43 protein-coding genes and 3 pseudogenes are annotated in these 52,515 nt (G+C 69.6%); 11 read left to right on the forward strand and 35 right to left on the reverse strand.

The features are described from left to right. Window positions 1-333: transposase (locus tag AC07AB_RS33270; RefSeq protein ID WP_478574982.1), on the forward strand; the 333-nt coding region annotated here is incomplete at its 5' end. Here AC07AB_RS33270 and AC07AB_RS33275 read toward each other — a convergent pair. From AC07AB_RS33275 to AC07AB_RS33285, 3 genes and pseudogenes are all read right to left on the reverse strand, one after another. After that, entirely contained in the window at window positions 290-835 is a 546-nt protein-coding gene (locus tag AC07AB_RS33275; RefSeq protein WP_478574985.1) for a hypothetical protein, read from the reverse strand. The genes AC07AB_RS33270 and AC07AB_RS33275 overlap by 44 nt on opposite strands. Before the next feature lie 1,174 nt (window positions 836-2,009). Continuing rightward, window positions 2,010-2,114 (reverse strand): annotated as a pseudogene (locus tag AC07AB_RS33280) (HipA family kinase); the annotation flags it as partial. Window positions 2,115-2,238: 124 nt separating this feature from the next. Beyond that, the gene (locus AC07AB_RS33285) at window positions 2,239-2,451 is read right to left on the reverse strand and encodes an integrase (RefSeq protein WP_478574988.1); all 213 of its coding nucleotides are present in this window, start codon (window positions 2,449-2,451) and stop codon (window positions 2,239-2,241) included. Window positions 2,452-2,720: 269 nt separating this feature from the next. Here AC07AB_RS33285 and AC07AB_RS33290 point away from each other — a divergent pair, with 269 nt between their 5' ends. Then, the gene (locus AC07AB_RS33290; protein ID WP_478574990.1) at window positions 2,721-3,404 is read left to right on the forward strand and encodes a GntR family transcriptional regulator; all 684 of its coding nucleotides are present in this window, start codon (window positions 2,721-2,723) and stop codon (window positions 3,402-3,404) included. Here AC07AB_RS33290 and AC07AB_RS33295 read toward each other — a convergent pair. The 18 genes and pseudogenes from AC07AB_RS33295 to AC07AB_RS33380 form a co-directional block, all read right to left on the reverse strand. After that, entirely contained in the window at window positions 3,343-4,023 is a 681-nt protein-coding gene (locus AC07AB_RS33295) for an SRPBCC family protein (protein WP_478574992.1), read from the reverse strand. The two genes, AC07AB_RS33290 and AC07AB_RS33295, sit on opposite strands and share 62 nt — an antisense overlap. A 3-nt stretch (window positions 4,024-4,026) precedes the next feature. Next, complete coding sequence (locus AC07AB_RS33300) at window positions 4,027-4,563, reverse strand: (2Fe-2S)-binding protein (RefSeq protein ID WP_478574995.1); 537 nt, start codon at window positions 4,561-4,563, stop codon at window positions 4,027-4,029. Further along, entirely contained in the window at window positions 4,556-5,431 is an 876-nt protein-coding gene (locus AC07AB_RS33305; protein WP_478574998.1) for an FAD binding domain-containing protein, read from the reverse strand. The genes AC07AB_RS33300 and AC07AB_RS33305 overlap by 8 nt, the downstream gene beginning before the upstream one ends. Continuing rightward, on the reverse strand, window positions 5,428-7,821 hold the full coding sequence (locus tag AC07AB_RS33310) for a xanthine dehydrogenase family protein molybdopterin-binding subunit (protein WP_478575001.1): 2,394 nt from the start codon (window positions 7,819-7,821) through the stop codon (window positions 5,428-5,430). The genes AC07AB_RS33305 and AC07AB_RS33310 overlap by 4 nt, the downstream gene beginning before the upstream one ends. A gap of 787 nt (window positions 7,822-8,608) precedes the next feature. Continuing rightward, a complete protein-coding gene (locus AC07AB_RS33315; RefSeq protein ID WP_478575003.1) occupies window positions 8,609-9,610 on the reverse strand; it encodes a methyltransferase in 1,002 nt (333 codons plus the stop codon). 66 nt (window positions 9,611-9,676) lie between these two features. Continuing rightward, window positions 9,677-10,432, reverse strand: a complete 756-nt coding sequence (locus tag AC07AB_RS33320) for an alpha/beta fold hydrolase (protein ID WP_478575006.1) — start codon at window positions 10,430-10,432, stop codon at window positions 9,677-9,679. Continuing rightward, window positions 10,429-13,527 carry an amino acid adenylation domain-containing protein gene (locus AC07AB_RS33325; protein WP_478575008.1) on the reverse strand — a complete coding sequence of 1,033 codons (3,099 nt, stop codon included), beginning with the start codon at window positions 13,525-13,527 and terminating at the stop codon, window positions 10,429-10,431. Before AC07AB_RS33325 ends, AC07AB_RS33320 begins: the two co-directional genes overlap by 4 nt. Before the next feature lie 77 nt (window positions 13,528-13,604). Continuing rightward, window positions 13,605-14,648, reverse strand: coding sequence for a methyltransferase (locus tag AC07AB_RS33330; protein WP_478575011.1), 1,044 nt, complete (start codon window positions 14,646-14,648; stop codon window positions 13,605-13,607). A 100-nt stretch (window positions 14,649-14,748) separates the two neighbouring features. Next, window positions 14,749-16,155: a tryptophanase gene (locus AC07AB_RS33335; RefSeq protein WP_478575013.1), complete on the reverse strand. Its 1,407-nt coding sequence runs from the start codon at window positions 16,153-16,155 to the stop codon at window positions 14,749-14,751. Window positions 16,156-16,326: 171 nt separating this feature from the next. After that, window positions 16,327-16,980 carry a hypothetical protein gene (locus AC07AB_RS33340; RefSeq protein WP_478575016.1) on the reverse strand — a complete coding sequence of 218 codons (654 nt, stop codon included), beginning with the start codon at window positions 16,978-16,980 and terminating at the stop codon, window positions 16,327-16,329. A 22-nt stretch (window positions 16,981-17,002) separates the two neighbouring features. Beyond that, entirely contained in the window at window positions 17,003-17,284 is a 282-nt protein-coding gene (locus tag AC07AB_RS33345) for a chorismate mutase family protein (protein WP_478575018.1), read from the reverse strand. Between the two features lie 510 nt (window positions 17,285-17,794). After that, complete coding sequence (locus tag AC07AB_RS33350; protein ID WP_478575021.1) at window positions 17,795-18,883, reverse strand: terpene synthase family protein; 1,089 nt, start codon at window positions 18,881-18,883, stop codon at window positions 17,795-17,797. Between the two features lie 34 nt (window positions 18,884-18,917). Then, on the reverse strand, window positions 18,918-19,949 hold the full coding sequence (locus AC07AB_RS33355; protein WP_478575024.1) for an SAM-dependent methyltransferase: 1,032 nt from the start codon (window positions 19,947-19,949) through the stop codon (window positions 18,918-18,920). Continuing rightward, complete coding sequence (gene ispG, locus AC07AB_RS33360) at window positions 19,946-21,076, reverse strand: flavodoxin-dependent (E)-4-hydroxy-3-methylbut-2-enyl-diphosphate synthase (protein WP_478575027.1); 1,131 nt, start codon at window positions 21,074-21,076, stop codon at window positions 19,946-19,948. The genes AC07AB_RS33355 and ispG overlap by 4 nt, the downstream gene beginning before the upstream one ends. Next, window positions 21,073-22,956: pseudogene (dxs, locus tag AC07AB_RS33365) on the reverse strand (1-deoxy-D-xylulose-5-phosphate synthase). The gene ispG and the pseudogene dxs overlap by 4 nt, the downstream one beginning before the upstream one ends. Next, window positions 22,953-24,155 carry a 4-hydroxy-3-methylbut-2-enyl diphosphate reductase gene (gene ispH / locus AC07AB_RS33370; RefSeq protein ID WP_478575030.1) on the reverse strand — a complete coding sequence of 401 codons (1,203 nt, stop codon included), beginning with the start codon at window positions 24,153-24,155 and terminating at the stop codon, window positions 22,953-22,955. Before ispH ends, dxs begins: the two are co-directional and overlap by 4 nt. Window positions 24,156-24,242: 87 nt before the next feature. Continuing rightward, complete coding sequence (locus tag AC07AB_RS33375) at window positions 24,243-25,289, reverse strand: polyprenyl synthetase family protein (protein ID WP_478575032.1); 1,047 nt, start codon at window positions 25,287-25,289, stop codon at window positions 24,243-24,245. An 87-nt stretch (window positions 25,290-25,376) separates the two neighbouring features. Then, a complete protein-coding gene (locus AC07AB_RS33380; RefSeq protein ID WP_478575034.1) occupies window positions 25,377-25,517 on the reverse strand; it encodes a hypothetical protein in 141 nt (46 codons plus the stop codon). 378 nt (window positions 25,518-25,895) lie between these two features. Here AC07AB_RS33380 and AC07AB_RS33385 point away from each other — a divergent pair, with 378 nt between their 5' ends. Together AC07AB_RS33385 and AC07AB_RS33390 are read left to right on the forward strand one after the other, a co-directional pair. Then, entirely contained in the window at window positions 25,896-26,501 is a 606-nt protein-coding gene (locus tag AC07AB_RS33385; RefSeq protein ID WP_478575260.1) for a flavin reductase family protein, read from the forward strand. 23 nt (window positions 26,502-26,524) lie between these two features. Beyond that, complete coding sequence (locus AC07AB_RS33390) at window positions 26,525-27,352, forward strand: IclR family transcriptional regulator (protein WP_478575037.1); 828 nt, start codon at window positions 26,525-26,527, stop codon at window positions 27,350-27,352. A gap of 313 nt (window positions 27,353-27,665) precedes the next feature. Here the strand turns inward: AC07AB_RS33390 and AC07AB_RS33395 are convergent, their stop codons facing one another. From AC07AB_RS33395 to AC07AB_RS33435, 9 genes are all read right to left on the reverse strand, one after another. Next, window positions 27,666-29,231 (reverse strand): carbamoyltransferase C-terminal domain-containing protein, encoded by a 1,566-nt coding sequence (locus AC07AB_RS33395; protein WP_478575040.1) that lies wholly within the window; start codon window positions 29,229-29,231, stop codon window positions 27,666-27,668. An 81-nt stretch (window positions 29,232-29,312) separates the two neighbouring features. Next, window positions 29,313-30,149, reverse strand: coding sequence for a histidinol-phosphatase (gene hisN, locus AC07AB_RS33400; RefSeq protein ID WP_478575042.1), 837 nt, complete (start codon window positions 30,147-30,149; stop codon window positions 29,313-29,315). 79 nt (window positions 30,150-30,228) lie between these two features. Then, window positions 30,229-30,918: a methyltransferase gene (locus AC07AB_RS33405; RefSeq protein ID WP_478575045.1), complete on the reverse strand. Its 690-nt coding sequence runs from the start codon at window positions 30,916-30,918 to the stop codon at window positions 30,229-30,231. Window positions 30,919-30,943: 25 nt separating this feature from the next. After that, window positions 30,944-32,233 (reverse strand): DegT/DnrJ/EryC1/StrS aminotransferase family protein, encoded by a 1,290-nt coding sequence (locus AC07AB_RS33410; protein WP_478575048.1) that lies wholly within the window; start codon window positions 32,231-32,233, stop codon window positions 30,944-30,946. Then, entirely contained in the window at window positions 32,230-32,391 is a 162-nt protein-coding gene (locus AC07AB_RS33415; RefSeq protein WP_478575051.1) for a hypothetical protein, read from the reverse strand. Before AC07AB_RS33415 ends, AC07AB_RS33410 begins: the two co-directional genes overlap by 4 nt. A gap of 34 nt (window positions 32,392-32,425) precedes the next feature. Next, window positions 32,426-33,448 (reverse strand): Gfo/Idh/MocA family protein, encoded by a 1,023-nt coding sequence (locus AC07AB_RS33420; RefSeq protein WP_478575054.1) that lies wholly within the window; start codon window positions 33,446-33,448, stop codon window positions 32,426-32,428. Between the two features lie 96 nt (window positions 33,449-33,544). Beyond that, on the reverse strand, window positions 33,545-34,018 hold the full coding sequence (locus AC07AB_RS33425; RefSeq protein ID WP_478575057.1) for an NUDIX hydrolase: 474 nt from the start codon (window positions 34,016-34,018) through the stop codon (window positions 33,545-33,547). Between the two features lie 1,081 nt (window positions 34,019-35,099). Further along, on the reverse strand, window positions 35,100-35,942 hold the full coding sequence (locus AC07AB_RS33430; RefSeq protein ID WP_478575060.1) for an SAM-dependent methyltransferase: 843 nt from the start codon (window positions 35,940-35,942) through the stop codon (window positions 35,100-35,102). A 29-nt stretch (window positions 35,943-35,971) separates the two neighbouring features. Continuing rightward, window positions 35,972-36,169 (reverse strand): hypothetical protein, encoded by a 198-nt coding sequence (locus AC07AB_RS33435; protein WP_478575063.1) that lies wholly within the window; start codon window positions 36,167-36,169, stop codon window positions 35,972-35,974. 742 nt (window positions 36,170-36,911) lie between these two features. Between AC07AB_RS33435 and AC07AB_RS33440 the strand changes: the two genes are divergently transcribed. Then, a complete protein-coding gene (locus AC07AB_RS33440) occupies window positions 36,912-38,438 on the forward strand; it encodes a PLL family lectin (protein ID WP_478575065.1) in 1,527 nt (508 codons plus the stop codon). Between the two features lie 108 nt (window positions 38,439-38,546). Continuing rightward, on the forward strand, window positions 38,547-40,409 hold the full coding sequence (locus AC07AB_RS33445) for an nSTAND1 domain-containing NTPase (RefSeq protein ID WP_478575068.1): 1,863 nt from the start codon (window positions 38,547-38,549) through the stop codon (window positions 40,407-40,409). A 468-nt stretch (window positions 40,410-40,877) separates the two neighbouring features. Here the strand turns inward: AC07AB_RS33445 and AC07AB_RS33450 are convergent, their stop codons facing one another. Beyond that, a complete protein-coding gene (locus AC07AB_RS33450) occupies window positions 40,878-41,390 on the reverse strand; it encodes a MarR family winged helix-turn-helix transcriptional regulator (RefSeq protein ID WP_478575071.1) in 513 nt (170 codons plus the stop codon). Between the two features lie 85 nt (window positions 41,391-41,475). Here AC07AB_RS33450 and AC07AB_RS33455 point away from each other — a divergent pair, with 85 nt between their 5' ends. Then, a complete protein-coding gene (locus AC07AB_RS33455; RefSeq protein WP_478575074.1) occupies window positions 41,476-41,877 on the forward strand; it encodes a hypothetical protein in 402 nt (133 codons plus the stop codon). Continuing rightward, window positions 41,874-43,376: an FAD-dependent monooxygenase gene (locus AC07AB_RS33460; protein ID WP_478575077.1), complete on the forward strand. Its 1,503-nt coding sequence runs from the start codon at window positions 41,874-41,876 to the stop codon at window positions 43,374-43,376. Before AC07AB_RS33455 ends, AC07AB_RS33460 begins: the two co-directional genes overlap by 4 nt. A gap of 405 nt (window positions 43,377-43,781) precedes the next feature. Here AC07AB_RS33460 and AC07AB_RS33465 read toward each other — a convergent pair whose 3' ends face one another. From AC07AB_RS33465 to AC07AB_RS33480, 4 genes are all read right to left on the reverse strand, one after another. Further along, window positions 43,782-44,888, reverse strand: coding sequence for a methyltransferase domain-containing protein (locus AC07AB_RS33465; protein WP_478575080.1), 1,107 nt, complete (start codon window positions 44,886-44,888; stop codon window positions 43,782-43,784). 424 nt (window positions 44,889-45,312) lie between these two features. After that, on the reverse strand, window positions 45,313-46,236 hold the full coding sequence (locus AC07AB_RS33470) for an SMP-30/gluconolactonase/LRE family protein (protein ID WP_478575082.1): 924 nt from the start codon (window positions 46,234-46,236) through the stop codon (window positions 45,313-45,315). A 57-nt stretch (window positions 46,237-46,293) separates the two neighbouring features. Then, window positions 46,294-47,223 (reverse strand): GNAT family N-acetyltransferase, encoded by a 930-nt coding sequence (locus tag AC07AB_RS33475; RefSeq protein WP_478575085.1) that lies wholly within the window; start codon window positions 47,221-47,223, stop codon window positions 46,294-46,296. After that, the gene (locus AC07AB_RS33480; RefSeq protein WP_478575087.1) at window positions 47,220-47,462 is read right to left on the reverse strand and encodes a hypothetical protein; all 243 of its coding nucleotides are present in this window, start codon (window positions 47,460-47,462) and stop codon (window positions 47,220-47,222) included. Before AC07AB_RS33480 ends, AC07AB_RS33475 begins: the two co-directional genes overlap by 4 nt. Window positions 47,463-47,686: 224 nt before the next feature. On the opposite strand from AC07AB_RS33480, the gene AC07AB_RS33485 reads away from it, so the two are divergent. From AC07AB_RS33485 to AC07AB_RS33495, 3 genes and pseudogenes are all read left to right on the forward strand, one after another. Further along, a complete protein-coding gene (locus AC07AB_RS33485) occupies window positions 47,687-48,610 on the forward strand; it encodes an IclR family transcriptional regulator (RefSeq protein ID WP_478575090.1) in 924 nt (307 codons plus the stop codon). A gap of 526 nt (window positions 48,611-49,136) precedes the next feature. Next, a pseudogene (locus AC07AB_RS33490) lies at window positions 49,137-51,039 on the forward strand (peptidase C14). Window positions 51,040-51,121: 82 nt separating this feature from the next. Further along, window positions 51,122-52,381: a Gfo/Idh/MocA family protein gene (locus tag AC07AB_RS33495; protein WP_478575092.1), complete on the forward strand. Its 1,260-nt coding sequence runs from the start codon at window positions 51,122-51,124 to the stop codon at window positions 52,379-52,381. Window positions 52,382-52,515 lie beyond the last annotated feature (134 nt).

Below are 52,515 nucleotides of genomic sequence, written 5' to 3' on the forward strand. Positions count from 1 at the left end.
GCCGCCCAGGTCCTGCTGCGACAAGTCGCCGACGCGCACCACCGCCTCGCCCTCGTCTGGGCCGACGGCGGCTACACCGGCGGCCTGGTCGAGCACTGCCTCACCGCTTTCGCGCTGGTCCTGGCGATCGTCAAGCGCAGCGACGACATGCGCGGTTTCGTGGTCCTGCCCAAGCGGTGGATCGTCGAGCGCCTCTTCGCCCACCTGATGCGCACCCGCCGCCTGGCACGCGACTGCGAACGCCGCACCACCAGCGCCGAGGCGATGATCTACTGGTCGATGACCCTGCTCATGACCCGCCGCCTGGCCCGGCCACACCCGCAGCGAGCGTGAACCGGCCCGGCGCCGACTCGGCCAGCCAGCCGCGCGCGACCAAGCGTTTCGCCTTCGACCGCAGTGCCTCCACCCGAGCCGGCACCACGTCCATGCCGAACGCCGCGGCCATCTCCTGGCACGTCAACGGCCCTTGATGAAGCCGGGCCCGGTCCGCGAGTGCCTGCAGAATGCGCTGGTAGTCCACCGACAGCACCGACCAGGCCAGCCCCGCACGCCACACCGGCACCTTCGACTTCGCCGCGGTCGGCACCTTCGACGTCCTTCGGGACTGCTCCTCGACGGTCGGCGCGGTCCCCTCGGCCGGGGCGGGGTCCTGCCCGCTCTCGTCCACGGGGGCCAGCACCTCGCCGACCCGCGAGCAGGCGATGGCCCACTCCTTCCATTCCCGCTCGGCCACGGCCAACTCGGCCTGGACGCGGTCGGCCGCCTCCCGCAGTTCGTCCACACGACGGCGAGCACCCAACTCACGCTGTTCCAACAGCCCGACCACCGACGGCATCCACGACCTCCCGGACAGTGACAGCACGACAGGCCACAACTCCCACGGGATCACCCGCCCTATGCCCGACCAGCGGAAACGCGGCCCTCAAGTCCGGAAAGACAACAACGTCTAAGGACGAAGAACCTACCGGTCACTACGCACGCGAGGCCGAATAGGACTCCCGAGCACCCTGAAATTCTCGCTGTCTCGCCACGCCCTCGCAGCCAACAGACCGTCTGATCAGCAACGAAAGCCACCTGACGAGCCATCAGAACGAGCGCCACATGAGCGTCAAGATACCTCGGAGAGCGTCATTTCAGCGTCAAGATATCGCCCGTAACGCCCACACCGCACATAACGCACATAACGCACATCACTCGAACCCGCAGGTCAGGCGCCCTTCCCCACCGGCTTCAGGATCGCCACGCACTCCACATGGTGCGTCATCGGAAACAGGTCGAACCCGCGGCGTGCGTACCCGGTACCTGTGCTCGCGGAAGTATGCCAGGTCGCGGGTAGAAGCCGCCGAGTCGCAGGCCACGAAGGCGATACGGCGATCGCGGAGGGAGACCAGTTCGCGTACCGTCTGCTTGTCGGCGCCGACGGGCATGGGTCCAGAGCGATGAGTCCGGCTCTGGTGATGCGGATGCACGGGAGGGCCTGTTGGCCTTGCCCTGTTCGACGTGGGGCCGTGGGGACTCAGCAAGGTTGTGGTGGGCTTCCTCAATGCAGGCTCGCCCGACCCGATGTCGAGGACCGCGTCCATCTCCCCGACGCACTCGGCCAAGCGTCCGCGAAGATGCCGACTCCGCAGTAGCGACCCAAGATCCCTCTCACCCTTGGGCGGCATCAGGCTCTGCATAGCCCGCCTCGACCAGGGTTGCCTGTGGTCTGCGGATGGACCTGGCGGCACGTCGGCCGGGACCGGAGTCCCATCAGTAGCAGACCGGCCGTCGGGACAGTGAGTAGCCGGGCAACACGCTGCCAACAGGGACGGATGCGCGGCCCGACCTGCCGTAACGCAGTACGCCGCCGGGGAGAATCTGGGGAGAACGAAGCCCCTGTGGGGAGCGTCTGGGGAGAATCGACCGCATAAAGCGACAGCAAACCGAAAGAGCCTGAAAGGCTGATCCCCTCAGGTCAGGCGCTCCCTGGAGGCCGTTTCCGCAGCTCAGGCCGACGCAAGAGACGACTTCATGACGTACGTACCCAGGTCGTCGGCCTCGACGAGCCCCGGCAGGGAGCCACCCTCACGCAGCGGCGTGACATAGCGGGTCGCGATAACCTCTCTCAACATATTCCAAGGCCCTCCACGCCACACACCTTGCATTTCATGGTGCACTCCAAACGGTACGGTCCAGGGAACCACGCGCGATCAGCCCTGGGGAGAAACTGGGCGTTTCAGCCCGCACGCCGAGCCTCTATCTTCCGAGCAGCCCGTCGACGGCGGCGCGCCCCTCGCTTCCAGCCTCCGGCGTGAAGTGGGCATAGTAACCGAGCGTGATAGCGGGCGAGGAGTGACCCAGCCGCCGCGCCAGCGTCACCACGGACTCCCCCGCCTCCAGCAGAATCGAGGGGCGCAGGTGTGCGGCGGCACGCGGAAGCCGCCCTGCGGCGCCGCCTCCCCTTGCCACGGTTTCACTCCCTTGGGACGTGAAGGGATAACGCCTACTTTGGCCAGCGCGGTCGAGCCGGTGAGGTACCAGCCGTAGCACCACTTACCGCCACTGTCCGGGTTGGTGCACGGCCGGCATGGTGCGGTGGCACCCGGGGGCGAGTCTCGCCGGTTCACTGGGCTATCTTTCGGGACGGGACGCGAAGTGCGGTCTCCAGCACTGTGGTCTGCGGCATCGTCGGCTTCCGCACCGTCGCGGCTCCCGCACCGAGAATGAGGAGGTCCGCCGTGGCAGAGGGCCCTGGGGCGGAGACGACAGCGGCCCAGCGTGCCTATGCCGAGATCGCCGAGCGCATGGCCTCGGGAGAGCTGCGCCCCGGGATCTGGCTGCGGGAGGAATCCCTGGCCGCCTCGATGGGGATCAGCCGTACGCCCGTACGCGAGGCGTTGCGCAAGCTCCACTCCGAGGGGCTGGTCCGGATCGAGCGCCACCGGGGCGCACAGGTCGTGTCCTGGAGTTCCGAGCAGGTGGCGGAGATCTATGGGCTGCGCACCGTGATCGAGGGATATGTGGCGGCGGTGGCCGCCCAGAAGATCGGACCGGAGGATCTGGCCGCGCTCGAAGCGAACCTCGCCGAGTACGAGCAGGCGATCGCGGAGGGCGGCCGTGCGGGCAGGCAACGGGCCGTCGGGCTGAACAACGACTTCCACGCGATGTTGCTGGCGGCCACCGGCAACGACGGCCTCGTCCATCTGCTCACAGGTGTGCTCGGGCTGCCGCTGGTGCGCCGTACATTCCTGCAGTACACAGAGCGCGACCTCGCGCGCAGCGCTGAGCACCACAGGGGGCTCATCGAGGCGCTGCGCCGCAAGGACGCGATCTCAGCCGAGATGATCATGAAGGTTCATCTCAGGGCTGCCCAGCAATCGGTGCTGGAACGGCAGGAGCACGACGCCCCCGCAGACGGCTGACGAGCCACGCCGACAGCGCGCCGATCACGAACGCCCCGGCCACCGGCGCGTAGCGGCGGGAGACGGGCCACACGAAGGCCAGGGCGTTCAGCTCCGCACCGCCCGGGTCGGCGGGAGCGGAGGTTGCCGCCGAACCGTGCGGCCGCTGCCCGAAGGCGGCGGTCGGCTGCTCCTCGGCGGCCAGCATCGCTTCGAGGTTCGCCGCGAACTGACCGATCAGCCGCGCACCCACATCCGCCATCGCACTGCGCCCGAACTGGGCCACCTTGCCGGTGACCTGAAGCTGGGTTCCCACCGAGACGCGGGTGCCGGCGCTGCCTTCGGGTGCCAGGTCGACGGTGACGACGGCTTCGGCCGAACCCTTTCCGCTGCTCTCGTTGCCGCCGGCGTCGAGCACCATGCGCCGCTTGTCCGCGTCGCGTTCGCGGAAGGCCGCCGTGCCTCCGTAGCTGACCTTGATCGGTCCGACTTTGACGGTCACCGTCCCCTCGTAGGAGCCGTCGTCCTTGGGGAGCACGCTCGCGCCCGGCATGCAGGGGGCGATCCTCGGTACGTCGGTCAGCAGGGCCCAGGCTTCTTCGGGCGCGGCCGGGACGACGAAGTTGTTGGTGAACTCCATGCTCTACTCCTCGTTGTGCCGGTGGGTGGCCGGCGCGTCGTTCCGGTGGGTGGCGACCGCCGCGTCCTCGGCCGCGATGCCGCTCTCCACCGCCTGCCCGACTGCGTTGACGATGCCGTTGTAACCCGTGCAGCGGCAGAGGTTGCCGGACATGGCGACGCCGATCTCCTCCCGGGTGAGCGTCTGCCGCGCGCAGACGAGATGGTGTCCGGACAGGAGCATCCCGGGCGTGCAGAAGCCGCACTGGAGTGCGCCGTTCCGGGAGAAGGCGTCCCGCAGCCTCTCCGCGTCAGGGCCTTCCAGGCCCTCGACCGTGACCACTTCACTTCCTTCGCATCCCCCGGCCAGGGTGAGGCAGGCACGCGTCGGCAGCCCGTCCACCGTGACGGTGCAGGCCCCGCACACCCCCTGTTCGCAGCCCAGATGCAGCCCGGTGAGGCCGAGTTGGTCGCGCAGCAGGTCGGCCAGGGTGGTACGGCCGGCTGTACGCACTGTGTGCGGCCGGCCGTTGACGGTCATCTGAACAGTGATCTCATGCATCCGGTGTCATCCCCTCCGCGGCCCGCAGCGCGCGGTGGACCGTGACCGCGTGCAGTTGCAGCGCGTGCCGCGCGGTGGAATCGAGGCCCGACAGGTCCTGGCCCGTGTCCTGTGCGAGGGGCGCCACGAGGCGGGCGGGCTCCAGGTCGGCTGATGTTCCGCCACGGACGGCCGCTTCGGTGGTGCTCAGCCGCAGCGGGCGGTCGGTTGCCGCGCCGAGCCACAGCTCGATGTCCTGCCACGGCCCGTTCGTGTCCCGTTCGCCGAGGGCGACGCCCAACGAGTCCGCGAACTCGCCGGGTTTGCGGCACATCTTGTACATGCCCCACCGCGTCGAAGCATCGAGGCGCCGCACCTCAACCTCGGTGATCAGCTCATCGGGTGCCAGCGCGGTGGTGAAGAAGCCGAGCAGGAGCTCCCGTACGGGGACGGCGCGCGTGCCGCGTACGGAGCGGGTGTGCACGGTGGCGTCCAGGGCGGACATGACCGTGGGCCACTCGGCGGAGGAGTCGCTGTGCGCGAGGCTGCCGCCCACGGTGCCGCGGTTGCGGATCGCCGGGTAGCCGATGCCGGCGGCGGCGTACGGCAGCAGGCCCCGGGTAACGTCCGGCACGAGCCCGTGCTCGAATCTCATGTGTGTGGTGGTCGCGCCGTAACGGGCGCCGAAGGACGTCTCCCGGCTGGTGCGCAGCGCATCGACGCCGGTGAGGTCGACCAATGTCTCCGGCTCGGCCAGCCGCATGTTCATGATGGGGACGAGACTCTGGCCGCCGGCGATGACCTTGCCGTCGTCACCGGCGCCGGCGAGCAGTTCGACCGCCTCGTCCAGGGTGGTGGGCCGGTGGTAGCGAAAGGGCGGTGCCTTCATCGGGCCGCCTCCAATGCCGCGCCGGCCTCGGCAGCCGGCCGGCCGGCCTGGAGCGCCGTCCACACCCGCTCCGGGGTCATGGGGGTCTCGTTGACCTGCGTACCGAACTCGCGCAGCGCGTCCCGTACGGCGTTGGCGATGGCGGCGGGCGGCGCGATGGCCCCGCCCTCGCCGGCGCCCTTGACGCCGAACGTGGTGTGCGGGGACGGCGTCGACATGTGCTCGATCCTGATCCGCGGCACCTCGGTGGCCCCTGGCAGCAGGTAGTCCAGGAAACTCGTCGACTTCGGCTGCCCGTCGGCGTCGTGCACGATCTCCTCCAGGAGGGCGTTGCCGATGCCCTGGGCGATGCCGCCGAGGATCTGGCCGTCGACGATGAGGGGGTTCACCACCGTGCCGCAGTCCTCGACCACTCCGTAGTCGAGAAGCCGCACATATCCGGTGTCCAGGTCGACCTCCACCACGGCCGCCTGCGTGGCGTAGGTGAACGCACCGGTCTGCACGTCCGGCCGGTAGTGGCAGGTGACTTCCAGGCCGGCCTCGACACCCGGTACGTGGTCGGGGGTGAAGAGGAACTCCTTGGCCAGCCGCGCGTAGCCGATCGAACTCCTCTTCCCCACCACGGCGTGGTCGCTCAGGGTCAGGTCCTCGACGGGCTCGTCCATGAGTACGGCGCCGATTCGCAGGACCTTCTCCGCGAGCGCCTGGGCGGCCCGGTGCGTGGCTCCGCCCGACATCACCATGGAGCGGGAGGCGAAGGTGCCGTCACCGCGTGGGGTGAGGGCCGTGTCGCCGTGCAGCACGGTGATCCGGTCGGGCTCGACGTCGAAGGTCTCGCTGACGACCTGCGAGAGGGTGGTCTCCAGGCCCTGCCCATGGCTCTTGATCCCGACGCTCAGGACGAAACTCCCGGTGGCGTCCATGGCCAGCCGAGCGCCTTCGGTTCCAATGGTGACGGCCAGTCCGCGGGTGGCCCATTCGATGCAGCCGTGCGCGGTCTGCTCGGTGAAGGAGGCGTAACCAACGCCGATGCGCCGACGGGCCGTGGCGGGCAGGGCCCGTTGACGCGCGCGCCACTTGTCGTGCCCGATGAGGGCGGTGGCGCGGCGTACGGCTTCGGGATAGTCGCCGCTGTCGTAGACCTTGTTCGCGACGGAGGTGAAGGGCATGTCCTCGCTGCACACCATGTTCTTGATGCGCATCTCGTACGGTTCCATGCCCAGCGCGAGGGCGAGTTCATCGATGGTGCGTTCGATGGAGAAGGCGGCGGCGGGCCGGGCGACACCGCGGTAGGGGCCCGAAGGGGTCTTGTTGCTGGCCAGACTCCGGGTGCGGAAGCGGTAGTTCGGCAGCCGGTAGGGCCCGGGGATCATCGCCGAGGCCATGGTGGCGTCCATCGTCGCCGTCCATGGGTGCACCGAGTACGCCCCGCTGTTGACGAGGATGTCCGCGTCCACTCCCAACAGCGTTCCGTCGGCCGCCGCGTACGCGGTGACCCGGTGTCGGTGATCACGAGCCTGTGTGGAGGCGACCTGGGCCTCCCAGCGGTCCTCCACCCAGCGCACCGGATGGTCGACCTGGGTCGCGATGGCGGCGAGCGCGATCTCTTCCGGGTAGACGGAGCACTTGCTCCCGAACCCGCCCCCCATGTCGGGGGCGATCACCCGCACTCGCCGGGCCTGCATGCCGAGTTGGAGCGCGATCATGTCGCGGATCATGTGCGGCGTCTGCGTCGAGGACCACACCACGAGTTCGTCGGCCGACCGGTTGTAGTGCGCGATCACCCCTCTGGTCTCCAGCGGCACGACGGCCTGCCGGTTCATCGTGTACTCGCGGGTGACGGTGACCGCCGCCTCGCGGGCCGCCGCGTCCACGTCGCCCACTTCGCCAGAGGTGGTGGCGAAGATGTTGTCCGGCCAGTCCTCGTGCACCCTCGGCGCGCCGGGCGCCAGGGCCGCGTCAAAGCCGGCCACGGCGGGGAGCGCTTCGAGATCCACCCTGACCCGGCCGGCCACGTCCTCCGCCTCCGCCCGGGTGCCGGCGACGGCCAGGGCGACCGGCTCTCCGACGTAACGCACCTTCCCCGACGCCAAGTTGGGAAGCGGCGCTTCGCGAAACCCCTCCAGCGTCGAGGTCGCCGTCAAGGGCTCGGCGAAGGGCGCGAGCCGCTCGGCGGTCCACACCGCCTCGCGGTCCCCCTCCGGGACGGAGATCGCGCGGATGAGTCCGTGCGCGACCTGGCTCCGTACGAACGCGATCTCACGCAGCCCGGGAAGCCGCACGTCGGCGACGAAGCAGCCCCGGCCCGCCATGTGGCGGGAATCCTCCCGGCGAGGCTCCCGCGCCCCGACCCCGTGCCGCCGTTCCGGGACGGCCCTCTCGGTACTCATCAGGCTCACCTCACTCGTCACGGGCCGCCGCTCGTTCCCGTTACGGCTGCCGTACAGCACAAGACCGTATACAAAAGCAGCGAGATGGACAACGGTAGCCCGCACGTCGTGACAGCCGCCCCACCGGCGTTCCGCGACGCACCGGGCCTCAGCGCGAAGCCCCGACGACACCGTCTGCCACGTCCGGCTCCACCTCACCCCCCGCCTCTCCTTGAGGCCCAACTACCCATATACCAGGGGAAGATGAGAGGACTCTTGATGTGTTGGCAGCACATCAGGGCCCATCCAGTCCCGGTAGGAACGAAGAGCTTCGCCCCGCTCCCCCGTGGGCAGAATCGAAGACACTGCGACTCCGCGCGGTCACCGTCATCCCCATCCGCCGGGGCCAACACGCCAACAGTTGTATACGAATCTTCGTCACGAGCCCTCAGAGGGTGCTCATCGGAGAGCGTTGATGGCCTGGGAGGCATAGTGCTCGCGCAGGGACCTCACGGCATCGCCGCTCGCCTCAGGTCCGGATACCTCACAGCAGCAGGCGGGTCCGCCGCCGCAACGACGGGCCCGCTCTCCGGCCGCGGCGAGAACAGCTCCCGACAACCGGGGGAAGTTCACCCGGCCCAGCGCGAACGCGGCGACTCTCCCCGCTCGTCCGGGGTCGGACAGTGGGCTGTCCGTCGCTGAAGAGCGCGTCTCGTGAACGATCACTACTGTTCCCTGCCCCGGGGATATCGGGAGCGTCACGGACTCTTGGAGCACACACGGCTCGGGTCCGCCCCCGGCGGTTCGGTCAGTCGTGGTAGCCGACGATGAGGTGTTTGTCCCCGTTGGACTTGCGGACCTCGCAGCGGGTGAAGCCGGCGTCGTTGAGGAGTGCGGTGAATTCGTGGGCGGTGCGGTGCCGGCCTTGGGTTTCCAGATGCATGGTGAGGTTCATTGCGGAGGTGGCAAGGGGGCCTTGTCGGGTGTCATCGAAGAGGCGGTCCATGACGAGGACATGTCCGTGGGGGCGGCAGGCGCGGTGAGCTTTGCGCAGGAGTTGGACGCAGGTGGCGTCGGGCCAGTCGGACAGGATGTAGCCGAAGGCGATGCAGTCCCCCTCGGGCAGTTCGTCGGTGAAGAAGTCGCCCGGAGTGAAGTGGAGGCGGCCGGCGAGGTTGTGTGCCTTCCGTGTCTCATCGAGGTAGGGCTCGACCTGCGGGAGGTCGAAGACGGTGGCCTCAAGGCCGGGCGCGTGGCGCAGGGCAGCGATGGCGAAGGGGCCGGTGGCTCCGCCGACATCGATCAGGTGGGTGCTTCCGGTGAGGTCCCCGAGGGCGGCGAGTTCTCGGGATGGAGCGTAACTGAGGTCCCACATGGCGGTGAGGAAGCGACGAGTGGACTGTTCGTCCCGGTAAAGAGAAGCGAAGGGCTGGGCGTCGGGGCCGTCGACGACGGCCTTTCCGTGCTGCAGGTAGGAGTTGAGGGCGGGGGTACGGGTGGCTGTCTCCTGGACGAGGTGGGTGAGAAAGCCGCCGATGTAGTGGGGATTGCCGGGGTCGAGGAAGGGCTGTATGTCCGGGGGGACTGCGTAGCGCCCGGTGGACGTGCGGTGGAGGATCTGATGCGCGGCGAGGAGCAGCAGCATGCGTTCCAGGACGTCGGCGTCGAGGCGTAGGGCTTGGGCGATGTCCTCAGCGCGGGCGGGCCCTGTGGCTGTGAGGTGGGCGAAGACGTGGTGGCGGTCGGCGAGGTGTAGCACAGGTGTGGTGATGACGCCGAAGACGGCCTTGTCCAGGTTGCTGGGCAGCACGGAGAGATCCTCCTTCGGGTGAGCGGTAGCCGTCCGGCCTCGTGTGTCGGGCGGACGGGCGCGGGGTCAGCGTGTGGGGGTGGCGGTCGCGCTCTGGGTCAGGATTTCCGCGAAGTGCCGCGGGTGGGTGGCGTGGGCGATGTGGTCGGCGCCTTCGATGGTCTCGTGGCGCCCTGCGGGCAGGAGGTGGGCGAGGTGGAGTGCGGTGTGCTGGTGGTGGGGCAGTGATCGGCTTCCCGAGGCGGTGAGGACTGGGGTGCGCAGGGTGCTCGGGTCGAAGCAGGGCTCGTCCAGGGTGGGGTCGGTCATCTCGCGGATGAGGGCGAGGCCGTCGGGGTGGAGCTGTGCGTCGCTCTTGCCGTGGGCGGGGCGGCCGAGGACGGCCTGCTGCAGGGCGCGGGCCGTGGCGGCGGGGCCTTGAGGGATGGTGTCGTGGACCAGTTGTTCCCAGGGTGCGGTGCCGGGCCACCAGGGCAGCCAAGGGATGGGGGGTTCGTAGGCGACTACCGCACGGAACAGGCCGGGGCGTTGGGCTGCGGCGGCCAGGGCTGTCAGAGCGCCATAGCTGTGACCGGCCAGGACGGGCTGCCGCAGGCGGGTTGCCACGGCGATGAGATCGGCCACATGGTCGGCCAGCGCGGTCTGGGTATCGGCCAGCGGACGGGAGGCGCCCCAGCCTCGCCGGTCGTACCCGGAGATCGTCCAGCCGGGCAAGTGGGCGGCGACCTGTTGGAAGGTGGCGCTGTGGTCCATGGTGCCGTGGACGAAGAGGACGCTGTGGGGGCCGGTGTCCTTTTTCGTGCGCAGGACCGGGCGGATCATGAGGGAGCTCCCGCGGTGAGGAGAAGGTCCGCGATCTTTGCGGGGGTGGGGGCGGTGATGAGCACCGCGGTGTCTACGGGGGTGCCGGTGAGGGCTTCCAGACGAGCGAGGAAAGCGGCCAGTTTGATGGAGTCGCCGCCGATGCTGAAGAAGTCGGAGGCGGTGTGGATATCACGCAGGGGCAGGTCCAGGGTCTGGGCGAACTCCTGGGCGATCTTCCAGGTGAGGCGGGAGTGCCGTCGCTGATCGGCTCCCGGATCAGGTTCGGGCGGGGGCGGGTCGGTGGCCGGCGGCGGGATGGGGGGTGCGCTGTTGTGGGTGGACTTGCCGTTGATGGACCGCGGGAGTTCGGTGACCTGGGTGAACGTGGTGGGCACCATGGCGCCGTGCAGGCGGGCGTTGAGGTGGGCGCTGATCGGATCTTCGTCGAGGTGGGGTCCGGCGGGGACGATCAGGGCTTCGAGGCGGTCGTCTTGGGGATGGACGTGGCAGGCAGCGACGCCGGGGGCCGTTTCCAGTACGCGTTCGATCTCGTCGAGTTCGACGCGTTGGCCGTGGAATTTGACCTGTCGGTCGCGACGGCTGATGTAGTCGAGCGTGCCGTCGGAGCGGGTGCGGCAGATGTCTCCGGTGCGGTAGAGGAGGCTCGGGGGGGCTGTGGGGGTGGTGTGGGGGTTGCGGGCGAAGTGCTTTTCCATCAGGTCGGGCTGGTTGAGGTAGCGGCCGACGCCGATGCCGCCGATCCACAGTTCGCCTTCCTGTCCGGCGGGAACTTGGCGCAGTGCGTCATCGAGGAGGTAGGTGTGTTTGTTGGCGATGGGCCGTCCGATGGGCGGGCGTTCTTCGGTGGGTGAGCATTCGTGCCAGGTGGCGAGGACTGCGGTTTCGGCGGGGCCGTAGAGGTTGAGCAGGCGGCGTCCGGGGTGGGACCAGCGTTGTGCCCAGGCTGCGGGGAGGCGTTCACCCGCGGAGGCCGCGATCCGCAGATCGGGCAGGGGTTCGTCGGGAAGTGCCATCCAGACCGAGGGGGTGAGGATCACGATAGTGATCTTCTGGGCGGCGAGAAGTCGCATCAGGGGCGGTCCGACGATGAGGTCCTCGGAGGGGGCGACGACCAGGGTGGCACCGGACAGCAGGGCGAGGATGAGGTCGCCGACACAGCCGTCGAAGTTCGGGGAGAGGAACTGCAGGATCCGGTCTCCCGGGCCCTGGTGGAAGATCTCCTGCTGGGCGAGGTGGAGGTTGACGGTGGCCTCGTGGCTGATGGCGATGGCTTTGGGGGTGGCGGTGGTGCCACTGGTGAAGACGATGTACGCGGTGTCTCCGGCGGTGGCCCCAGTAAGCGGGGCATCGGGGTATCGGTCGCTGTCGCCGGTAGCGGTCACCTGGGCGGGGAAGATGGCGGGAGGCAGGGAGTGATCGCTGATGACGAGGCGTGCCTCGGCTTCGACGAGCATGGTCCGCAGCCGCTCGCGGGGGCAGGACGCATCGGCGAGGAGGAACGCGGCACCGGTCTTGGCGACGGCGAGTACGGCCAGCGCGAACTCGGGAGAGCGTTCCATGACCACGGCCGCAACGGTGCCGGGCCTGGCCCCTTGCCGGCGTAACCGGTAGGCCAGGGCGTTGGCCCGCTCGTCGAGTTCGCGGTAGGTGAGGGTCTCGTGGGGTCCTTGTACGGCCGGGGCGTCGGGGGTGGTTCGGGCCTGCTGTTCGAAGGCTTCGTGCCAGCATGCGGTGGGGGCTGGTTGCTGCGTGGTGGTGGGGTCGGCGTCGAGGGAGCGGGCGGGGAGCACGGGTGCGTCTCGCCTCTCGGTCTCGGTGTTGCCGGGGGTGTGGGTGCCGATGCGGACCTTGGCGTGCTGGAGGCAGCGGGTGTTTCCGTGCAGGCCCCAGACCAAGGCCGAGGGGCCGTCCGCGGGTGTGTAGGACGGGTATTTGGCCAGGAATCCTTCGACGGCGTAGCAGGCCAGGCGTTCCGCGTAGCCGGCACCGGGGCATGTGTGGCGTCCGGCTCCGAAGCCCAGATGCCGGGGGCCGTGCCGGCCCGGGTCGAGAATCCCGGAGTCGGTGAAGGTGCGCGGGTCGAGGTTGGCGGCGGCCAGGTGGACCAGGATGCTGTCACCGGCTGTGATGGGGATTCCGTGGACGGTGGTGTCGGTGGTGGCCCTGCGTGCGACGAACTGGCTGGAGCCGTTGACGCGCATGGTCTCGGTGACGACGGCGGCGAGCAGGGCCGGGTCCTGGCGGACTTGGTGCTGGCGTTCGGGGTCGTGGTGCAGGGCCAGCAATGCGGAGGTGACGAGGTGGGTGAGGGTCTGGTAGCCGCCGCCGACCAGGACGATGCCGTTCGCGGCGACCGCGAGGACTTCTTCCTCGGTGGGGGCCCGGCCGGACAGTGGAGCGGTGAGCGCGCTGATCACGTCGTCGCCCGGGTGCTTGAGCCGGTGACGGGCCTCCTGCTCCAGGGTGTTCAGGGCCTGAGCAAGGGTCTGGTCGACTTCGGCGTCGGGGGCGGCGGGCAGGGCAGCGAGGCTGCCGAGGAACCGTTCGTACGCCTCGGCCCATCGGGTGAGTTCCGCCTCCCGGCCGGGCATGCCGAACAGGTAGGCGACCAAGGCGGAGGGGAGTTTCGCGGCGAAGTCCTCGACGAGGTCGAGGGCGCCCTGCTCGGGAAGGGCGTGCAGAATGCCGGTGACGATGTCCCGCAGATCATCCTCCCGGCTCTTGACGCGGGGGCCCGAGAACTGGCCGGCGAGGGCGGAGCGGATGGCGTGGTGCTGCGGGGGGTCCAGAAAGAGCATCTGTTCATGGACCATCGCGCTCAGGTGGGCGGAGGCGTGCAGGCCCCGGGCGCGCAGGGCGTGGGGGTCGTGCTCGCGTACGGAGGAGAAGCGTTCGTGGTCGCGCAGGATCTCAACGGCTTCGGCGTAGCCGGAGCACACCCACACGGAGCCGACCTCGTCGAAGAACAAGGGCCCGAGTTCGGTGATGGCGTTGATGTAGCGGGTCGGGTCGGCGATGACGTCGGCGGACTGGAGCAGATGCACTCCGTGCCGGGCCCGGTCGTAGCCGGGCGGAGTCGCAGGCAAGATCATGGCATGCCTTTCAGGCTGCGAGGGAGGTCGCGTCGGGGGCCGCGGCCCTGGCGTGGGGCTGGTGCGGTGGGCATGCCTCAGTCGAGGTACCCGGCAACGACGCCATTGGCACCAGCTGCTTCGAGCGGCAGCACTTCTACCCGGGCGAAGCCTTCCTCCCGCAGCCATGTGGAGTACTCGGCGGCCGAGTAGTTCTTGCCTCCCTCGGTCTCCACGAGCATGTTCATGCCCATGAGGGCGGCGGCGGGCGGCCCGGTGCGTACGTCGTTGAGCAGCAGTTCGCAGATCAGCACGGCGCCGCCCGGGGCCAGGGCTGCCCGGCACTTGCGCAGCAGCGCCCGACCGGTCTCCTCGTCCCAGTCGTGCAGGATCATGCTCAGCAGGATGGCGTCGTAGCCGCCGGGCAACTCGGCGTCGCGCTGAAAGTCACCGGCGAACGTATCAACGCTGCTTTCCAACTGCGCTTCGGCGATTTTCTTGCGTGCCAGATCACAGACGGGCGGGAGGTCGAAGACCGTCGCCGACAGCTGACTGAAGCGTCGGCACAGTTCGATGGGGAACGCGCCCGCCCCGCCGCCCACGTCCAGCAGCCTGTTGTGCCGTGTGAAGTCGTGCACCTGGGCGAGGGCCCGCGCGGTGAAGGTGGAGATGGAGTACATGCAGTCCCAGAAGAGTCGCAGAGTTTCAGGGTCCACGGTGTCGAACAGCGACTCCTGAGTGCCCGGGGCCCAGGTGGAGGGCCGATTCGTGCGCATTACCTCGGCGATGGACTGCCAGGCGGGGTACTCACGGCGGTCCAGGTAGCGGACGAAACCGCCGAAGTAGTAGGGGCGTCCCTCGACCAGGAACTCCTCCGAGAGGGGGGTATTGCGGTAGCGGGAGCCGTTCTTGTCCAGCAGACCCAGCGAAGCGCATCCGGCCAGGAGGAGGTCGGCCGGGCGTGCGGCGATACCGAGTCCGGCGGAGACTTCCTCCATGGTCAGTTCACGGCCTCCGGCCAGCAGGTCGAAGAGGCCGAGGTCCAGGGCGCCCGCGTAGGTTTTGAAACTCCAGAATCCGGTGGCGAGTTCCATGAGAGGGGTGGGCACCAGTGGGGTGTCCGTGGGGGACAGTTCCGGCATCAGCTTCTCCCTTCGCGGGCGCCGGCGGTCATGGCCGACGCATTGGGTGGGGTTGCGCACAGCTCAGTGGGCGGGGTGGGGCTGCGGGGTGGTACGCGGATCAGTACGCGGCCGGGCCGAACAGCGGCGCGTTCGCCAGAGGGCGGAACCGGGACTGAAAGAAGCGCAGTGTGGCGGGTTCGTGGATGAAGGCCACGCCGGAGGCGAACTCCCCACGCCTGGCGTGGAGACGGGCGACACTGTCGGCGACGACGTCCATATGGCTCTGGGTGTAGGCGCGGCGCGGAATGGTGAGCCTGACCAGTTCCAGGCGCGGGTAACGGTTCTCGCCGGTGTCCGGGTCGCGTCCGGCTGAGACGGCGCCCCGCTCGGTGGAGCGGATCCCTGCGTCCAGGTAGAGCGCACACGTCAGTGTCTGCGCGGGAAACTCTTCTGGCGGCACGCTGGGCAGGAATGCCCGGGCGTCCAGGAACACGGCGTGCCCGCCCACCGGGCGGACGATGGGTACACCGGCGGCGGCGATCCGGTCTCCCAGGTAGGCCACTTGCTCAACGCGGGTACGGACGCTGTCTTCCTGGACCGATTCCTCGATTCCCTGCGCCACCGCCTCCAGGTCGCGGCCGGCCATCCCGCCGTAGGTGTGCAAGCCTTCGTAGACGACGACCAGGTTGCGTGCCTGTTCGGCGAGTTGGGGGTCGCGGAGGGCGAGCCAGCCGCCGATGTTGGCGAAGCTGTCCTTCTTCGCCGACATCGTGGCACCGTCGGTCAGCGCGCACATCTCACGCAGAATCTCCGCCACCGTCCTCTCGCCCCAACCCGGTTCGCGCTGCTTGATGAACCAGGCGTTCTCCACTGCCCGGGCGGCGTCGAGGATCACCGGGATACGGTGCCGCTGTGTCAGCTCACGGACTTCGGCCATGTTGGCCAGGCTGATGGGCTGGCCTCCGGCCATGTTCACCGTCGCGGCCAGGGACACATAGGGAATCTGCTCGGCCCCCACCTTGTCGATGAGCCGCTCCAGCTTGCCCAGGTCGACGTTGCCCTTGAACGGCAGGTCCGCGTCGGGGTCGTGAGCCTCGTCGACCACGATGTCGTGGAAAACCGCCCCATTGAGCTCCTGATGCGTACGGGTGGTGGTGAAGTACATGTTCCCCGGCACCTGGTGTCCGGGCCGTATCAGGATGCGCGAGAGGATGTTCTCCGCCGCCCGCCCCTGATGAGCCGGGATCACATGTTCGTACCCGTAGTACCGGCGCACCGCTCCCTCCAAGCGGTAGAAGCTGCGCGACCCGGCGTAGGACTCGTCCCCGAGCATGACCGCGGCCCACTGCCGGTCGGACATCGCATTGGTCCCGGAATCGGTGTACAAGTCGATGTACACCAGGTCGGCGGGCAGCAGGCCCACGTTGTAGCCCGCCTGTTCCAAGGCGTCACGGCGCTCTTGTGGGCTGGTGAGGCGGAGAGGCTCGACGCTCTTGATGCGCCAAGGCTCTGCCGGGTGCTGCAACCGTGCTCCAGACCTCGCGGACTCGAATGAATCGGGCACAGACATAGGTGACCAGCTCTCGGAGAGGGGGCGGCGCGGGAGTGTAGGCACCTTCATCGTCCGAGGCCTGAGCGGACTCGAAGACTCAAGAGACAAAGGGCCGCACCAAGGCACGTCCATGCGACTGGCGGCTCACGGCGATACGCACGGCTGCGCCTTCATGCGAAGTGGTGGGCGAAGAGCTTCTGGTGCCCCGGGCCCGGCCATCTGGGTGACGGAGCCGGTGGCACCGTGCTGGATCTGAGGGGCTGCGAGTTCCTCGACCTCATCGGCCCCGTGGGCGCGGCATAGGTGTCGCGCGGGCGTGGCGACGACGTACCACGGCGCTGGATAGGCGTCGTGCGGATCCCAGCCGAGTGTCATGTGGATGATGACTCCGGCGTGGGGTTCGCCCAGGACGTGCACGAGGGAGCCGGTAGGCAGGGCCACCTGGGCAGCGCGGGTTGCCATATCAGGCAGAAGCGCGGAGGTCTCGGTCTTGATCATGCGTCGGTGGTCGCTGAGGTCGTAGCAGTAGCGTCCGGTTCTGCGGAGATGGACAAGGGCTTCGACGAGCTGGCGCTGGCGTGGTGTGGCCAAAGGTGTTCTGTGGAGCTGCCACAGCGAGTACAACTGGTACTCGACCGAGATCCGGGGCAGCCCGTTCGATGTACGCCCGGCCGCGGTGCTCGACCACGATGCAGGCGCTGCCGGCCCGGCCAAGTGCTCGTCCTCGTCCCCGCACGCGGAGGAGAACAGCAGGTCTCCATACCATTCCTCGGATATCTTTGCGGTGATGACATACACCCCTCTCGGGCAGCCGTAGCGGTCAGGTGTAATGGCGGCACGCCTGGAGCAGGGCCAGTGCCATCGTCGTGCCGGTCTCGCCAAGACGGGCGTGGTAGGCGGCGACGACCGCGTTCTCCCGCGCCAGGTCCGTGCGCGAACGCAGTTCGGCCTCCCTTTGACTCCGAACCGTCCGGCAGCGCCGCTGACGCTGCTCGACCAGTGAAATGATCTCTTTGTCGAGCGCGTCTATGGCCGTCTGCTCCCGCAGTACGCACTCCCGCGGGCTCACCAGCGGCCGGCTCGCCGGCCCATGAGTAACCATGTCCATACCTCCCCGTACGCGAGCCACCGGCGGACGGGTGGCTGCACCCCACCAAACCGACACCCCACGCCTCGGGGAAGCCCGGGTGACGAGCCCATGCGTGAACGCGTTGAACGCTTGTCCCTTGTGAAGCCCCCGGATATCCGCAAGATCCGGGTGGCCCCAGGCACCGCGCGGCAGGCAGCAGGCAGCAGGCAGCACTACGGATGGGGACGGGTGCATTTCTCGGTGCGTGAGGTGTGGTCTTCGGGTCATATGGCGAGGGTGAGTTCGTCGGCAGCCCGCCACAGATATTCCAGGGCGTGGACGAAGCCGACGATGATGTCGACCTTCACGCCGCGCGCAAAGCCGTTATCAGCACTCTGCAGTTGCCCAGGCTGTCCCCGGGCACCGCACGATTAGCCGTTGGATCATAGGCAGCCCTGGTCGGCTGCCCGCATAGGCGATCTCGCAGCCTTGACCGACAGCATCTGCGAGTCCCTCAAGCAGCTGCGCCCTCGTCTGCCGTCTTTAACCGGCACTTCCGTTACGGGAGCGGGCGGCTATCTCGTCAGGGCCGATGACCGGGGGGAGCGTGACTGTGCCTGCTGTGTGGCCATCCCATCGTCCGGGACCCTGGCCGTGGTAGCGGGAGCTGGTGCGCATGAATTCCAGCATGCCGGAGCTCAGTTGCTGCAAGGCGGTCAGATAGGCGGTGATGTCGCTGCGGTGGTCGAGCGGACCGGCCAGGGCCTCCTGCGCGGCGTTCTGGAGCCGGTGTTCGTTCTCGCTGAACAGCTCGGCGAGCCGCTTGACTGCCTCGGGGAGGGTGAGCTGCTGCCGGCGCATGAGGATCCACAGTGCGTTGACTGTTTCACCGTCCCTAATCTCCTTGGGCCAGGAGAAGAGATCGTTGACCAGGGTGAGCGAGTCGAGAGCGTGCTGGCGTGCGCGGGAGAGCGCGGGGTCGGAGGCCAGTTCGTCGGTCAGGTCGAGGCCCAGTGCGAACTCGGTCAGGATGACGACCCATTTGCTGAATTGGTGGGTGCGGCGGAGGGTGAGGTAGTCCTCCAGGGTGAGGTCGTCGATGGCGTACTGCGCATTGGCAGTGCGGAGCTGCACGGTCTCGCGGACTTGGCTGCGGTACCGCTCGGCCACGCGGGGCTTCATCTCGGCGGTGATCCGGGGCAGGCAGACATGGAGCAGCTCGACCTGCGGGAACTGCGGTGGTGGTGCTGTTCCGTCCAGGGCGGCCAGGTAGTGCTCGCCCAGTTGCAGTGCCGTGGCCCTGCTGGCCAGCACGTCGGGTTGGCTGAACGCCTCCTCCATAAGGGTGTTGACGTTCATCTCCCGGGCGATGAAGAAGAATGCCTCGTGTTTGGCGTGCGGGTAGCACAGTCCGGCGTAGCTGGGGATGCGCTGGCGCAGGTAGCTCTGCGCTGCCTCTTCGCTCTTCCAGTGCCGGGTGATGTAGGGGCGATCTGCCACCCTCAGCAGGTAGTCGGTGGTTGCCTCGCCGTTCGGGTGGCGCAGCACCGGGAAGATCGTGTCGACCTTGGGCAGGAATAGCGGTTGGCTGAGGTCGGGCATGCTTTCTTTGGTGGTCTTCGGCAGGGGCATGAGAGTCCTCCTGGCTGTGGCGGTTGAGAGGTGGTCAGCTTTCCCGTCGGGCAATGATGCTGTAGGCGGAGAATTTTCCTTGCAGCAGGGCGAGTGACAGGTTGACTGCCAGGACACGGAGTTCTTCGAGTGTGCCGGTGACGCCGTTGGGGAAATAGGTCTCGATGTTGCTCCGAATCTCCAGTAGCCAGTGGGCGACGTCGGTGTTGGAGGGAAGGACCCGGATGTCGTCGACGGTGAACCCCTTTTCTTCCAGTACGTGTGTCACGTACTTGGGGTTCTTTCGGTTGCCGCAGGCCAGGCGGTCCACGTCATCGGGAATTGCTGACTCGTACTCAGCCAGGTCCCCGTTGTAGAGGTTGTCGGAGATGACAAGCAGCCCTCCTTCGCGGACACGTTTTGCCAGGGCGGCCATGGAGGTCTCGTACAGTTCGTTGGGGAAGTGGGTGATCACCCCGCGGATGATGACGAGGTCGTAGGGCTGGCCGGGGTCAGGCAGCAGGTCCACGTCGCGGGCGTTGCACCGGTACAGATGGGTGCGGTCCGCGACTTCCTTGTCGTGGAGGTAATGGTGGCAGTACTCCAGTTGGCGGCGACTGATGTTGGCACCGTCGAGGCGCGGGCACTCGGGGAACCGGCGGGCCATGTATTGCAGCATGAACCCCCATCCGCAGCCGAGGTCGAGAATCCGCTGGAGTGGGGGCCGGCCAGGTGCGGCCAATCCGGCAAGTTCGAGCTGCCGGTCGAAGAAGCGCACCCCTGCCTCGTCGAGTGATACCGGGCGAGGCGAGTCTGGATGGTTGTAGATGCCCCACTCGAACAGGAGGTAATCACCGAGCGCTTTACGCCAGGTTTCTGGATCGTCGCCGTAGGTGTCGACGACCTTCTCCTCGTACGGATCGATTACCGGCCCCCGGATTACCTGGTACCGGGGATCGCAGCCGGCTCCGGGGACATGACTGGCAGGGCCGCCGCCCGGGATGGCGGAAGGGGTCTGCGTGTCTCGGTGAGCCGCCGGATCGGCGGAAGCGCTGGGCAACGAAACGACGGCAGAGTTGGCAATCATGTAACTGCTCCTTCTGTTCGATCGATGAGAAGCAGCGCTTGTTCGACCAGCGCCTCGACGATCTGGCTCTCGGGGACGGTTTTGATGATTTGGCCTTTGGTGAATATTTGGCCTTTCCCGTTGCCGCAGGAGACGCCGAGATCGGCCTCGCGGGACTCGCCGGGCCCATTGACGACACACCCCATGACGGCGACGCGCAGCGGGTGGGGGAAGTCGTCGAAGGCGGCCTCGACCTGAGCTGCCAGTCTGTGGATGTCGACCTGGAGGCGGCCGCAGCCCGGGCAGGAGACGATCTCCAGTTTGCGTGGACGCAGGCCGAGGGACTGGAGGATATGGATACCGGCCTTGACCTGTTCCACCGGGGGTGCGGACAGGGAGACCCGAATGGTGTCCCCGATGCCCTCGCCGAGGAGGATGCCGAATGCGACCGCCGATTTGATGGCCCCCTGGAAGGCGGGTCCCGCTTCGGTGACGCCCAAGTGGAGGGGGTAGTCGCAGGATTCGGCGAGCAGTCGGTTGGCCGCGATCATCGTGGTCGGGTCGTGGTGCTTGACCGCGATCTTGAGGTCGGTGAACCCGTGCTCCTCGAAGAGCGAGGCCTCCCACAGGGCGGACTCCACCAGCGCCTCGGGGGTGGCGTGCCCGTACTTGGCGAGGAGACGTTGGTCGAGGGAGCCCGCGTTGACGCCGATTCGGATCGGTGTCCTGGCCGCGGCCGCCGCTTGAGCGATCGCGGCGACCTGGTCGTCGAACTTCCTGATGTTGCCGGGATTGACCCGCACGGCCGCGCAGCCCGCGTCGATGGCGGCGAAGACGTAGCGGGGCTGGAAGTGGATGTCGGCGATCACGGGGATGGGGGATTTGGCGGCGATGACCGGGAGAGCGCCGGCGTCGTCGGCGGAGGGGACAGCGACCCGGATGATGTCGCAGCCCGCGGCAGTGACCTCGGCGATCTGCTGCAAGGTCGCGTCGATGTCAGCGGTGAGGGTGGTGGTCATGGTCTGGACGGTGACCGGTGCGCCGCCGCCGACTGGGACATCGCCGACATGGATTTGCCGGGTAGGGCGGCGCACCGGGGCCCGAGGTGGCGACGGGGACAGAGCAAGGTCGATGGCGGTCAAAGTCATCCCTCCCGTTGAGGGTGGGGTCGGCCCGCGCGGGCGCGGAGAACGGCCTGGATGATGCCTGGCTCGTTCAGACCTGCTGCCGAGAGGAGGTCGGCACGGGGGCCGTGCGGGTGGAAGCGGCCGGGCAGGCCCATGATGCGTACGGGGACGGTTGAGCCGGTGTCGGCGAGGGCACGGGCAACGGCGGTGCCGACACCACCCGCACGGGTGTTGTCCTCGACGGTGAGGACCAGACAGTGGCGGGCGGCGAGCCTGGTGAGTTCGGGAGGCACTGGTAGTGCCCAGCGGGGGTCCGCGACGGTTACGCCGATGCCCTGGCCGGCCAGGTGGGCCGCGGCCTTCACGGCGGGTGCGGCGAGCGGTCCCATGGGCACAAGGAGAACATCGCGGGTAGCGTCGGTGTACAAGATGTCCACCGGGCCCTAGCGCTCCAGGGCGGGGATGTCGGGGCCCGCCCCGGCCTTGGGGAAGCGCAGTGCGGTCGGGCCCGTCGCATCGGCCACAGCTTCGGTCAACAGCTCGCGCAGCCGGGTGGCGTCGCGTGGGACGGCCACACGCATGCCAGGGACGGCGCCGAGGACGGTCAGGTCCCACATACCGTGGTGGGAGGGGCCGTCGGGACCGGTGATGCCAGCACGGTCCAGGACGAAGGTGACCGGCAGGCGGTGCAGCGCGACGTCCATGAGGACCTGGTCGAAGGCGCGGCCGAGGAAGGTGGCGTAGACCGCGATGACGGGGTGCAGGCCCCCCATCGCGAGCCCGGCCGCGCTGGTGACGGCGTGTTGTTCCGCGATGCCGACGTCGAAGAAGCGGTCGGGGAAGCAGTCGCCGAATCGGGCGAGCCCGGTAGGTCCCGGCATCGCCGCGGTGATGGCGACCAGGTCGTCGCGTCGCCCGCCGAGCGCGCACAGCTCCTGCGCGAAGATATTGGTCCAGGTCGGGGAGGCAGTGCTGGTGGGGGCGGCCATTCCGGTGGCCGGGTCGATGATGCCGACGGTGTGCATGCACTCGGCATGATCGGCCTCGGCGGGTTCGTACCCCTTGCCTTTGACGGTGACGATGTGGACCACGACGGGTCGGCGCAGGTCGCGGGCCATGCACAGGGCATCCTCCACCGACGCCAGGTGGTGGCCGTCGATTGGGCCGATGTAGGCAAGTCCGAGCAGTTCGAAGAGGCTGCCGGCCACCGGGACCGGTCCGATGCGCCGATGGTCACCGGTATCGGCGTCGAGCAGCCAGTCCATGCTGAGGGGGGCGTCGGCGCGCAGCTGCTGGAGGTGGTCGGCGAGACCGCCGATCGTGGGTGCGTAGGAGCGCTCGTTGTCGTTGAGGACGACGATGACGGGTCTGTCAGGGGCGCTGCCGAGATTGTTGAGTGCTTCGAAGGCCATGCCCCCGGTCAGTGCCCCGTCCCCGATGACGGCGACTACGGCCCGGCCCCTCTCGCCTGCCAGCCCGCGGGCCTTTGCCAGCCCGTCCGCGTACGCGAGGGCGGTGGAGGCATGGGAGTTCTCGATGTGGTCGTGCGCGGACTCCGCCCGGGAGAGGTAGCCGGACAGGCCCCCCGCCTGGCGCAGCCGGTCGAAATCGGCGGCGCGACCGGTCAGCAGTTTGTGGACGTATGCCTGGTGGCCGATGTCGAAGAGCAGGGTGTCGCGGGGAGAGTGGAAGACCCGGTGAAGGGCGAGAGTGAGTTCCACCATGCCCAGGTTGGGTCCCAGGTGGCCGCCGACGGCTGTGACCTTCTCGATCAGGAAAGCCCGGATCTCCGAGGCGAGGGAGTCGAGTTGGCCGGCCGTCAGCGCACGCAGATCCTTGGGGGTGCGGGTCTCACTGAGCAAGGGGAACGCCGCGGTGTGCGCGGTGGCGGACACGGTCATCGGTGGGTCCTCACGGAGGCGGGCAGGGCGAAGCTGACGGCCTCGGTCGTGGTGGTGTGTTCGGGCACGGTGACCGGGCCCAGACCGCCGAGGGCCGTGACGGTTTCGTCGACCAGGGCCGGAGGTGCGGAGGCGCCGGCGGTCAGACCGATGCGACCGACTCGTTCCAGCCAGCCGGGCCGTAGGTGCGAGGCGTCCTCGATGAGGCGGGCGGCCGTGCCCGCGCGTTCGGAGAGTTCCACCAGGCGTACGGAGTTGGAGGAGTTGGCCGAGCCGATCACCAGTACGAGGTCCGCCCGCGAGGCGACGGCCCGAAGGGCATCCTGACGATTGGTGGTGGCGTAGCAGATGTCGTCCGAGCCGGGGCCGACGGCTTGCGGGTAGCGCTCGATGAGGGCGGCGACGGCCTCACGGGTCTCGTCCACGGCCAGGGTGGTCTGGGTCAGGTAGCCGACCTTGGACGGCTCGGGGAGATCCAGGGCCGCGATGTCGGCGGCGGTCTCGACCAGGACAGCGGCCTGCGGTGACTCGCCGAGGGTGCCCTCGACCTCCTCGTGGCCTGCGTGGCCGATGAGGACGACGGTGTTCCCGCGGTGGGCGAACCGGCGGGCCTCGGCGTGCACCTTGGCGACCAGCGGGCAGGTCGCGTCCACGACCTCAAGGCGTTTCCGGACGGCTTCGGCCCGCACCTGCGGGGAGACGCCGTGCGCGGAGAAGACCACCCGCGCACCGCCCGGCACCTCGTCCAGCCCGTCGACGAAGACCGCTCCACGCGCAGTCAGTTCCTGAACGACATGGGTGTTGTGGACGATCTGCTTCCGCACGTAGACCGGGCCGGTGTCCTGATCGAGGAGAGTCTCGACGACCTCTATGGCCCGCTCGACACCGGCGCAGAACGAGCGGGGCGAGGCCAGCAGGACGGTACGCGGACGCAGTGTCCGCGCCCAGGCATCCAGCGCCGCCCAGATGGCCGGACGAGGGCCGGTGGCCGAGGTCGCGGCGGCGAGACCCGCATACCACTCGCCGTCGGCGGGCAGCTCGGCCACCGCCGCATGGACACCGCCGGGCGCGTTCGGCGGTAGCAGCCGCAACGGTCCGACGAGGGTCGGCCAGCCCTCACGGGTGAGCGTCCCTGCCACCATCGCCGCGGCGTGGCACGGCGTTGTCCGGCCGTCCGGATGGCGCACTTCACTGGCCACCCAAACCTGGTCGTCCGCCAGAGCAGGCGCGGGCAAGACCGCCGACCGGGAGTGAATCGCGGGCTGTCGCATGAGGCTTCTCCCCCCTCAGCCGCTGCGGTGAGTCATGAGATGAGCCAGGGCCGTCAGACTGCGCACCGCCTCGGGGGCGGGATCGGCGCCGGCCAGTTCGACGAAGGCCCGCTGCGTCTCCCTGCTGAGGTCACGCTGTGCCACGCGCCGTCCCCCTGCCTGATCCACCAGACCGATCGCTTCCTGGATCTGAGCTCCGCCCATGGGTCCGGCCTGGGCATAGAGGGCAGCCAGCTGCCGCCCGGCGGGGGTCGGCGAGGCAAGAGCCGTGAGGACGGGGTGGGTCATCTTCCGCATCGCCACATCGCTGCCGACCGGTTTACCGGTCTTGTGCGTGTCCCCGAAGAGGCCGAGGAGATCGTCGGCAATCTGGAACGCCACGCCCAGATGCCGTCCGAAGCCCGCCAGCTGCCGTGTCCGTGCTTCGCCCGCCCCGCCGGACAGCGCCCCCAGGGCGCAGGCCGCGCCCATCAGAGCCCCGGTCTTGCCCGCGGCCATCGCTGTGTACTCGGCCACGGTCACATCGGTGCGCCGCTCGAAGGCGGTATCCATGGCCTCGCCTTCGATCAGTTCCAGGATCGAGGCGGTCAGGACGGTCACGGCACGAGCGTCGTACCGGGGCGTATCAGCCAGCGCCTTCAACGCCAGGGTCAGCAGGGCGTCCCCGCCCAGCAAGGCCGCCGGAACGCCGAAGGCGGCCCACACCGCGGGGCGATGACGGCGCAGCTCGTCCCGGTCGATGACATCGTCATGGATCAGCGAGAAGTTGTGGACCAGCTCGACGGCTACCGCGGCGCCCAACGCGCCCTCCGCGCTGCCTCCGACTGCCTCGGCGCAGCTGAAGGCGAGCGCCGGGCGGACCGCCTTGCCGGGCGATGGGCCCTGCGCAGGCTCGCCGTTCTCGTCCAGCCAGCCCAGGTGGTACCCAGCCAGCCGCCTCATCCCCTCCGGTAGCCGCGCAGCCGACTCACGCAGCGCCGGTTCGACCAACTCACGTGCACGTTCGAGCAGTTGGATAGCCGTTCCGTTGTCATGGGACCAGGGAAGAGCCGTGGTGGACATGGACACCCCCTCATGGATGCGAGGTTGCGCATGGTGGTGGAGAGGGAGGGCCGCGCGTGGCGGCCGCCTTCCGGAGCGGCGCGGGGGTCACTCCTGCCCGATGCCGGAGCCTGTCGAGCGGTGGCGCGCCGGAGTGCTGCTCGCGGGGACGTACCGCTTCCAGTCGTCGCTCCAGCGCCAGATGGCGTCGCTCAGGAACAGCTTGGTCGAGTCGAGGCTCCGGCTCACCCCTCCGCCGAGCGAGCCGTTCGGGGACGATCGCGTTACGTCCGCCGGCGTCGACGACGTACTGGGCGAGGATCGACCCCGGCATGGCTCCGCCGACACCGCCACCGATGATCGCGATGTCGTGTGCCAACGTGCCCATGTCATGTTCCTCTCCGAGTGAGCCGGTCGATGAACTGCCTCGAACCTCCGCACACCACAGCACGGGCATCAGCGGCAGCCCAAGGGGCCGGTCCACGGCACGGAACGCCGGTGTTCCGGTTCCCGGAACACTTTGTGGACCAGCTTCGGTTCGTAGGTGGAAGATGGCAGAGCACCGGTGTCCCGGAGGGAGGCGGAACACCTCGTGGTTGCCTCGGCTCACAGGTGGAGGACGGCGCCATGAAAACCAGCTCGGGACGTCAGCACGATGCCGGTTCCGGTTCCGCCAAGTCAGCCGAATCAACGGGGGTCGCGTGGCTGCGCTTCTTCTTCCGGCGTCACGGGAGCGGGATAGCGGTCATCACCACCGGCTCCGCCAGCGGGCCGCACGGACTGACGGCCACCTCCTTCCGCTCCGTGTCCATGGCCCCTCCCCTTCTGCTCGTCTGCATCAGCAGGGGCTCCCGTACCGCGCGAGCCATTTCGGAGAACGGGCTGTTCACGGTGCGTCTCCTGGTCACCGGCCCACGTGACTTCAGTGCCGGGTTCAGCAGCCAGGAGGTCGACGACGCGTGCAAATTCGCCGGCCTGGAACTGATCGAGGAGCCACCCGTGCCGGTCCTCGCGGGCACGTTGGCATGGGTTCTGTGCGAGCGGTGGGACGAGCACGACGGCGTGATCACGTCATCGTGGTCGGCAGGTTGCTCGAATCGGGAACGGGGGGCCACAGCCGCGGCACCACTTCTCTGGCACGACGGGCGCTTCTGCTACCCGGAGTCGGCCCGCCACAGCCGCGGGGGTCTTCACACGAGGTCTCAGAGCGCCCCAGTCAGCTTCGGTGGCTGAGCCATGAGTCCAAGGAGGGAATCATGCTCATAGCGCAGAGCCCGGTAGTAGCGCCCGTGATGGACAGCCCTGTGGTGAAGCCGCGCGAGCACTCAGGCCCGACCGTGGACGGCGGTATCTTTCGCAAGGCGATGACCCTGCCCCGTGCGTTACGCAAGGCCGAGGTACCGCTGACCCTTTCCGAACTGTCGAGGCGCACTGGTCTGCCCAAGACAACAGCCCACCGACTGCTGGGGTTCCTTACGGCGGACGGCTTGATCTGTCGGACCGGCAACTACTACTGGCTCGGCCCGGAGTCAGCCAACCCGGCCCCGTCGCCGCAGGGGAGTGAGCTGCCCGTGGCGCTCCGCCGAAGGCTGCTGCCCTTCCTCGTCGATCTCTATGAGACCACTCGCCAGACGGTGAACCTGGCAGTGCTCCACAACGATGCCATCGCCCATATCGAGCGGGTATACGGGCACAATCGCACTCCGTCTCCCTCTGACGAATCAGATCGCGCTCCCGGCCGTCGCACTGCGGCCGGAAAACTGCTGCTCGCCTACCAGCCCATAGGACCGCCTTGCGCCCAAGACGTATCTTGCCTTGAGCCTCAGCTCTCCCGTTCCGAGCTGAGAAGGATCCGCGCCCGGGCGGTGGCCTACAGCTGGGGGGAGTTCACCCCGGGGCTGAACTGCGTCGCTGTCCCCGTCCACGGCCGCACCGGACAACCGGTGGCCGCGCTCGCCGTCGCCACCGGCAGCCGCGGCTTCGACCTTGTGGCCGTCCTCCCGGAGCTGCGGCGGATTGCTCTGGCTATGTCCGCAGTGGTGTGGGACACGCCAGTTCCGCCGTCCTCTCAGGGCGGCATGTGATCCTGCCCGGTCCACACGGCGTACGCAAACTCCTTGCGTTCCCCTTCGGCCGTCTGCTCGGCTCTGGACATCGCCAGTCGCAGGATTGGGCGGCGCCAAAGGGGACTTGACGATCGCGTCGTGGACAATGACGGTGAATACCCCGACACTGATGACTTCCAGCCGTAGGCCGCGCAGCACGACAGGGCAAGGGGCGCCTCGGTGTCGATGTACCGACAGGGGACCTGTTGGCTTCCCGTCACCTCGAAGCCCGCTTCCGCGACGTCACAGCGAGCGATATTTAGGATCGCCACCCGATTTGACGGCGGGCACGTTATCGCCGCGGGGTGATGAAGGTGTCATTCACGACGTATCCATCCAGCCCGTGGAGTTCGCCGTACGCGATCAAGTCGCTGTTGCGGTTGATGAATCCGCGTCCCGAATAGTTGAGCGAGGTGTTGCAGAGGACGCTGAATCCGGTCAATTCGCCGAAGGAGGTCAGCAGAGCGGCGATTTCCGGGTTCGCCGTCGGGTCGACGGTCTGGATGCGAGCCGTCCCGTCGACGTGCGTCACCGCCCGCAGTTCGCTGGACTCGACCTGGCTGAAGTACAGCATGTAGGGATCGGGTACCCCTCCGCCGAACCAGCGGCCCGCGTCCTGCTCCAGGCAGATCGGGGCGATGGGGCGGTAGCCCTCGCGCTGCTTGATCTTGTTGAGCCTGGCTGTCGTCTCCACGGTGAAGGGGGCGGCCAGGATCGACCGATTTCCGAGCGCGCGGGGCCCGATTTCCCAGCGGCCCTGTGCCCAGCCGATGATGTTCCCGTCGCGGAGGTAGCGGGCGACCTCGCTGTAGCGCACCGGGCGGATTTCGTAGCGCTGCGGGTCGAATTCCATGTCCTCGACGAATTCGCCTCCCGCGTAGACGTCCCAGTCCAGGCCGGCCGACCCGGTGTAGAAGTGCTGGGCGTCGATGGCGGTCCCGATCGCGGAGCCGCTGTCGTTGGGGCACGGCGGGACGAACACCGCGGGGAAGAGCCCGCACTCGCGCCAGCGGCGGTTCCACTCGCAGTTGAGTCCGCACCCCCCTGAGATGAGCAGTGGGAGCCCCTCCGTCAAATGCTCCCGGGCGTATGCGTGGAACCGGTCGAAGATGGCGTTCGACAGGCGAGCGGCGAGGCTCTTGTAGGCGCTCGATTCCACGCCGATGTTGTGGAACGGGGAATCGGTCATCCGGTCTTTCAGGCTGCCGGTGATGACGTTCTTCTGGCCGAGGATGAAGTCGATGACTTCCTGTTCCGCCTGGGTAGCCGACTGGTGCTCGGCGAATCCGGCCAGGGCCATCTGCTTGCCCGCGTCCTGGAAGCGGACGAATTCTTCGTGCGGACTGTACTTGGGATCTGCGAGCGCGAAGCCGTACGAGTACTTGTTGCCCGGGTAGTTGAGCACTTCCTTGAGGTGGGTCACCTTCCCGTGCTCGTCGATGCGGTAGAACGAGCCGATGTTCCCCTCCCACACCAGGCTGTAGAAGGGCTGGTCCCGACTCAATGCCGACATTCCATAGGACGTCATGATGTGGGAGCGCTCGTGGGTGGAGGAGAAGACGCGCACGTTCTTCCCGAAGAACCGGCCGGCCTCGTCCGAGATCGCGGATGCGCCCACACCGTAGTACCCGGCACGCGAGGGTTGGTCGGTGGCCTGGGTGCCCTTGATCCAGCCGCTCATGGCGATGACGTCCGGCTGCTTGTCCAGCCGCTCCGCCGCTACGGCGAACACCTCGGCGGTCAGACCGCTGTAGCGGACGAACGAGTCCTTCTCCGCCTCCAGGGAGAAGAGCAGCCTGCCGTCTTCGACGGCTGCAATCGCCCCGTCATGGCCTTCCTTCAAGGAAAGAATCAACATGGTGGACCTTTTCTCTGTGGATTTCCGACCTGACGGCCTGACAGTTGGGCGCCGGGAGCAAACGGGGAAAGCACTTCGGGCTCATGCCGGGTCGTCGAGGTCTTCCGCGACGTCATCGAAGGCGGCACCGGGCGGGGCCGAAAGGACTTTCAGGGCGAGTTCATGCAGCTGTGGGTTGGCGGACAGGGCGCCGGTGCCGCTCTGGGGCGAGGCGCCCAGGAGATCGGTGCAGGCACCACCGGCTTCCTCCACGAGGATCTGTACCGCGGTGATATCCCAGGGGTTCACGACCGGTTCGGCCGCGATGTCGAGAGTTCCTTCAGCAACCATGCAGTGTTGGAGGAAGTCTCCGAAGGCACGGTCCTCCCAGCACGCTTCGGCCAGGCGCAGATATGCCTCACGTGAGTGGAAGGTGTCCCAGGTACGTGTGCTGGTGGTGGACAGGTAGGCGTCGGCAAGGCGGGTGTTGTCGGAGACCCGCAGGGGCAGGGGGGTGCTGTCGGGCGCCCCGCGGCGCAGCCAGGCGCCCTGTTGGTGCGCCGCCCACCAGCGGCTGTGCAGGGCGGGGGCGCTGATCACGCCGACGGTGGGCCGGCCGTTCTCCAGCAAGGCGATCAGGGTGGCCCAGACCGGTACCCCGCGCAGGAAGTTCTTGGTGCCGTCGATGGGGTCGACCATCCAGGTGCGCCCGGCCGTGACGGAGCCGCCCGTCTCCTCCCCGGCGAAGGCGTCGTCCGGGCGGGCGGACCTCAGTGCCTCGCGTACGGCGGTCTCGACGGCGGTGTCCGCGTCGGTCACGGGCGTACGGTCCAGCTTCTCCTCGATGCGCAGGTCGCGGGCCTGGAAGCGGCGGTTCGTGATGCTGTCGGCGATATCGCCGAGTCGCAGGGCCAGTTCGAGATCGTCCTGTTGTGACATGGAGCGCCTCACCGCACACCTCGTGGTTCTCGGGGGCTCAGCCTTTGGCGATCCGGCCGGAGCGCCAAGGGCTGCCGGATCACTTTGCCCGCAGTTCGAGCAGGTGGTATTCCATGACCCGCACTTCCTCGATCCGGCGCACGCGCCGCAGCAGTTCGACCCGCATGCCGGCTTCCTCGGCGAGAACGTCGATCCGTTCGCGGTCCCCGAGGTCGGCAGTGCCCAGCAGCAGCCTGCCACCGTCGGCCAGATGCTCATGGGCGCCGGCGATGTACCGGGCCTGGCCCTGGTAGCCCGGGTCGAAGACGGCGGAGTGCAGATCGGTGGAGAGCGAGAAGCCGTCCTCCACATAGGTCCAGGGCACGTTCCAGAAGATGGCGTCGTAGCGCTCCATGGGCCCGAGCGCCGTGTACATGTCGCTGTGGAGGACGCGTACCCGGTCGCTCACACCGTGCCGCTCGGCATTGGCAACCGTGTTGGCCACTGCTTTTTCGTTGATGTCCAGCGCGGTGACGGAGGCGCAGCCGTTGAACGCGGCGGTCACGGAGATGACGCCCGTGCCACAGCCGACCTCCAGGAACGAGCCACCCTCGGGGTAGGGCACGATCGAGGCCATCACCTCGGTGGCGGCGCTCAGGGTGCCGGGGAAGACGCCTCGGTGCAGGCTCCATTCCCGCCCCAGCAGGGTGAAGGAGTCCGGCAGGTCGTCACCCACGAGGGCGTGCTGCAGGACCTGGGCCACGTCCTCGGGGGACTCCTCGAACGTCATGGTCGCTACCTCTCGGTGGTGTTGGTCATCGGGACGGGTCGGCCGCGTACCGTACGAGTGCTTCGCGGTGACGGCCGATCTTGCGGAAGGCTTCGGCGTACTGGTCGATGAGCGCCGTGTCCCCGGGCCAGTTGGTGAAGGTGGGCAGGGACAGCGCGTGCCGCTCGACGTACTCGGCGTGTGAGCCGGTCTCCGGTGCGGTGCCCTTCTTCGGCGTTCCGGGAAAGAGGGGGTTCTCCGGGCGGGCGTAGAGCGGCAGGGTGGACAGCCGGGGGCCGGAGGGGGCGCCCACTTCCATGCCTTCGGCGCGCAGCGCCTCGATGAGTACGGCGCGTGGGACGCCGCCCAGCGCCTCGGGCCGGTAGAGCGGTTTGTAGCCGTACCAGGCGCCCATGTCGACGTGGTCGGCAACGTGTACCGGCTCCAGATAGGTTACGTCGGCGAGTTGCTCGCTGAAGTGGCGCAGGCAGCGGTGCCGGGCCTCCTTGCGTACCGGGAACGCCGCGAGCGCGTGCCGGGCGACGATGGCGTTGAACGGCGACATGCGCAGCTTGAGCCCGAAGCCGGTGACCCAGTACTCACGCAGTTCCTCGTCGAGGACGGCGTCCCGGGAGCGGTCCCGGTAGTGCCCGAGGAGAGTGGCGCGGTCGTGCACCTCGGGGTCGCTCGTGACGAGGATGCCGCCCTCCCCCGCGTAGACGGCCTTGTTGGCCTGGAGGGAGAAGACCGCGGCGTCGCCGAAGGTGCCGACGGGCTTGCCCTTGTAGTGGCTGCCATGGGCGTGGGAGCAGTCCTCCAGCACGCGCAGCCCGTGGCGCTCGGCGATCGGCAGGATCGCGTCCATATCGCAGGGGTGGCCCCACTGGTGGACGACTGTGACCACCTTGGTGTGCTCGGTGAGCGCGGCTTGGAGTGCTTTGGGGTCCAGGCCGCGGGTGTCGGGGTCGATGTCGGCCAGGACCACATCCCCGCGGAGCGCGAAGACGGGGCTCAGCGCCGCGTGGTAGGTGAGCGCCGGTCCCACGACGTCCACGCCTTCGCGCACACCGAGCGCGAAGTAGGCGGCGAGGAGGGCGCTGGTACCGGAGTTGAAGGTGATCGCGAAGCGGGCTCCGCCGTTCAGGAAGGCGAGGAAGTCGTCCTCAAGCCGGCCGATGGGACCGCTGTTGCCTTTGATGGAGATGTCGGTGTTCCGCTGCTCGGCCAGTTCGGACAGCTCCGCCTCGTCGGCCGGGGGTGGCCAGACCTCGTGCGGCAGCGGCTGTTCGATGGCGGGTGCGCCTCCGAGGAGGGCGAGTTGCTCGGCGGTGGTCATGTGTCCTTCCTGCTTTCGCGGGTGGGCATGGCGGGTCTGGTGCGTCGGGCCTGGTCGGTGCGCGTACGGCCGAAGGGACGGTACGGAGTGCGCTGTGCGGTGATCTCGCTCGGCCCGTCGTCCTCGGTGATGGGAAGGGCGAAGGCGACGGTCTCCACGGCGTCTTGTTCTTTCAGGCGCACTGGTCGGCTTTCAGGCGCAGCGGTCGGCGAGCCCGTTCTGTTCACGTAGCCGATCCCGGTAGATCCCGTCGATCGTGCGCACGGCGACGAGTTGACGCTGGAGGTGGTCCTGACGGTAGTAGCGGTCGTCCAGGTGTCCCAGATGGTGGGCGATCATGGAACGCACGGCGTCGGTCTTGGGGCCTTCCCAGGCGTAGCGCTCCAACGGCAGCCCTCCGCTGGAGTGCAGGACGGCGGCCCCGGGGGCGACGTTCAACGCGCCCTCCGTACCGAGCACGCAGAGGTGTTCGGTCTTCTCGTAGTTATGGCGTGAGATGCGCAGCGAGCCCGCCAACCCTGTTGAGGGATAACTGCACATGAGGCTGACGAGGTCCTCCAGTCGACGGTCCCGCATCTCCTGGTACTGGTACACGAAGGCGGAGTGCACCCGAGGGGGTTCGGGCTCCGGGAACATTCCGCTGAGCACATCGATGAGGTGGTATCCCATATCGAGAAGCACACCGCCCATCGCCTGCTCCCTGGACGCGCGCCAACCCGTGGTCGGATGAGCCAGGTTGAAGTGGTAGTCGTAGGTGAACCAATAGGGCTTCCCGATCCGCGCGAGGTTCTCCCGGGCGTACTGGAATACGGGGTTGAAGTTCCGTTGCAGCAGCGTGAAGACGCTGCGGTCAGCCCGTTGCGCCAGGTGTATCAGTTGCCGGGCTTCCTGTTCGGTGACGGCGAACGGCTTCTCCTTGATGACATGCCTACCGTGAGCCAGGAGTTCCGTACAGACCGGGAAGTGTTCGCTGTGCGGCACGGTGACCACTGCGGCGTCGAAGTCGACTCCTTCCAGTGCCTCACTGAGAATATCGTAATGCGGGAACCCCAATTCGCCGGCGAGCGATGGGGCCGCCGGGGCAGGGTCGACGCCGCCGACGATATCCGCGCTCTCCCGCACGAACGGCAGATACTCTTTTCCCTGATGCCCGGCAAATCCGACCGCCAATACTCGCGGTCGCCGACGCACGTCCTTCAACCTGTCACCGGCCATGCAGAATATCCTCCCCGTAAAATATCACTTGAGGATGGTGCGGGCAGCCAGGAAAGGTTCATGGAGATCCCGATCGGACTTTTGGTCGCAGGCGGTTCAGAGGGCTCTGTGGCTCTTCCCGGCAGCGTCGGCGAGCCAGGCGTGTGCCGCGGTCACAACGTCTTTGATAAAGGTGCTTCCGCTACGCAGTGCGTTTTCGTCGAGCAGCGAGACCCCCTCGGCCGCCACCCAGGCGAACTCGGTGTGCTTGTCCCGTTCGAGTTCGGGCGATGAGAGGTCACCGTCCACCTCGACGACATAGTCCGACTCGATGTGCCGTATTCCGATCGCCGTCCACTCTTCGTGCGCCACCCGGGCGAGAACGCGGCGCAGCCGCCACCCGGTCTCCTCCGCTATCTCCCGGTGGAGCGCGCCCAGGAGGGACTCCCCCTCCTCCACGGCTCCGCCGACGACGTCCCAGCATTCGGGGAAGAGGCGCCGGCCGGCCGAGCGGCGCTGGACGAAGATCCGGTCGTACGGGTCGCGGATCAGCGCCCCCACCACCAGCCGGGGTTCGGTTACATCGGTCACCTCAGCCGCCACCGATGGGTTTGCGGGCCGCGGATTCCCGGGCCGGGACTGAAGGGACTGAACGAGACATGGGGTCCCAGCCGGACCTACGGCCACACGCTTTTTCTCTCGGGGCCAGCCGACCATTCTTTCCTCATTTCACCTGCACATGAAAGTCGCGTGCACTACGCCAGGTAAACCATATGGAGCCGAACAACCCAAGCGGCAATAATGGAATGGCCCGAATTCAGTGGATCGTGATGACTCGCGGACCTGAATTCCCCTCTGAACACTACGCTGGAATCCTAGGAGGCGCATGGGGCCACACAAGACTCCGGACGCCTCAACTTCCCCTTGACACGTCGTCAACTCGCAATGTCGAGGAGTGCGGCCCGGTGGGTACCGCGCATCCCGTTGGGTGGCGCAGGTGTTCGGATGGCCCGCGCCGATCCGCGGTCCGCTATCGCCTCGGCCCACCTACTCCATAGACGAGGGATTTCCTCATAAGGATCACACAAGGCTTCGGACGCCTCAACTTCTTCTTGACACGTCGTCAACTCGTAATGCCGAGGGGTGTGACTAGGTGGGTGCCGCGCATCCCGTTGGGTGGTGCAGGTGTTCGGATGGCCCGCGCCGATCCGCGGTCCGCTATCGCCTCGGCCCACCTACTCCGCAGGCGAGGAGTTTCCTCATCGCGCTCCCCTTAAACAATCATTTTCTGCCACCATTGGCTGTTCCACTGTTGAATGTGTTGGCCAGATTCACCACTCATCGTGGCTCGGCGACGCCGCCCGTCGACCATATCGACGCGCAGGAGACGACGCTCGATGGGCTGGACCGCCCGGACCGCGACTGCGGCAGTGTCCAGAACCTGGCGCAAGCCCACAGTTCTTGTGGGCGAACTCCGATACCAGGAGCCGCTTCGGCGATTACCAGGCCGCCGGGGCCGAAGGAGTTGGCCGGCGGGCAGGCGAGGCTGTGTTCGCCGTCACGGTACCCACCGGGCCGGAGAAGCAGGATCCTGCCGACCCGGGGCCGGGTCGCGCTGCCGGTCGGCAGGGTCCTGTAGCACCTCTCCCGCTCCCCCGGGCGGGTCCTCCGGTCACAGGCGGCGGGCGACCAGGAAGACATAGCCGATCTGTGGGAGCGCACCGAACCGGGGAAAGGAGCGGGTGGAGTTGAAGAACTCGTAGTGGGGGTCATCGGCGGAGGGCGCGACATCGTCGAAGGCATCGGCGAACGCCTGGTAGGTGCGCCGGACATGCTCTCCGATGTCGTCGAACTCCACCACCTCCAGACCTGCCCGGTCGAGGGCCGTGCGGAGCTCCGCCGGTTCGGGCAGCGAGGGGGACTGGAAGGCCCGGCACGTCTGGCGGACCAGATCCGCGGTATCCCCGGTCACCGGCGACCGGAGCAGTACATCGGTGATGACCAGCGGGCTACCGGGCCGCAGGGTCCGGGCGATCTCGGTGAGGGCCGTGGTCCGGTCGCGGATGTGCATCATGGACTCGATCGCCCAGGCACCGTCGAAGGACGCGGCTTCGAAGGGCAGCGCGCAGGCGTCCGCGTACCGGAAGTCCACCCGGTCGGCGAGCCCGGTGGCGTCCGCCCGGCTTCGGGCGAGGTCGATATCCTGGTTGCTGACCGATACTCCCGACACACCGGCGCCGGTGGCCTGGGCGATGCGCAGGGCGGGCCGTCCGGTCCCGCAGCCGACGTCCAGCAGGCGCCGGCCGGGTGCGGCGGCCAGCCGCCTCGCCACGAGGTCGGTGAGCCGGTCGGTGGCTTGGTTCAGCGAGCGATCGTCCGCGTCGCTGTCCCAATAGCCGACGTGGATGTTCCCGTCGACGGCCGCGGTGTCCACGGCCTCGGTGTGCTCGTCATGGAGCCGGCCGACGTCCGGTGAGGACGGGACGGTGTGGTGCACGGACGGGTCGTCGGTCATCGAGGTCTCCCGAACATGAGGGGGATGTGTCAGCTGATGAAGAGGCTCATCTGTCGCGCTTCACCGAGTGAGCGGTCCAAGGCTTCCAGGACGGACGCGATGCCCTGGTCCGCATGGACGGCCGTGGCGCTGTGGGCCTTCCGCTGTGGGTGACCGGTACCCAGGATCTTCGGCGATTCATCCTTGCGGGCCTGCGGAACGTTCTGAACCACCGCGCCCTCCGACACCGGGGGCGTTGCTGCTGACGTGACGTACGGGGAACATTACGTGGTCCGCACCGGCGTGCAACGGCGCAATCTGCCGCGCCACTTCCCGAACTGGAACACGGCCTGATCGGGTGAAGCGGACGGCGCGGGAGCCGTCGTAGCGCGCGCCCACGTGGTGCGTCGCCGTGAGGTCCTGGTGGGTACCGGCGAAGCGGTAGGGCCGCTCCATCCCCTGGGTTTCGGTGGATTCGGTGACGCCTCGGGGCTGGAGGAGGCACATGGACCCGGGCTCGTGGCCGAGCGCCGGTCACCACGTTGTTCGGACCTTGATTGTTCGGTGCCGCTCTCCGACAACGAACAACGTGCTTTTGCTAAGCAGAGGGAACCTGGCCGTGCAATCACCTGCGCACAGGCCGGCGGCGGCCCTCCATGCCGGATGACGAAAGCGGCGGTGTTCCCCGATGGGTGTTCGTCCGGAAGACGGTTCACCGCGTACGCGGCGGCGGTCGCCGTCGTGTACGCGGACTGAGGCGGCCCATGCCACGCCTGGCCCGGCCTCCCGCGCCCGCACGCCCTACGACCAGCGCCACATCTTCTACCAAGCCGCCGACGAACTGGCTCCGGGACCCCGGGACGCGGCGGACCGTGGCCGCCCTGTGGGACGGCGCACTCGGCTGGCCACCGGGCGATGAGTGCTTCGGCACGCCCGTAGAACCGTCATCGGCGCGGCCGTCGCCGATAACACGAGAGGCAGGGAACCCCCATGGTCACCAGACGCAACGTCATCCAGTTCGGCGGACTCGCCGTCGGCGCGTGGGCGCTCGCGGCGCCGTCGATCGCGTACGCGGGGACGCGCAAGCCCCCGCCGGGCGATCACGTGCCCGCGACGGAGCTCAGCCCGCGGATCGCCTGTGCGGTGCCGCCCAACCACGACGTCGAGGTCATCAAGACCGTCTACAAGGTCGGCAGCGACCTCCGGGTGAACGACAAGGTCATGCTCGCCGGATTCGAGGCCGGCTGGGTCGAGTCGCGCATGAACAACCTCGGCTGCGGCGACCGCGACTCCGTGGGTGTCTTCCAGCAGCGCCCGAGTCAGGGCTGGGGCACACGCGAGCAGTGCATGAACGTGGCGTACGCCTCGAATTCCTTCTTCACCCGCGCCATAGGCGTCGACCGCGCCAACCCGGGCTGGAGCGCCGGCCAAGTCGCGCAGGGAGTACAGCGGTCGGCGTTTCCGGACCGCTACGACCGGTCCGGGTCGAAGGCCCGCGCGCTCATCGAGGAAGCCGCGCGGCTCAATCACCCCCAGCCGCCCGTGACGACGGTGCCGGGGTCATCGGCGTATGAGTGGGGCAATCAGCAGCACGCGTTCGGGCGGGCCCCGGACAATACGCTGTCGCATTGGTACTGGACGCCGGATTCCGGGGTCAATTTGGTGACGTGGGGCGCGCAGAAACTGGTGGGGAAGCCCAACGGCTTCGTATGGCACGACCAGCAGCACGCGTTCGGCCGGAGCCCGGCCAATACGCTGGCGCACTGGTGGTGGACGCCCCAAGGGGGTGTGGCGTACGCGGACTGGGGCGGTGAGTGTTTCAGCGATCCGGCGACGTATGTGTGGGGCATGTACGACCAGCAGCACATCTTCGCGAAGGGCGCCAACGAGTCGCTGTTCCACTGGTTCTGGGACCCGGCGACGCAGCGGGTGGAGCGGGTGGAGTGGGGTCGTCAGGGGTTCGTCGGGAATCCCTCGGGGTTCGCCTGGGTGGATCAGCAGCATGTATTCGCGCGGTCGCCGCGGAATACTCTGGCGCACTGGTGGTGGACCCCTCAGGGCGGCGTGGCCTATGCGGACTGGGGCGGTCAGTGCTTCAGCGATCCGGCGAGTTATGTGTTCTCGCCGTACAACCAGCAGCATATTTTCGGGCGTGCGGCCGATGACACATTGTTCCATTGGTTCTGGGACCCGGGTACGCAGCGGGTCGAGACGGTGAGTTGGGGGCCGCAGAAGTTCGTGGGCAACCCCTCCGGTTTCGTCTGGCACGACCAGCAGCACGTGGTGGCACGGACCGCGCAGAACACGTTGGCGCACTGGTGGTGGACCCCGCAGGGCGGCGTCGCGTACGCGGACTGGGGCGGCGAATGCCACGCCGATCCGGCCTCCTACGCCTTCACGCCCTACGACCAGCAGCACATCTTCTCCAAGGCCGCCGACGGCGAGCTCTCCCACTGGTTTTGGGACCCGGGGACTCAGAAGGTCGAGACTGTCCTGTGGGGCGGCAAGCTCGCCTGACCGTCGCGGACTTCTGAAATATCGAGAACGCTGGTGCCCGGCTGCCCCTCTGGTCAACAATTCGGGGCAACGAGGGAGGTGTCGCCAGTGCCCCGTAAGGAGCGCCCGTTGGACGCGGGAGACACCCCGGCCCTGCTGTTCGCCGCGGACCTTCGCCGCTTGCGCCACAAGGCCGGGAACCCGACGTACCGTCAACTCTCGGAGCGCGCCCACTATTCGATAGCGACGCTGTCGAGCGCCGCCGCGGGCCGCTCACTGCCCTCACGGACGGTGGCTCTGGCCTATGTCCGCGCCTGCGAGGGCGACGTGACGGGCTGGGAGCGCAAGTGGCACGAGGTGGCCGCGCAGATCGCGACCACCGCCGCGGCGACCGCCGGGCCGGCCGACGCGCGGGGTGAGCGGCGCCCGCCCTACGTCGGCTTGTCGGCGTTCCAGCCCGACGACGCCGACTGGTTCTTCGGGCGGGAGCGCCTCGTCGAGGACCTGGCCGCGCGGCTCCGTCGGCAGCGGCTCGTCGTCGTGTGCGGGCCGTCCGGCTCCGGCAAGTCCTCGATCCTGCGCGCTGGTCTGCTGCCGCGCCTGTGGGCCGCGCCGGGGCCGCGCAGCGCCTTCGTCCTCACTCCGGGGCCGAGCCCCTGGGAGGAGTGCGCGATACAGCTCGCCGCGGCCGCCCACACCACCCCCGGGCCGCTGCGGAGCGAGCTGGCGGACGGGCGGTTCGGCCTGCACCGTGTCGTCCGCCAGATCGCCGCCGTTCAGGGCGGCGGTACGGACATCGTCCTGGTGATCGACCAGTTCGAGGAGGTCTTCACCCGGTGCGCGTCGCGCGCGCGGCGGGCCGCTTTCATCGCCGGACTGCTCTCCGCCGTCCAGGCGCCGGACAGCCGCTGCCGCGTGGTGCTGGGTATCCGGACGGACTTCTCCGCGCACTGCGCCCAGCATGAGGAGCTGAGCGACGCGCTGCCCGGCGCCCAGGTCCTCGTAGGGCCGATGAGCTCCGACGAACTGCGCAGCGCCATCACACAGCCGGCCCGGCGCGCCGGGCTCAGCGTCGAAGGGCCCCTGCTCGCCACGCTGATGACGTACGCGCAGGGGGAGGCGAGCGTACTGCCCCTGCTCTCCCACGCGCTGCTGGAAACCTGGCGGCGAAGACGGGGCAACGCTCTGACCCTGGCGGCGTTCCAGGCGGGCGGGGGCGTCGAGGGGGCACTCGCGCAGACCGCGGAGCGGGTTTATGCCTGCTTCGACGACGGGCAGCGCGAGGCCGCCCGGCATGTCTTCCTGCGCCTCGCCGCGCTCGGAGAGGGCGCCGGACGCCGCCTTCGGCGGGGCGAGTTGGACTCCCCCGACGACGACCCGCGGGACACGGCGGCCGTGCTCGAACGCGCCGCCACGGCACGTCTGCTCACTCTCGACCGCGACCGGGTGGCCATCACCCACGAGGCGCTCATCCACTGCTGGCCCCGGCTGCGCACGTGGCTCGACGAGAATCGCGACGGACTGCGTCTGCACCGCCAACTCGCCGAGGCCGCCCGGGATTGGAAGGCCCTGGGCGAGGACGACGGCACTCTGTACCGGGGCATCCGCCTGACGTTGGCCCGCGGCCTCGCCGGTTCCGGCGGCGCGCATCTGACCGTTCGCGAGAGAGCCTTCCTGGAGGCCAGTTCGGCGGCCGAGGCCGCGCGGAGCGCCCGAAGCCGTCGGCAGGCCACGCGGCTGCGCCAGCTCGTGGCGCTGCTCGCGGTACTGCTGCTCGTCTCCGTGACCGCCACGGTCGACGCGGTACGGGCCAGGCGAGTCGTCGAGCGGCAGCGCGACGCCGCGCTGTCCCAGGAGATCGTCATGGAGGCCGTCGCCCTGCTCACCCTGCGGCCCGTACCGGCCGCGGGGGTCGGTCTGGCCTCCCTACCGCCCGCGCCCCGCCGACGAGGTGCGCGGCAGCCTGCTGGGCATCATGACGCCCGCGACTGACGGTGCCACGGCGGGTGGCTGAGCCCCCTGGGCCTGAGCACCGACGTGGCCCGGGCCGGGCGGCCGGGCGCGAAACTCGCTGGGCTTCCCGGGCCTGAGCGCCGACGGCCGGAACCCTGGTCGCGAGCCGCCATGACCGCACGGCCCGCCCCCGGAACCCCATGATTCCGCGGCGGCTCTTCGCACCGCTGCGGCGGTGGGCCGTACGCCCCAGCGAGCACGACGGCCACCCGCCGCGTCCACCGCCCGCCTCCCGGCCGGCGCCGGCGACATGGCCGCCGACGCCCCGAAGCCTGCGCCGCGCGCTGCCCAAAAGCCCGTACGCGCCGATGGGCAGCGCCCGGCGCCGGCCCGTTCTCACACGCCGCGCCGCCGTCGGCGCCCGCCGCGGGAAGAACGCGCGGGGGCCCGTCCGTCCGCCCGCGGCGCGAGCCGGGAGAGCGGGCGCGCTGCCCCCGCGCACTCGGCTCATCGTTCGTGGTCCCCCAAAGCGAGCAGCACGGCGCGCAGGTCGCTGTTGAGCCGGCGCTGTTCCTGTACGGACAGTGGAGAGAGCAGGCGCAGTTCGGTTTCGGTCTTGGTGGCGAAGACGTCGAGGGCGCGGTCGGCCCCTTCCCGGGTCAGGCTGACCATGACAGAGCGCCGGTCGTGTGGTGCGAAGTCGCGGGCGGCCCACCCCTTGGCTTCCAGTTTGGCCACTCGGTTGGTGACGGCTCCGGAGGTCAGCTGCATCGCGGTGGCCAGTTGACTGGCCGTCAGCTGGTGCTGCGGCGCACGCAGCAGGCAGGCCAGCAGCTCCAGGGCCCACAACTCGATGCCGTGCGGGGCGAGTTCCCGTTTGAGATCGGTCTCCAAGCGGTGAGTGATGCGGCGCAGGCGGTAGGCGAGGGCCTTGGCCTCCAGCGCCTCGGGGGTGTGCTCCTGTGCGAGGAAGTCGACCATGCCGTCGACGTAGTCGGCTGTTGCGGGTTCCTTGGGCACTGGCGGCCTTTCACGGTTCGGTCGGGCGCTATAGAGTAATGTTCATTATCTTAACGTTCTCCTAATTGGAGGGACAGTGAGAACTGTGCGAGAGAACGCCGGCGCCCTGATCACAGCGGCAGGCATCGCTGCCGCCGCTCCATCTGTCTGGCAGACCATCACCCACATTACGGACGAGACCTACCGCACTCCCGAGGCGCGTCACGGCGAGGGGCACGTCCAGTACCACATGGCGCGAGAGGCGCTGATCACCGCCGGGGCCGTGGGCACCATCGCCATCGGCGTGCTGGCCGGGCCGCGGCGCGGGCGCGCCATGTGGCGGGGGATGGCCGCCGCGGCGGCCGGGTTCACGGCCGCCATGTGGTCCGGGGGGCCGACCACCGGCGTCTGGGCGCCGAACCGCAAGGCGTTCGCCGTCCATGTCGCCTCCACCGCCGGGCTGACCGCCGGCGTGCTGCTGCTGCGGCCGAAGGGAGAAGGCCGGTGAACACGGACGTCGTCGTCGCCGGAGCCGGTCCGGTCGGGCTGCTGACAGCGGCGCTGCTGGACGCCGCGGGGCTACGCGTACAAGTCTTCGAACGCGAGGCCGGGCCCAGCGTGCACTCGAAGGCCAGCACGATGCACCCGCGCACACTGGAGGCGCTCACCGCACTGGAGACCGGCGGTCGGCGGCTGTCCGACATCCTCGTCGACCAAGGGCGCCCGACTCCCCGCGCGCATTTCGCGGCGCTGCCCGCAATGCTGGACTACACGGCTCTGGAGACGCCCTTTCCGTTCGTCCTGATGATCCCGCAGGCGCGCACCGAGCAGACGCTCATCGACTACCTGCGCGGACGCGGCGTGCCCGTGCATTACCGCCGGCCTGTCACCGGAGCCGAGCAGGACGAGTCGACAGTGCGGGTACACACCGGGGACGAGGTGCACGAGGCCCGCTATCTGGTGGGCGCGGACGGCGCGCGCAGCGTGGTGCGCGGTCTGGCGGGCATCGGATTCCCCGGCACCGCCCCCTCCCTCATCGGTTTCGCCGCCGACGTGGAGCTCGCCGATCCAACCGGAACGCCGTCGCACCGCTGGTACCGGGACACCGGCAGCGTGAGCATCATGCCGTTGCCCGACGGCCAGTACCGGATCTTCGGGACAGAGCCCGCCGACACGGGGCTCACGGCCGATGAGGTTCGCGCCCGACGCGCACAGCCGCTGTCGCTGGAGGAGTTGCTCGCCACCCTGCGGCGAATCACCGGCACCGACTGCGGCGTACGTGCCGCGTCCTGGATCTCGAACGCCACGGACAGCACCCGGAACGCCGACCGATACCGGGCCGGGCGGATACTGATCGTCGGCGACGCCGCCCACATCCACCTGCCCGCGGGCGGCCAGGGCCTCAACGTCGGTCTGCAGGATGCCGCGAACCTGGCCTGGAAGCTCGCGGCCGAACACCAGGGCTGGGCTCCGGTCTGGTTGGCCGACGGCCCGTTCGACTACGACAGCGAACGCCGGCCGATCTCGGCGCGACTCGCCGCCAACACCCTCGCCCAGGGCGCCTTGATGAACACCTTCACCCCCGGGGGCGAGGCCCTGAGAGGGATGTTCAGCGACTTCATCGCACAAGGCGGCGACCTGTCACGCGAGTTGACCGGATGGCTGTCCGGACTGGACCTGGCCTACCCGGCCCCGGAAGGCGCCCACCCCTTGACCGGAACCAGGGCGCCCGACCTCGCTCTGACCGAGTCGTCCCTGCTGCACGCCCTGCGCCAGGACGCCTTCGTACTGGCCGACTTCACACCCGCCGGCCGCTTCGCGCACATCGCATCACGCCGCGTCGAAGTACGGTCCGCCCGGCCCGGCCCCGGGGCCTGGTCCGCGCTGGAAGCGGCCCTGATCCGGCCGGACGGCTACGTCGCCGCCGTCGCGGAGCCCACGAACCCGGACACCTTCCCGGACGAGGTCGCCCGGTGGACCACGCCGGCCATGTCCTCCGCTCGGTAGGACATGGCGGACCGCTGGTCAGAGCGGGACGGCACGGGCGCGACCGGCACCGGCGGCAACGGCGCATACGTCACGCCGCGCAACGCTCCGCACGCGCCGGTCGACCGGGCCGACGTACGCCTCGCGGACGGTGCCGACAAGGCTGTCGCAGCCGCCGCGCTGCGGGACGCGGTACGGGCGTCGGGCGCGGGGGTGCGCACCGCCCGGCAGTGGGTGCGGGCGCAGTACCCCGAGACCGACCGGACGACCCGGATGGGCTTCCTGCCGGTCCTCGGCATCGCCCTGCGCCGCGGGGCGATGGAACCGGCGGGCGTACGGGAGTGGCGGCGGGCCCGTCCCGTCCGGTACCGCCTCCGCGTCGCGGCTGTAGTCCGACAAGAAGGCGGTGCGTCCGGCAGGCGTCTCTCAGGCCCCGATGACCTGTTCAGGGGTGTGCAGCCATGTCTGCCGGCGGTCGGGGCCGATGGTCATGCCGAAGGCCGAGGCCGGCGGCCCGCCGAGGTCGAGGTACTGGCCGTAGGCCGTCTCCACCTCCGCCCACAGGCTGCGCGGCCCGTACTGCCACACCGGCTCCCCGGCGTCCGCGATGGCACCCGAGCCGTCCTGGTCCATCAGCCAGACGCGGTCTGTTCCGCCGGTCTCGGCGTGCACCATCGCCACTCCCGGCAGCAACGCCCCCGCGTACAGGGCGAAGCCGAGACTCAGCAGGTCCCGGGGCCCGACCCCGCTGTCGGCGGACCGCGCTGTCGACTGGTCCACTGGTCGGCCGGAGTCGACGGTGCGGTGGGACTTCATCGGCATGTACGAGGCGCCGCCCTTGAACGGGCCGCTCGCGGTGCCGTCCTGGTGGACGCGGAGCTGGAGCACGGCGCCGCTCCAGAAGTCGCGGGCCATCGGGGCGACCAGGGTGCCGCCCGGCTTGACCTGGCGGATCAGCCCGTACGGCACATGCCGCAGGGCGCAGGTGGAGATGAGGCGGTCGTACGGTGCTCCGGGGGCCCAGCCCCACTCGCCGTCGCCTCGTACCACCGTGACACGCGGGGCGCCGGCGGCGGCGAGGTTCTTCTCCGCCTGCTCCGCCAGGAGCGGGTCGATCTCCACGCTGACGACCCGGTCGTCGCCCAGTCGCCGGGCCAGCAGGGCGGCTACGTAGCCGGTGGCCGTGCCGATCTCCAGCACCCGTTCGTCGCCGCGCACATCCAGGCACCCGAGCATGGTGGCGACCATGCTCGGCTTCGAGTTGGAGGACGTCGCGACGCCCGGTCCGCCCTCGTGCCCGTCGTCGACCTGGGTCACCACCGGCTCGTCGCTGTGGACCAGTTGCCACCACTCCTCCTCGCTGGTGACGGGCTCGCACCGGTGCGGGCCCTGGCGCCAGACGCACCGCGGGATGAACCGGTGCCGGGGCGAGCGCTCCCACACGGCGCGCCAGGGCGGGGAGAGCAGACCGCGCCCGTCCAGCATCTCGACGAGCGCGGCGTGCCCCGGGTGCACCGCCCCGGGGACATCCATCGTGGTCATCCGGAGCCGGAGCCGGCGCCGGAGCCGTCGGGGGACGGCGGGGGCGGCGGCGGAGTCCACGGCTTGTCGGAGGGGGGGCCGCTGTGCTTTCCGTCATCGGTCATATGAACGCTCCTGGTCGAACCTGAACCGGCCCTTGCATGCTCCCCACCGACCTCCCCCGCCAAAGGCGCGGTGCGGCTTCCTTCACCGGAAGGGACGAAGGGCCGGTCGCCGTGCTGACGGCGGCCGGTCGGCACGAGGCCCCCGGCTCGCGCCCGCCCTCGCGCCGGCATGAGGCCGTGACGCCTCTCCCGGGGCCTCAGCGACTACATACACATCCCCTCTTCGACCTGTGCCCCTCCTGCACGCGGCCGCACGGGCGGGCGGGCCTGCCCGTCGTCGGCGACCAGCGCTGGGAAAGCCCCCGTTGACGTCAGTGTCGCGGCAGCTGCCCTTCGGCCGCGTTCCACCGGAAGGCCGCCGTGGGGAGGCCGGGGACCGCTACCCGTGCGGTGAGCACCGCGCCGTCCGCCGGGCCGGGGTCCGTCAGGCCGGTACGGGCCGTGGTGATGTACAGCGTGCGCAGGTCGTCCCCGCCCAGGCACAGGCCGGCCGGTTGCCGGGCGGGGAGGGGCAGGACGTGGTCGAGGGTGCCGTCGGCGCGGTAGTGGTGGACGCGGGCCTCGCCCCAGATCGCGCTCCATACCCCGCCCTCGGCGTCCACCGCCATGCCGTCGGGGTATCCGGCGCGCACCGTGGCGAACTCCTCCGGCGCGTGGGCCGGTTCTCCGGTGAGCGGGTCGACGCGGCACGTCAGGATCGTGCCGCGGGCGCTGTCCGCGAGGTACAGCACCGTGCCGTCCGCACTGAAGGCCGGGCCGTTCGGCACGGTCAGGCCGTCGAAGACCCGGTGTACGGAACCGTCGTGGTCCACGCGGTAGAGGCTGCCGGCGCCCGCGTCGGCCGCGTACGGCATGCTCCCCGCCCAGAACCGGCCGTGCGGGTCCGCGGTGCCGTCGTTCATCCGGATGGGGACCGGTGAGGCCTCCTCGGGGCGGGCGAGCCAGTGCGCGGCGGCGTACCCGTCGCGCGTGCCGCCCGTACGGAAGAGGCAGATGCCGGTGCCGGCTGCCGCGATCCACTGCCCGGGGCGGTCTGCGACGGGTGCGACGGCACCCAGCGGAACGTCCAACCGCGCCAACTCGGCGAGCGGACCGGACCGGTGGCCGAGTGGGCCGCGTAGGAGACGGCCGCTCGGGATGTCCACCAGAACGGGGCCGCCCGGGAGCCAGCGGATGCCCTCGCCCAGGTCGAGCCGGTCCGACCAGACGGGCTCCGCGGGAGAATCGGGGTTCATGAGGTTGCGGTTCCTCTCGTAAGGAGGCGGGCCGTAAGGGGGTGGGCGCGCGCCTGGTCAGAAGGAGTCGCCGTACCAGTGGACGGCCCCGGGGGCGCGCGGCACGGCGTGCGCGTGGTCCGGCGGGGCCAGCAGCGGGCGGATCATCCCGAAGTGCTCGGTGCGGACCGTAGCCCCTGTCATGAGGTGAGGCAACGCCTCCAGTACGGCGGGGCCGGGGTCAGGGCCCCGAAGGCGCGCTCTGCGCAGCCCCGCGTGCCGGGCGCGTGCGGCGACGGCCGCGAAGAGCGCCGCCAGGGCGCCGGCCCCCGTCGCCGCGTACTCGCGTACGTCCACGGTCCCCTCGCCGTATGCGGCGACCGCCCAGCCCACGAGCCGGGCGGTGTCCGGGTCCTGCGCGACCAGCCAGTCGCGGGGCGGCCCGTACCAGGCGGGCAGCCTCGTCCGCCAGTCGGCCTCGGTCCGTACCGTGCTCAACGGGCCGGAGGCGCGGGCGAGTTCGGCCAGTGACGGCAGGTCGGCGGGGCACGCGGGGCGGACCCGGTACGGGGCGCGGTCGGGCGGGGCGCCGCTGAGGCCGCCCTCGCGCAGGCGGGTCGGGAAGGTCCGCCAGCCCGATCCCGTATAGACGCCGGGCGCGCCGGTGAACAGCAGCGACCACGCGCAGGACTCCGCCCTCATCGCCGCGACGGCCTCCTGGAGCAATGCGCGGACGAGCCCTTTGCCGCGTGCCTCGGGGCGGGTCACGACGCTGCCGATGCCGCCGCCCCGCACGGGGGCGCCCTCGGCGTCGCGGATGTCGCGGGGCACGTACACGACGACGGCGTCGACCGTGCCGTCGTCGCGGACTGCGAGGAGAGTGCGCCGGTGGCGGCCCGGGTCCAGGGCGTACAGAGCGGGGAGGTGCGGGGCAGCGCCGAAGCAGTCGCCCCACAGGGCGTGCAGGGCGGGCTCGCCGGCGGGGCGGGCGGTGCGGATGAGGCTCACAGCTGACGGCTTCCCGCGATGCGCGCGGTGCCGCCGGGCCCGGGGAGGGCGGTTCGGCGGGTGCCGTTCTCGACGCAGGTGCTGCGCAGGGTCGAGCGCAGGGCGTCGGGGGCGCGGTGGAGGGTGCCGCCGGTGGGGCGGCAGCCGGTGGCCGTCCAGCGGTTGGCGCCCTGGTCGAGGGGCGCGTGCGCGTCATCGCCCTCGGCGGCGGCGGTGGCGCCGTCCTGGCCTGAACTCATGATCGGTGCTCCTTGCGTCGAGAGTCGTTCGGCTCCTCGGGGTCCTGCCCGGCCCCCGAGGAGCCCTGGCGCCATCCGCCGGCAGTCTTCGCAGGAAATTTTCAGAACAGCGTTCTGCACTCCAGAACAGAAAGAATCGTACGGGCCGAAAATCGCAGAGGTCAACCCCCTTTCGGCGCGAACTCGCCCCGGAATTCCCAGAGAAGGCACTACGCTGTTCTGTCATGACGAACAGTGAAGATCCAGCCGAGCCGAAGTACTGGGTCAAGAGCGTGGCGAGGGCCGCGGACATCCTCGAAACCCTGGCCACCGCGGAGCCGGACCGGGGCATGAGCGTCACCGAGATCGCGCGGAGCTGCCGGATCGCCAAGAGCGCCACCTTCGGCATGCTCCAGACCCTGAGGGCGTACGGGCTCGTCTCCGACGACGGCGAGGGCATGAGCCGGCGCTACCGCCTGGGCATGGGGCTCGCGCGACTCGGCGACCGGGCACGGGCCCAGGTGTCCCTGCGGACGATCGCCCACCCGGTGCTGCGCGAGCTGACCTCCCTCACCGGCATGGCCTCGCGCCTCGCGGTGCCCGAGGGCGGCCACGCCGTGGTGGTGGACCAGGTGGAGACGGACCAGCGCATCCGCCTCGAACTGCGCATGGGGCAGCGCGAACTGCCGCACTGCACCGGGCTGGGCAAGGCGCTGCTCTCCGCCCTCTCCCCCGCCGAGGCGGCTCTCGTGGTCGAGCGGTTCGGGCTGCCGCGCCGCACCCCCCGGACGATCACCGACGCGGCGACCCTCCTCGCGCATCTGCGCGACGTCGAGCGGGTCGGCTACGCGCTGGACGACGAGGAGGACGCCGAGGGGGTCATCTGCATCGGCTCCCCGGTCCGCGACCACCTGGGCGGTTGTGCGGGCGCCATCAGCATCACCGGCCTCAAACTCGGTCTGCCCGCGTGGCGTTACCAGGAGCTGGGCGGGCAGGTCAGGGAGGCCGCGCGGCGGATCAGCGTGGGCCTGGGCCAGGAGTCGACCGCACCGGAGGGCGCTGCCCCGCAGGCGGCTGCGCAGCCGGCCGCCCAGCCGCTCGCGCGGCCGGCACGGCTGCCCGGCCCGCGAGACGTACGGCAGGGCGACGGAAGCGCGACCGGATCTTGACGTGGGCCGCGGGCCCCGCGTAGCTTCCCTGCCAACCGCGCTGCCCGTGATCATCACCAGCAGCGCAGCGGCACGGCGGCGACGGTGCGAGCGCGCACCCGACCCGCGTCGCGGCCCGCCCCGGCGCCTGCCCAGTACGCCCCGGCCCCCGGTCGCCCCACTTCTCAGCCATCCGCCCCACGGCAGCACTGCGCAGGAACGCTCCCCCCTCGGCACTTCTCGGAAGGCGAAGTCCGTCATGAGCGTTCCCCCCTCCCGCTCCTCCTCCGCTCCGTCCCCGAACGCCCGGCGCTCGTTCCTGCGCGCCTCGGGCCTGGCCGGGCTGCTCGCCGCCGGCGCAGTGGCCGGATCGGGCCCGGCCGCGGCCCAACCCACCGCGACCCAACCCGCCGCGGCCCCGCTCCCCTCCGGTACGGTCCGCCGCCTCGACACCGTGGCGCGCCTGCGCGAACTGCGCCCCGCGGCAGCCGAGGACGGCACGCTCGCCCTGCTCGCCGGCTACCGCGCGGCAGGTGACGGCGGCGCCATGGCAGTGCGCTGGTCGGCGTCCGCGACCGCCGCCCACAACGGCGGAACCGTCATCGCGCCGACCTCGGCACCGCGCCGCGGCCGCTGGCTCCAACTGCACGACGGCGCCGTCGACCAGCGGACCTTCGGCCACGTCGACGCCGGAACGCCCGCGGACGACGCGCTCGACGCGCTGGTGGCCGACCCCGCCGTACACCGCGTCGAGGCCCGCACCGACCTGCTGTTCCGCAGACGCCATCGGTGGTCCCGGTCCGGCATCGAGCTGGACTTCGGCGGTCACCGCGTCCGTACGGCCGGGATCGAGAAGAACACGCGGGACAACCCCTTCGGGGCGGTGTTCTCCTTCCGCGGCCAGGTCACCGACACCGTGCACCGGCACACCCTGAGCTCCGTGATGCCCGACCTGAGCGACCTCTTCGAGGTGGGCGACTCCGCCGGCTTCGCCGTCGGCCAGTGGTGGGCCGTCGAGGTGAACGCGCTCCAGGGGACGTACGAGAAGGAGGTCCAGCGCCTCGTACAGGTCACCGACGTGGTCGACGGCGGCCACATCCGCGTCGCGTACCAGATCGGCTGGGAGCTGGCGGCGGGGCGCTCCCTGACCTGGACCCGGATCGAGCCGGTGAGCCGCAGCCACGTGCGCGACCTCGTCTTCGAGGGGGCGGGGGACGACGAGTACACCGGCTCGCACCCGGTCGCCTACGAGTACGCGGTGCACTGCGACGTCTCCGGAATCGAGGCCGCCGGCACCTTCTGGCCGGTGGTGATGCGCCGCTGGTGCACCCACTACCGCACCGAGCGGTGCTCGCTGGCCAACCCCAAGTCGGTCACCCATGGCGGGGCCGGCTACCTCACCCAGCAGATCTGCTGCCTCTACGGCCACGTCTCCGACTGCCACACCTCCAACGCCCGCCACCTCAACGACTTCACCGCCTCCGCCTACTGCTACGTGACCAACTGCCATGGCGACGGCGACGACCAGGGGCCGTTCGTCACGCACGGGCAGTTCGAGCACGATCTCGTCTACACCGGCAACTCCGGGCTCATGACCTTCGCCAACTCCGGTACGGCCTGGGGCGGTGCGGCCAAACGGATCACGGTGCGCCGTCACTCCTGCTCGTGGTTCGTGGCCCGGGTCAAGGTCACCGACCTGACCCGGGAGGACATGACCGTCATCGGCAAGAAGTCCCTCGACGGCTCGGGGATGCTCTGGGTCAACGCCGACGGGGTGCAGATGCGCGGCTGCACCGCGAGCGGGCCGCTCATCGTGTCCCGGACGTCCGCCCTCTCCACGCGGCCCAGCACCGTCTCCGACTCGGCGTTCGCCTTCACGGAGAACGCCGAGATCACCCAGGACTCGGTCGACGACCCCGCTGACGCTGGAGCGGACGGCGCTCGCCGGTGTCGACGGCGCGCGCTTCAACGGCGTCGGGCCGCTCGTGCTCGACCACTGCGTCCTCACCGCGTCCGAGGGCGCCGCCCCGGTGACGTACCGGCACCGCGAGGTCCATGTCGAGGGCGGGGAACTGCGCGACGCGGCCGTGCGGCTGGCCGGCTCCGGGGACCAGCGGCTGCGGCTGGCCGGGGTCCGGATCGGCGCGCGCGGGAACGGTCAGGCGCTGCTCTCCCGCGGCGGCGGCGACCGCACCGTGACCTGGCACCTGACCGGCGTCGACGCGCAAGCCCCCGAGGGCCGCGCCCACGTGAGCATCGGCGAGGGGACCAACCGGTACCGCGCGAGCGGCTGCACCTTCACCGGCGGGACCCTGGACCTGCGGCCGGCCGGCTTCGGCGCGGGCAGCCACCTGCTGCGCACCGCGTGCGTCGAGGACGGCACGGCCCGCGCGGCGATGCCGAAGGAGGACGCGCGCATCGCCCACAGCAAGGGCAACCTCCGCCCCTGAGCGCCCCTTGAGCGGCGCCTCTCAGCCATCTCATCCATCTCAGCCGTCATACCCACCCCCTTCAGACTCCCTGGGAACTCTCATGAACCTGCACCACCCCCAGATCACCGACCGCCCGGTCCGGGTCGCCCTCGTCGGCGCCGGCCAGCGCGGTCTCACCTACGCCGACTGGATCACGGCCCACCCGGACCAGGCCGAACTGGTCGCCGTGGCCGACCCGCGCCCCTCCGCCCGCGCCGCCTCCGGCGCGCCCCTGGAGTTCGAGGACTGGCGCCCCCTCGCCGAAGAGCGGATAGCCGACGCGGTCATCGTCGCCACCCAGGACCGCGACCATGTGGAGCCGGTCCTGGCCCTGGCGCGGGCCGGGTACGCGATCCTCGCCGAGAAGCCGCTGGCGCCCACCGAGGAGGAGACCAGGAAGCTCGTCGAGGGGGTGCGCGAGGCGGGCGTGCTGTTCGCCGTCTGCCACGTCCTGCGGTACACGGAGTACACCGACCTGGTGAAGAGCGTCGTGGACTCCGGGGTGCTGGGCGAACTCGTCTCGATGGAGCACCTGGAGCCGGTCGGCTGGTGGCACTACGCGCACAGCTTCGTGCGCGGGCCCTGGCACAGCGAGCAGGACTCCTCGCCGATGATCCTCGCCAAGTCCTGCCACGACCTGGACTGGATCAGCTACGTGCTCGACGCCAGGATCGAGGAGGTCGCGAGCTTCGGCGGCCTCAAGCACTTCCGCCCGGAGAACAAGCCGGCTGGGGCGGCGGACCGGTGCCTGGACTGCGCCGTCGAACCCGACTGCCCGTACAGCGCCCCCAAGCTCTACATGCCGACCCTGCGCGAAGAGGGTTCGGTGTGGCCGGTCACGCACGTCACCGACGCCACCGACGAGGCCGGGCTGCGGGAGGCGCTGCGCACCGGCCCGTACGGCGTGTGCGTGTACGCGGGGGACAACGACGTCGTGGACCACCAGGTGGTCGCGATGCGGCTGAGCGGCTCCCTCACGGCGACCTTCCAGATGGTGGCCTTCACCGAGCAGACGCACCGGCAGACCAGGATCTTCGGCTCGCACGGCTGGCTCAGCGGCGACGGCGAGCGGGTCACCGTGCAGGACTTCCGCACCGGCCGGAGCGAGGTCCACGAGCTGGGCGGGAGCGGTTCGAACGCGGCCGACGGGCACGGCGGCGGCGACACCGCGCTCGTCGCCGCGTTCGTACGGGCGGTCGCCACCGGCGACCCGGAGGCGATCCGCTCCGGCACGGACGCGTCCCTGGGCAGCCACCTCGCCGCCTTCGCCGCGGAGCGGGCCCGGCACACCCGCACCGTCCAGCAGGTGCCCGCCCACTGATCCCGGCCCGCCCGTAGATCCCGCGCCCGGGCGCGGGGGGGGGGGGGGGGGGGGGGGGGGGGGGGGGGTGGGGAGGGGGGGGGGGGGAGGGGGGAGAAAAAAAAAAACGACACCCCACACCACACAACACAAAA

The sequence above is a fragment of the Streptomyces sp. NPDC044033 genome (assembly GCF_056434425.1).

Coding starts and splice junctions, on each gene's coding strand:
- AC07AB_RS33480 (WP_478575087.1), bottom strand. CDS start 47,462: ATGAGTTCAGGCCAGGACGGCGCCACCGCCGCCGCCGAGGGCGATGAC.
- AC07AB_RS33350 (WP_478575021.1), bottom strand. CDS start 18,883: ATGCCCCTGCCGAAGACCACCAAAGAAAGCATGCCCGACCTCAGCCAA.
- AC07AB_RS33375 (WP_478575032.1), bottom strand. CDS start 25,289: ATGTCCACCACGGCTCTTCCCTGGTCCCATGACAACGGAACGGCTATC.
- AC07AB_RS33495 (WP_478575092.1), top strand. CDS start 51,122: ATGAACCTGCACCACCCCCAGATCACCGACCGCCCGGTCCGGGTCGCC.
- AC07AB_RS33405 (WP_478575045.1), bottom strand. CDS start 30,918: ATGACGTTCGAGGAGTCCCCCGAGGACGTGGCCCAGGTCCTGCAGCAC.
- AC07AB_RS33295 (WP_478574992.1), bottom strand. CDS start 4,023: ATGGAGTTCACCAACAACTTCGTCGTCCCGGCCGCGCCCGAAGAAGCC.
- AC07AB_RS33345 (WP_478575018.1), bottom strand. CDS start 17,284: ATGGTTACTCATGGGCCGGCGAGCCGGCCGCTGGTGAGCCCGCGGGAG.
- AC07AB_RS33470 (WP_478575082.1), bottom strand. CDS start 46,236: ATGAACCCCGATTCTCCCGCGGAGCCCGTCTGGTCGGACCGGCTCGAC.
- AC07AB_RS33385 (WP_478575260.1), top strand. CDS start 25,896: ATGAAAACCAGCTCGGGACGTCAGCACGATGCCGGTTCCGGTTCCGCC.
- AC07AB_RS33275 (WP_478574985.1), bottom strand. CDS start 835: ATGCCGTCGGTGGTCGGGCTGTTGGAACAGCGTGAGTTGGGTGCTCGC.
- AC07AB_RS33485 (WP_478575090.1), top strand. CDS start 47,687: ATGACGAACAGTGAAGATCCAGCCGAGCCGAAGTACTGGGTCAAGAGC.
- AC07AB_RS33310 (WP_478575001.1), bottom strand. CDS start 7,821: ATGAGTACCGAGAGGGCCGTCCCGGAACGGCGGCACGGGGTCGGGGCG.
- ispG (WP_478575027.1), bottom strand. CDS start 21,076: ATGACTTTGACCGCCATCGACCTTGCTCTGTCCCCGTCGCCACCTCGG.
- AC07AB_RS33320 (WP_478575006.1), bottom strand. CDS start 10,432: ATGATCCGCCCGGTCCTGCGCACGAAAAAGGACACCGGCCCCCACAGC.
- hisN (WP_478575042.1), bottom strand. CDS start 30,149: ATGTCACAACAGGACGATCTCGAACTGGCCCTGCGACTCGGCGATATC.
- AC07AB_RS33300 (WP_478574995.1), bottom strand. CDS start 4,563: ATGCATGAGATCACTGTTCAGATGACCGTCAACGGCCGGCCGCACACA.
- AC07AB_RS33390 (WP_478575037.1), top strand. CDS start 26,525: ATGCTCATAGCGCAGAGCCCGGTAGTAGCGCCCGTGATGGACAGCCCT.
- AC07AB_RS33410 (WP_478575048.1), bottom strand. CDS start 32,233: ATGACCACCGCCGAGCAACTCGCCCTCCTCGGAGGCGCACCCGCCATC.
- AC07AB_RS33430 (WP_478575060.1), bottom strand. CDS start 35,942: ATGACCGACGACCCGTCCGTGCACCACACCGTCCCGTCCTCACCGGAC.
- AC07AB_RS33330 (WP_478575011.1), bottom strand. CDS start 14,648: ATGCCGGAACTGTCCCCCACGGACACCCCACTGGTGCCCACCCCTCTC.
- AC07AB_RS33395 (WP_478575040.1), bottom strand. CDS start 29,231: ATGTTGATTCTTTCCTTGAAGGAAGGCCATGACGGGGCGATTGCAGCC.
- AC07AB_RS33325 (WP_478575008.1), bottom strand. CDS start 13,527: ATGATCTTGCCTGCGACTCCGCCCGGCTACGACCGGGCCCGGCACGGA.
- AC07AB_RS33465 (WP_478575080.1), bottom strand. CDS start 44,888: ATGGATGTCCCCGGGGCGGTGCACCCGGGGCACGCCGCGCTCGTCGAG.
- AC07AB_RS33355 (WP_478575024.1), bottom strand. CDS start 19,949: ATGATTGCCAACTCTGCCGTCGTTTCGTTGCCCAGCGCTTCCGCCGAT.
- AC07AB_RS33440 (WP_478575065.1), top strand. CDS start 36,912: ATGGTCACCAGACGCAACGTCATCCAGTTCGGCGGACTCGCCGTCGGC.
- AC07AB_RS33305 (WP_478574998.1), bottom strand. CDS start 5,431: ATGAAGGCACCGCCCTTTCGCTACCACCGGCCCACCACCCTGGACGAG.
- AC07AB_RS33420 (WP_478575054.1), bottom strand. CDS start 33,448: ATGGCCGGTGACAGGTTGAAGGACGTGCGTCGGCGACCGCGAGTATTG.